The 56095-nt window shown below is 70.9% G+C and carries 53 protein-coding genes and 1 pseudogene (2 of these 54 cut by a window edge); 31 read left to right on the plus strand and 23 right to left on the minus strand.

Annotation, left to right across the window (positions count from 1 at the left end):
- Positions 1–832 carry the 5' portion of a ferredoxin reductase gene (locus OHA73_RS33120; protein ID WP_267072745.1) on the minus strand. Its footprint begins 185 nt before the window's first position, so the window shows 832 of its 1017 coding nt (coding positions 1–832); its start codon is at positions 830–832; its stop codon lies beyond the left edge, outside the window.
- A gap of 132 nt (positions 833–964) precedes the next feature.
- Between OHA73_RS33120 and OHA73_RS33125 the strand changes: the two genes are divergently transcribed.
- Together OHA73_RS33125 and OHA73_RS33130 are read left to right on the plus strand one after the other, a co-directional pair.
- Positions 965–2104: a helix-turn-helix domain-containing protein gene (locus tag OHA73_RS33125; RefSeq protein ID WP_266715257.1), complete on the plus strand. Its 1140-nt coding sequence runs from the start codon at positions 965–967 to the stop codon at positions 2102–2104.
- 70 nt (positions 2105–2174) lie between these two features.
- The gene (locus OHA73_RS33130; RefSeq protein ID WP_267068731.1) at positions 2175–2513 is read left to right on the plus strand and encodes a thioredoxin family protein; all 339 of its coding nucleotides are present in this window, start codon (positions 2175–2177) and stop codon (positions 2511–2513) included.
- Positions 2514–2519: 6 nt separating this feature from the next.
- Here the strand turns inward: OHA73_RS33130 and OHA73_RS33135 are convergent, their stop codons facing one another.
- Positions 2520–3782 (minus strand): PucR family transcriptional regulator, encoded by a 1263-nt coding sequence (locus OHA73_RS33135; protein WP_267068730.1) that lies wholly within the window; start codon positions 3780–3782, stop codon positions 2520–2522.
- Between the two features lie 178 nt (positions 3783–3960).
- Between OHA73_RS33135 and OHA73_RS33140 the strand changes: the two genes are divergently transcribed.
- Entirely contained in the window at positions 3961–4827 is an 867-nt protein-coding gene (locus tag OHA73_RS33140; RefSeq protein ID WP_267068729.1) for an SGNH/GDSL hydrolase family protein, read from the plus strand.
- Between the two features lie 107 nt (positions 4828–4934).
- Positions 4935–5357: a DUF6003 family protein gene (locus OHA73_RS33145; protein ID WP_266715261.1), complete on the plus strand. Its 423-nt coding sequence runs from the start codon at positions 4935–4937 to the stop codon at positions 5355–5357.
- A 15-nt stretch (positions 5358–5372) separates the two neighbouring features.
- Here OHA73_RS33145 and OHA73_RS33150 read toward each other — a convergent pair whose 3' ends face one another.
- Entirely contained in the window at positions 5373–6533 is a 1161-nt protein-coding gene (locus OHA73_RS33150) for a magnesium and cobalt transport protein CorA (protein WP_327656871.1), read from the minus strand.
- A gap of 118 nt (positions 6534–6651) precedes the next feature.
- On the opposite strand from OHA73_RS33150, the gene OHA73_RS33155 reads away from it, so the two are divergent.
- Complete coding sequence (locus OHA73_RS33155) at positions 6652–7770, plus strand: winged helix DNA-binding domain-containing protein (protein ID WP_327656872.1); 1119 nt, start codon at positions 6652–6654, stop codon at positions 7768–7770.
- Positions 7771–7791: 21 nt separating this feature from the next.
- On the opposite strand, the gene OHA73_RS33160 is transcribed toward OHA73_RS33155, so the two are convergent.
- Complete coding sequence (locus OHA73_RS33160) at positions 7792–8436, minus strand: LysE family translocator (RefSeq protein WP_266718986.1); 645 nt, start codon at positions 8434–8436, stop codon at positions 7792–7794.
- 133 nt (positions 8437–8569) lie between these two features.
- Complete coding sequence (locus OHA73_RS33165; protein ID WP_327658572.1) at positions 8570–9388, minus strand: response regulator transcription factor; 819 nt, start codon at positions 9386–9388, stop codon at positions 8570–8572.
- A 173-nt stretch (positions 9389–9561) separates the two neighbouring features.
- Here OHA73_RS33165 and OHA73_RS33170 point away from each other — a divergent pair, with 173 nt between their 5' ends.
- Positions 9562–11277 (plus strand): AMP-binding protein, encoded by a 1716-nt coding sequence (locus tag OHA73_RS33170; protein ID WP_327656873.1) that lies wholly within the window; start codon positions 9562–9564, stop codon positions 11275–11277.
- Positions 11278–11294: 17 nt separating this feature from the next.
- On the plus strand, positions 11295–12908 hold the full coding sequence (locus tag OHA73_RS33175; RefSeq protein WP_327658573.1) for an AMP-binding protein: 1614 nt from the start codon (positions 11295–11297) through the stop codon (positions 12906–12908).
- Positions 12909–12932: 24 nt separating this feature from the next.
- On the opposite strand, the gene OHA73_RS33180 is transcribed toward OHA73_RS33175, so the two are convergent.
- Positions 12933–13454: a GNAT family N-acetyltransferase gene (locus OHA73_RS33180; protein ID WP_327656874.1), complete on the minus strand. Its 522-nt coding sequence runs from the start codon at positions 13452–13454 to the stop codon at positions 12933–12935.
- A gap of 108 nt (positions 13455–13562) precedes the next feature.
- The gene (locus OHA73_RS33185; protein ID WP_266715267.1) at positions 13563–14255 is read right to left on the minus strand and encodes a hypothetical protein; all 693 of its coding nucleotides are present in this window, start codon (positions 14253–14255) and stop codon (positions 13563–13565) included.
- Positions 14256–14541: 286 nt separating this feature from the next.
- On the opposite strand from OHA73_RS33185, the gene gcl reads away from it, so the two are divergent.
- Both gcl and OHA73_RS33195 read left to right on the plus strand, forming a co-directional pair.
- A complete protein-coding gene (gcl, locus tag OHA73_RS33190; protein WP_266715268.1) occupies positions 14542–16329 on the plus strand; it encodes a glyoxylate carboligase in 1788 nt (595 codons plus the stop codon).
- Positions 16330–16861: 532 nt separating this feature from the next.
- A complete protein-coding gene (locus OHA73_RS33195) occupies positions 16862–17845 on the plus strand; it encodes an erythromycin esterase family protein (protein WP_327656875.1) in 984 nt (327 codons plus the stop codon).
- 447 nt (positions 17846–18292) lie between these two features.
- Here OHA73_RS33195 and OHA73_RS33200 read toward each other — a convergent pair whose 3' ends face one another.
- From OHA73_RS33200 to OHA73_RS33210, 3 genes are all read right to left on the minus strand, one after another.
- The gene (locus tag OHA73_RS33200; RefSeq protein ID WP_327656876.1) at positions 18293–19750 is read right to left on the minus strand and encodes a catalase; all 1458 of its coding nucleotides are present in this window, start codon (positions 19748–19750) and stop codon (positions 18293–18295) included.
- 171 nt (positions 19751–19921) lie between these two features.
- On the minus strand, positions 19922–20818 hold the full coding sequence (locus tag OHA73_RS33205) for a 2-hydroxy-3-oxopropionate reductase (RefSeq protein WP_266715271.1): 897 nt from the start codon (positions 20816–20818) through the stop codon (positions 19922–19924).
- Between the two features lie 98 nt (positions 20819–20916).
- Positions 20917–21753 carry a TIM barrel protein gene (locus OHA73_RS33210; protein WP_266715272.1) on the minus strand — a complete coding sequence of 279 codons (837 nt, stop codon included), beginning with the start codon at positions 21751–21753 and terminating at the stop codon, positions 20917–20919.
- Between the two features lie 501 nt (positions 21754–22254).
- Between OHA73_RS33210 and OHA73_RS33215 the strand changes: the two genes are divergently transcribed.
- The 8 genes from OHA73_RS33215 to OHA73_RS33250 all read left to right on the plus strand — a co-directional run bounded on the left by OHA73_RS33215 (position 22255) and on the right by OHA73_RS33250 (position 29556).
- On the plus strand, positions 22255–22521 hold the full coding sequence (locus OHA73_RS33215; protein WP_267068721.1) for a hypothetical protein: 267 nt from the start codon (positions 22255–22257) through the stop codon (positions 22519–22521).
- Positions 22522–22571: 50 nt separating this feature from the next.
- A complete protein-coding gene (locus tag OHA73_RS33220; RefSeq protein ID WP_371591162.1) occupies positions 22572–22883 on the plus strand; it encodes a helix-turn-helix domain-containing protein in 312 nt (103 codons plus the stop codon).
- 160 nt (positions 22884–23043) lie between these two features.
- Positions 23044–23550 carry a 2-oxo-4-hydroxy-4-carboxy-5-ureidoimidazoline decarboxylase gene (uraD, locus tag OHA73_RS33225; protein ID WP_267068720.1) on the plus strand — a complete coding sequence of 169 codons (507 nt, stop codon included), beginning with the start codon at positions 23044–23046 and terminating at the stop codon, positions 23548–23550.
- Between the two features lie 20 nt (positions 23551–23570).
- On the plus strand, positions 23571–23981 hold the full coding sequence (gene uraH / locus OHA73_RS33230) for a hydroxyisourate hydrolase (RefSeq protein WP_266715276.1): 411 nt from the start codon (positions 23571–23573) through the stop codon (positions 23979–23981).
- A gap of 5 nt (positions 23982–23986) precedes the next feature.
- A complete protein-coding gene (gene pucL, locus OHA73_RS33235; RefSeq protein WP_266715277.1) occupies positions 23987–24922 on the plus strand; it encodes a factor-independent urate hydroxylase in 936 nt (311 codons plus the stop codon).
- An 86-nt stretch (positions 24923–25008) separates the two neighbouring features.
- Positions 25009–26415 carry a nucleobase:cation symporter-2 family protein gene (locus tag OHA73_RS33240; RefSeq protein ID WP_267068718.1) on the plus strand — a complete coding sequence of 469 codons (1407 nt, stop codon included), beginning with the start codon at positions 25009–25011 and terminating at the stop codon, positions 26413–26415.
- A gap of 46 nt (positions 26416–26461) precedes the next feature.
- A complete protein-coding gene (locus tag OHA73_RS33245) occupies positions 26462–27847 on the plus strand; it encodes an 8-oxoguanine deaminase (protein ID WP_266715279.1) in 1386 nt (461 codons plus the stop codon).
- A 356-nt stretch (positions 27848–28203) separates the two neighbouring features.
- Positions 28204–29556, plus strand: a complete 1353-nt coding sequence (locus tag OHA73_RS33250; protein WP_266718989.1) for a nucleobase:cation symporter-2 family protein — start codon at positions 28204–28206, stop codon at positions 29554–29556.
- 49 nt (positions 29557–29605) lie between these two features.
- On the opposite strand, the gene OHA73_RS33255 is transcribed toward OHA73_RS33250, so the two are convergent.
- From OHA73_RS33255 to OHA73_RS33270, 4 genes are all read right to left on the minus strand, one after another.
- Positions 29606–30559, minus strand: coding sequence for a hypothetical protein (locus OHA73_RS33255; protein WP_327656877.1), 954 nt, complete (start codon positions 30557–30559; stop codon positions 29606–29608).
- A gap of 255 nt (positions 30560–30814) precedes the next feature.
- Positions 30815–31237 (minus strand): acyl-CoA thioesterase, encoded by a 423-nt coding sequence (locus OHA73_RS33260; protein ID WP_327656878.1) that lies wholly within the window; start codon positions 31235–31237, stop codon positions 30815–30817.
- Positions 31238–31319: 82 nt separating this feature from the next.
- On the minus strand, positions 31320–31952 hold the full coding sequence (locus OHA73_RS33265; RefSeq protein ID WP_327656879.1) for a hypothetical protein: 633 nt from the start codon (positions 31950–31952) through the stop codon (positions 31320–31322).
- Positions 31953–32080: 128 nt separating this feature from the next.
- A complete protein-coding gene (locus tag OHA73_RS33270) occupies positions 32081–32674 on the minus strand; it encodes a histidine phosphatase family protein (RefSeq protein WP_267068714.1) in 594 nt (197 codons plus the stop codon).
- A 246-nt stretch (positions 32675–32920) separates the two neighbouring features.
- Between OHA73_RS33270 and OHA73_RS33275 the strand changes: the two genes are divergently transcribed.
- Positions 32921–35851: a DEAD/DEAH box helicase gene (locus OHA73_RS33275; protein WP_327656880.1), complete on the plus strand. Its 2931-nt coding sequence runs from the start codon at positions 32921–32923 to the stop codon at positions 35849–35851.
- Positions 35848–37170: an SWIM zinc finger family protein gene (locus OHA73_RS33280; protein ID WP_327656881.1), complete on the plus strand. Its 1323-nt coding sequence runs from the start codon at positions 35848–35850 to the stop codon at positions 37168–37170. The genes OHA73_RS33275 and OHA73_RS33280 overlap by 4 nt, the downstream gene beginning before the upstream one ends.
- 188 nt (positions 37171–37358) lie before the next feature.
- Here OHA73_RS33280 and OHA73_RS33285 read toward each other — a convergent pair whose 3' ends face one another.
- Both OHA73_RS33285 and OHA73_RS33290 read right to left on the minus strand, forming a co-directional pair.
- On the minus strand, positions 37359–38000 hold the full coding sequence (locus OHA73_RS33285) for a peptidase (RefSeq protein WP_371591061.1): 642 nt from the start codon (positions 37998–38000) through the stop codon (positions 37359–37361).
- A 1-nt stretch (position 38001) separates the two neighbouring features.
- Positions 38002–39210 carry a pyridoxal phosphate-dependent aminotransferase gene (locus OHA73_RS33290; RefSeq protein ID WP_266715287.1) on the minus strand — a complete coding sequence of 403 codons (1209 nt, stop codon included), beginning with the start codon at positions 39208–39210 and terminating at the stop codon, positions 38002–38004.
- Between the two features lie 106 nt (positions 39211–39316).
- On the opposite strand from OHA73_RS33290, the gene OHA73_RS33295 reads away from it, so the two are divergent.
- The 6 genes from OHA73_RS33295 (at position 39317) to OHA73_RS33320 (ending at position 45197) form a co-directional block, all read left to right on the plus strand.
- Positions 39317–39952 (plus strand): winged helix-turn-helix transcriptional regulator, encoded by a 636-nt coding sequence (locus tag OHA73_RS33295; protein ID WP_327656882.1) that lies wholly within the window; start codon positions 39317–39319, stop codon positions 39950–39952.
- A gap of 386 nt (positions 39953–40338) precedes the next feature.
- Positions 40339–41121 carry an MHYT domain-containing protein gene (locus tag OHA73_RS33300; RefSeq protein WP_267068710.1) on the plus strand — a complete coding sequence of 261 codons (783 nt, stop codon included), beginning with the start codon at positions 40339–40341 and terminating at the stop codon, positions 41119–41121.
- 60 nt (positions 41122–41181) lie between these two features.
- Positions 41182–43737, plus strand: coding sequence for a sensor histidine kinase (locus tag OHA73_RS33305; protein ID WP_327656883.1), 2556 nt, complete (start codon positions 41182–41184; stop codon positions 43735–43737).
- Positions 43738–43790: 53 nt separating this feature from the next.
- Positions 43791–44180, plus strand: coding sequence for a roadblock/LC7 domain-containing protein (locus OHA73_RS33310; RefSeq protein ID WP_266718993.1), 390 nt, complete (start codon positions 43791–43793; stop codon positions 44178–44180).
- Entirely contained in the window at positions 44177–44629 is a 453-nt protein-coding gene (locus OHA73_RS33315) for a DUF742 domain-containing protein (protein ID WP_266715291.1), read from the plus strand. Before OHA73_RS33310 ends, OHA73_RS33315 begins: the two co-directional genes overlap by 4 nt.
- On the plus strand, positions 44610–45197 hold the full coding sequence (locus OHA73_RS33320; protein ID WP_403720000.1) for a GTP-binding protein: 588 nt from the start codon (positions 44610–44612) through the stop codon (positions 45195–45197). Before OHA73_RS33315 ends, OHA73_RS33320 begins: the two co-directional genes overlap by 20 nt.
- Positions 45198–45294: 97 nt before the next feature.
- Here OHA73_RS33320 and OHA73_RS33325 read toward each other — a convergent pair whose 3' ends face one another.
- The 5 genes and pseudogenes from OHA73_RS33325 to OHA73_RS33345 all read right to left on the minus strand — a co-directional run bounded on the left by OHA73_RS33325 (position 45295) and on the right by OHA73_RS33345 (position 49329).
- Positions 45295–45900, minus strand: a complete 606-nt coding sequence (locus tag OHA73_RS33325) for a dihydrofolate reductase family protein (protein WP_327656884.1) — start codon at positions 45898–45900, stop codon at positions 45295–45297.
- A gap of 216 nt (positions 45901–46116) precedes the next feature.
- Positions 46117–46395 carry an oxidoreductase C-terminal domain-containing protein gene (locus OHA73_RS33330; RefSeq protein ID WP_327658574.1) on the minus strand — a complete coding sequence of 93 codons (279 nt, stop codon included), beginning with the start codon at positions 46393–46395 and terminating at the stop codon, positions 46117–46119.
- Between the two features lie 114 nt (positions 46396–46509).
- Positions 46510–47204: pseudogene (locus OHA73_RS33335) on the minus strand (NAD(P)/FAD-dependent oxidoreductase); the annotation flags it as partial.
- Between the two features lie 51 nt (positions 47205–47255).
- The gene (locus OHA73_RS33340) at positions 47256–48884 is read right to left on the minus strand and encodes a multicopper oxidase family protein (protein WP_327656885.1); all 1629 of its coding nucleotides are present in this window, start codon (positions 48882–48884) and stop codon (positions 47256–47258) included.
- A complete protein-coding gene (locus tag OHA73_RS33345) occupies positions 48877–49329 on the minus strand; it encodes a hypothetical protein (RefSeq protein ID WP_327656886.1) in 453 nt (150 codons plus the stop codon). The genes OHA73_RS33340 and OHA73_RS33345 overlap by 8 nt, the downstream gene beginning before the upstream one ends.
- Before the next feature lie 98 nt (positions 49330–49427).
- Here OHA73_RS33345 and OHA73_RS33350 point away from each other — a divergent pair, with 98 nt between their 5' ends.
- The 5 genes from OHA73_RS33350 (at position 49428) to OHA73_RS33370 (ending at position 53056) form a co-directional block, all read left to right on the plus strand.
- Positions 49428–50324, plus strand: a complete 897-nt coding sequence (locus OHA73_RS33350) for a LysR family transcriptional regulator (protein ID WP_327656887.1) — start codon at positions 49428–49430, stop codon at positions 50322–50324.
- Positions 50325–50480: 156 nt separating this feature from the next.
- Entirely contained in the window at positions 50481–51386 is a 906-nt protein-coding gene (locus OHA73_RS33355; protein WP_266715298.1) for a HipA family kinase, read from the plus strand.
- Positions 51387–51507: 121 nt separating this feature from the next.
- On the plus strand, positions 51508–51990 hold the full coding sequence (locus OHA73_RS33360) for an ATPase (RefSeq protein ID WP_327656888.1): 483 nt from the start codon (positions 51508–51510) through the stop codon (positions 51988–51990).
- On the plus strand, positions 51987–52325 hold the full coding sequence (locus OHA73_RS33365; protein WP_267068702.1) for an ArsR/SmtB family transcription factor: 339 nt from the start codon (positions 51987–51989) through the stop codon (positions 52323–52325). The genes OHA73_RS33360 and OHA73_RS33365 overlap by 4 nt, the downstream gene beginning before the upstream one ends.
- Positions 52322–53056, plus strand: coding sequence for a DUF899 family protein (locus tag OHA73_RS33370; RefSeq protein ID WP_267068701.1), 735 nt, complete (start codon positions 52322–52324; stop codon positions 53054–53056). The genes OHA73_RS33365 and OHA73_RS33370 overlap by 4 nt, the downstream gene beginning before the upstream one ends.
- 70 nt (positions 53057–53126) lie before the next feature.
- Here OHA73_RS33370 and aceB read toward each other — a convergent pair whose 3' ends face one another.
- Entirely contained in the window at positions 53127–54749 is a 1623-nt protein-coding gene (gene aceB / locus OHA73_RS33375; protein WP_327656889.1) for a malate synthase A, read from the minus strand.
- Positions 54750–54950: 201 nt separating this feature from the next.
- Positions 54951–55553 (minus strand): nucleotidyltransferase family protein, encoded by a 603-nt coding sequence (locus OHA73_RS33380; protein WP_327656890.1) that lies wholly within the window; start codon positions 55551–55553, stop codon positions 54951–54953.
- 230 nt (positions 55554–55783) lie between these two features.
- On the opposite strand from OHA73_RS33380, the gene OHA73_RS33385 reads away from it, so the two are divergent.
- On the plus strand, positions 55784–56095 hold the 5' portion of the coding sequence (locus OHA73_RS33385; protein WP_327656891.1) for a DUF5955 family protein. Its footprint extends 6 nt past the window's final position; only the first 312 of its 318 coding nucleotides appear in the window; its start codon is at positions 55784–55786; the stop codon falls past the right edge of the window.

The raw sequence follows: 56095 nt of genomic DNA on the forward strand, positions 1-56095 counted from the left end.
CGACGTCCAGCAACGGCGTGGCGCCGTCCGCGTCGACGGTCCTGCCGGTGGCGCTGAACGTGACCTCGCCGCCGTCGCCGGTGACGACGATGCCGGGGCGGAAGCGCTCGGTGTGCAGGCGCTCCTGGATACCGTGCTCGGTCCAGTGCGCTTCGGCGGCGTCGAGCAGGCCGGCGGGCCCGCAGGCCCAGGTCTCGCGCTCGGCCCAGTCGGGCACGAGTTCGTCGAGGCGGGCGATGTCGAGTGTGCCGTCCGTGTCGGTGTGCACCTCGGTGAGCTGAAGCTTCTTCTCCGCGGCCAGTGCGTGCAGTTCGTCACGGAAGATCACGTCTTGCGGCCGGGGCGCGCTGTGGACCATGACGACGTCGTCGAACTCGGTGTCGCGCAGCATGCCCATCACGGGCGTGATGCCGCTGCCGGCCGTCAGGTAGAGCACCTTGGCGGGCTTGGCCCGCGGCAGCACGAAGTCACCGGTCGGCTGGTCGAGGTGGATCAGCGTGCCCGGTTTCGCCTTGCGGACCAGATGGTTGCTGACCCTGCCGTCCGGGATCGCCTTCACGGTGATCGTGAGGCGGCCGTCCTGGCGGTGGCGGTCGGTCGGCGAGGTGAGGGAGTAGGCACGCCACAGGCGCACCCCGTCGACGTCGACCCCGATCCGCACGTACTGACCGGCCGTGTGGCCGCGCCAGCCCCGGCCCGGCCTGATCACGATGGTCGCGGCGTCACCCGTCTCGGGGCGCACGGCTTCGATGCGCCCACGCAGGTCGGCGCCCGCGCGCAGCGGGCTGACCAGGTCGAGGTAGTCCGACGGCAGCAGCGGCGTCGTGACCATTTCCAGCAGTTTCCAAGCCCTGCTACGGAGGGCCGTACTCGTCATGGCTCCAGCCTGCTGTGCCGCAAGGCGTAAAGTCCTGACCGCAGGACGTAAATCTGGCTGGCTGAATTGTTCGCAGGGAACAAAAACGTGAACCATGCAATCCGGAGGGCCAGCGAACTGGCCCTGGACGAGACGACGGTCACCGCGCTTCGGGCCGCAGTGAAGACCACCGCCGACGAGGTCGTCCAGGCGATCATCGACGAGGTCCCTCCCTACGCCAACGCCCTTTCGGGCCGCATGGGCGGCACCATCCGCCGGGCCGTCCGCACCGCCCTGGGGCACTACCTGGACCTCGCGAGCGGGAACGCCTCGGGCGGCGACGGCGGTGACGCGGCCTACGAGTTGGGCCGCGGCGAGGTGCGCGACGGCCGTTCGATGGACGCCCTGCTCAGCGCCTACCGCGTCGGCGCCCGCGTGGCCTGGCGATGCCTGGCGGCGGGTGCCGTACCCGCGGGGCTGCCCGCCGCCGAGGTCGCCAAGTTCGCCGAGCTGACCTTCGCCTACATCGACGAGCTCTCCGCCGCGAGCGCCGCGGGCCACGCCGACGAACTGGCCGCCCGGGGCAGGGCCCACGAGCGCCACCTGGAACACCTGGCCCGCGACCTCCTCGCCGGCGCGAGCCCGGACGTGCTCCTTGCCTCCGTTCAACGGGCCGGGTGGCAGCCGCCGGATTCGCTGACCGCGGTCCTGCTGCCCGCCGCCCAGGCCCGGCCCGCCTACCGCACGCTCGACCCGGGCACCCTCGTCCTCGACGATCTGCCGGACGCCACCGGTGTGCTGCTCGTCCCCGATGCCGACCGGTCACATCTCTTGCGGCAGCTGACCGACCGCACCGCTGTGGTCGGCCCGGCCCGGCCGTGGGCCCGGGCGTCCGCCTCGTACGCACGAGCCGTCCGCGCGCGCTCCCTCTCCCCTGACATTCACGACACCGAGGACCACCTGCCGGAGTTGGTGCTGAGCGCCGACGCGGACGCGTTCGCGGACCTGCGTGCCCGAGCCCTCGCACCGCTCGGGACCTTGCCCGTCGCGACCGCACGGCGGCTTGAGGAGACGCTGCGGGAGTGGCTGCTGCACCAGGGCAGGCGGGACGAGGTGGCGGCGGCGTTGTTCGTCCATCCCCAGACGGTCCGGTACCGGATGTCGCAGCTGCGGCAGCTGTTTCCGGATCTCGCGTCGCCGCACCGGGTCCTCGAACTGACGCTGGCGGTCGGGCTGCGTGAGGGGTGACGCGAGGGATGACACGGGATGACGCGGGATGATGGGGACGGAATGACGGAACGTGAGAGCAGGAGCTTCCATGGCGAGCCGGATACACCGACCCCGTGAGGACGCGGAGTTCGATTTCATCCTCGGGATGAGCGGAGTTCCGGTCCTCGCATACTTCACCGGGACATGGCCCAAGGCGATCGAGCCCTGCCGCGTGATGGACCTCGTCGTGGGTGGCATCGCCGACGACTGCGCGGGCCGCCTGACGGTCGTCCGCGTTGACATCACGCGTTGTCCGGCCGCGACCGAGCGGTACGGGGTCACCGGGGCTCCGTCCTGCGTCCTGCTGAAGGAGGGGGAGGCGGTGGCGCACGGCACGGGGCCCATGACCACCGCCGAGGTACGGAAGCTCCTGGACGGCCACCTCTGAGCGGCTTCAGTGGTGCCCGGTGTCGGGGGCCTGCCGGAGGGTGCGGCAGGTGAGTGCGGCGTGGAGGGTGGGTACGTCGGCAGGACGGGTGGCGTCCAGGCCTGTCAGGTCGGTGATCCTGCGCAGCCGATAGAGCACGGTGTTGGGGTGCACGTTGAGGTTCCGGGCCGTGCGGCGTCGGTCCGCGTTGTGCCGCAGGTAGGTGCTGAGGGTGAGCAGCAGGTCGTGGTGACCGTGCAGCGGATCGAGGAGCCGGGCCATGTGGTCGCGGGCCGGGCCCGGTCGGGAGAGCTGGTACTCGATGGCCAGGTCTTCCAGCCGGTAGAGGCCGGGCGGCCGGGCCGAGGCGGTGGCGATGTGGGTCAGTTCGGCGGCGACGGGGCAGGCCTCGGGGATGTCGCGGGGGAGCGCGGGGACGGCCGCGGCGTGGACGGGGCTGCCGGCGGCCCGTTCGAGGTGGGTTGTCAGCTGTGCGGTGTTGTCCCAGTGGGCCGGGGTGAGGCCGTCGGGATCGGTCTCGCAGGGCAGCAGGGCGATTCCGCCGTCGGTGGTGAGTGAGGTGAGTGCGGCACCTCGGGTGTGCAGGTCGAGTTCGGTGCGTACGCGGCGGAGCTTGCGCTGGGCGGCGACGGCCGGGTCGACGTCGGGGGCCCGCTCGTCCGGGTGCGGGGCGAGGGACAGGGAGAGGACCAGGTAGCCGGGCGGCAGGGTGAGGCCGGCCCCGCCCGTGGTCGCCGTGTCGGCCCGGCCCTCCAACAGGGCGTTGAGCAAAAGCTGTTGGGCGCTGTGCCGCTCACCGGCCGTGGACCGCATCTCCTGGAGGTAGCCGGCCGTGACGGCGGTGGTGACGAGTTGTAGGTACTCCAGGATCAGCCGGTGCAGCGTGGTGAGAGCCGCCAGGTCCTCGCCGCGCGCCCTGGTCGCGACCTCGTCCACGCACAGGCGGGCGCCGAGGAAGTAGGCGGCCACCACCGCCTCGGCGGGCAGTCCTTCCTCGGCGCGCCGCGCGGCCGAGCCGCTCAGCTCGGCGAGCTGTTCGGGGTCGGGCATCTGGCCGTCGGTCAGTACCTGGGCGAAGCCGTTGATCCCGCGCCGGACCATGTGCGTGACATCGCCCGTGAGCTGTTCGGCGGGAAGTTTCCCGTAGACGGGGAGCTGCACCCGCAGCCGTTCCACGACCTCCCCCTGGAGTCGGTGCAGGGAGCTCAGGAGGTAGTGCTGGAGGTCTTCGCCGCCGACGGTGATGCCTTCGGGTTTGTACGCAGCCACAAAACACCTCGCGAAACGCTGTTCTCCCGACCGGAAGCGGGGAGCCGGTGCGCCGACATGATGTATCCCACCACAAACTTACCGGCCGGTAAACGGTGTGCCCGTCTGTCTGCCCGCCGGGCGAGAGCCGCGTCGACCGGTGCGTTCGCGCGCACCGCCAACCCCTCGAAGGAGCCCCGTGTTCTCCCGTTCGCGCGCCGTGCTGACAGCCGTCATCGCCGCATCCGCTCTGGCGACTCCCGCCGCCGTCCCCACGGCCACGGCCGCGGCCGCCGACCCCCTCGACTACGTGGCGATGGGGGACTCGTACGCCGCCGCCCCGCTGGTGCTCCCGACCGACACCTCGAATCTGCTGTGCCTGCGGTCCCTGGCCGACTACCCGCACATCGCGGCCAAGGCGCTCGGGGCGAAGCTGACCGACGTCAGCTGCTCGGGCGCTACCGTCGAGAACTTCAGCAGTTCCCAACACCCGGGCACCGCACCCCAATTCGACGCCCTCGACGAGGACACGGACCTCGTCACCCTCACCATCGGCGGCAACGACACCAACCTGGTCGCCGCGACCCTCCGCTGCGTCAACGTCGCGGCCAAGCCGCTGGGCAGCAGCTGCGCCGCTGCCTACACCAAGGGCGGCGTCGACACGCTGAAGGCCGACATCGACGCCTGGGCGCCGAAGTTCGCGGCCACTCTGGACCGCGTCAACGAACTGGCCCCCAACGCGGACTTGTTCGTCATCGGATACGGCAACTACATCCGCCCCGGCGGCTGTTTCCCCACCCAGCCCATCTGGGACGTCGACGCCACCTACATCCAGAACACGGTCAACCACCTCGGTGCCACCCTGAAGAAGACGGCTCAGGACCACGGAGCGACCTTCGTCGACACCTACCCCCTCGGCATCGGCCACGACAGCTGCGCGGCACCCGCCGACCGGTACCTCGAAGGCCTGGTCCCGACCCACATCGCCGCCCCGCTGCATCCCAATGCCGCCGGCTCGAAGGCCATCGGCGGAGCCGTTGCCGCGGCGGTGGGTGGCTCCTCCTAGGTTCAGGTGGGCCGGCCGTGCCGCACCATGGTGCGGTCCCGCGGGAGGCCAGGGGCGCTAGCATCAGTGAGCCCGCTGAGGTCCGATCGAGAAGGCGATTCCGCGAGATGTCCGATGACGCATACCTGTTTCTTCTTCCGGACCGTCGGCCCCGGCTGGGGGCGCCGCTGGCTGTGGTCGGCGACCTGGAGTGCGCGGAGACACCTGCCGTACGCGGGTGGCTGAAGGCGCATGGCGTCTCGGTGACGTCGGATCAGGTCAGGATCCTTCCGGCCCAGGCGAAGGCCTTCCTGCCCGAGGGCGCGGAGCACTTGCCCGTTCCGCTGAGCGAGGAGGAAGCCCTGCGGGTCGAGCAGGAGTGTGCCCCGCAGTCGGTCACGGACATGGAGAGCGAACTGCTGGAGTTCCGGCAGACGACGCAGGGCTGGGAGGCGCTCGTGCACCGGGCCCTGGAGGCAGGAGTTCCGGGCGAACGGATCGCCCGGCTGACCGGTCTGGACCCTCAGGACATCGGCCGCCTCATGGCGTGAGCCGAGAGAGGTCGCTCAGAGCCAGTCCCGTCGCTTGAAGATGAAGTACAGACTGACGCAGACCGTGGCCATCAGGGCGATCGAGAGCGGGTATCCGAGCACCCAGTGCAACTCCGGCATGTGGTCGAAGTTCATGCCGTAGACGGTGCCGACGAGGGTGGGGGCGAAGAGGATCGCCGCCCAGCTGGAGATCTTTTTGATCTCCTCGTTCTGTTCGAAGCCGGCCTCCGCGAGTGCCCGCATCTCCGCGTTCTGCTGCTGGGTGACCAGGGTCGCGTTCACCGTGAGGATGTCGGCGAGGGCCTGGCGGAACGAGTCGACGCGTTCGCTGGTGTGGGTGACGTGGTCGGCCACGTCGCGGAGGTAGCGCTGGAGCTCCTCGTCCGTGCCGTACTTCGCGAAGCCAGCCATCAGGGCGTGCAGCATGCCGACCAGGGGGCGGGTCGCGCGCTGGAACTCGACCATTTCCCGGGAGAGTTCGTAGATGCGGCGTGAGACGGCGGGGGCGCCGGAGAAGACCTCCGTCTCGATCTCGTCGACGTCGTTCTGGACGCCGGACACCACCGGCGCGTAGCCGTCGACGACCGCGTCGAGGATGGCGTAGAGGACCGCCTCAGGGCCGAGCCGGAGCAGGTCGGGGGTGGCCTCCATGCGGCCGCGGACGGCCGAGAGGTCGGGGGCCGCGCCGTGCCGGACCGTGATGACGAAGTCGGGGCCCACGAACACGTGCAGCTCGCCGAAGTCGACCTCCTCCTGCGCGTCCAGATAGCGGGCCGCGCGCAGGACGACGAAGAGGGTCTCGCCGTAGCGCTCCAGCTTCGGGCGCTGATGTGCCTCCAGCGCGTCCTCGACCGCGAGGTCGTGCAGGTCGAACTCGGCGGCCAGCGACTTGAGTTCCGAGTCGGAGGGGCGGGCCAGGCCGATCCACGCCATCGTGCGCGGCTTCTCGCGCAGCTGCCGGTAGGTGTCCGTGAGGGTCTCCGGGGTCGCGACCCGCACCCCGTCCCGGTACAGCGCCGCGTTCACCACGGTGTCCTGGTCCTGCGGCGCCGGGGCGGTCGCGGGCGCGGTCGGCGGATCGGACGGTGGGGGTGCCTGGTCGGCCGACCGGCGCCAGGAGTAGCGGCGCGCCCCACCGTGCTCGTTCCGGCCGGCTCGTCCCTGCCGTCGTGTCATCGCCGCCTCCCTCCGTGGTTACGCTGCCGGGTCCCCGGCAGCGTAACCAGCGAAGGTGACATCACGGTGCAGCGCATCGCGGACCGCATCCGACCTAATTTCCCGTTACCTTCCCCGTATGACGACGAAGCCGATGACCGCCCGCGCCCTGGGGCGCGCCACCCTGGAGCGCCAACTCCTGCTCGAACGGCGCCCGTTGAGTGCCGAGGACACCATCGACCGGCTGGTCGGGCTCCAGGCGCAGGAGGTCAGGCCGCCGTATCTCGCGCTCGCCGCGCGCCTCGCCGACTTCACCCCCGCCGCGCTCTCCACCGCCCTGGAAGAGCGCCGCGTGGCCCGGCTCGTCACCATGCGCTCCACCATCCATATGCACACCGTCGACGACTGCATGACGCTGCGTCCCCTCGTGCAGCCCGCCCGCGACCGGGAGCTGCGGATGTTCCGCAAGGGCCTCGTCGGCGTCGACCTCGACCGGCTCACCGAGCTGACCCGCCGGTACGTCGAGGAGGAGCCGCGCACCCCGAAGGAGATCCGCGAGCTGCTCCTCGGGCACTGGCCCGATGCCGACCCACAGGCCCTCACCATCGCGGCCCGCGGCTGCCTCCCTCTCGTCCAGGTCACACCGCGCGGCCTGTGGCGGCGCAGCGGCGGGGTGCGGCTGACCACCGCCGAGCAGTGGTTCGGCCGGACCACCGAGCCGACGCCCGCCCCGGACGACACGATCCTCCGCTACCTCGGCGCCTTCGGGCCCGCCTCGGTGAAGGACTTCCAGCAGTGGGCCGGCATCACCCGGACCAAGGAGGCCTTCGAGCGGCTGCGGCCCCGGCTCGTGACCTTCCGCGACGAGCACGGCGTCGAACTGTTCGACCTGCCCGACGCTCCCCGCCCCGACGAGGACACGCCCGCGCCGCCGCGGCTGCTCGCCGAGTTCGACAACCTCCTCCTGTCGCACGCCGACCGCACCCGAGTGATCCACGAGGTCGACCGGGGCCGCAACTGGCAGGTGAACACCGCCTACTTGACGTTCCTCGTCGATGGGTTCCTGGCGGGTCTGTGGACCCTCAAGGAGGGCAAGGAGAGTAAGGAGGGGGCGTCCGGCAGCGTGCTCACCCTCGAACCCTTCCGGAAGCTCACGCGCGCCCAGCGGGACGAACTCGTCGCCGAAGCGGAGCGCACCGCCGCCGTCCTGGAAGCCCCGGGACCGGTCACCGTGGACTTCGGCACCGTCCGCACATGACCCACGGCCTGTACGCGCTCCTCAGTCCGCGCGGCCCGTCGCCGCCACCGTCACGCCGAGGCCTATCAGCGCGAAGCCGCCCGTCCCGCCGATCATCGAGAGCCGCCGGTCCGAGCGCGCGAACCAGGTGCGCGCCGCCGACGCGGTGAGCCCCCACAGCGTGTCGGTGACCAGGCCTATGGAGATCGGGATCAGGCCCAACAGGAGCATCTGCGTGGTGACATGACCCACGTCGTGGTTCACGAACTGCGGGAGCACCGCCGCGAAGAACACGATGCCCTTCGGGTTGGTGACGCCCACGAGCACTCCGTCGGCCACGGTGCGCAGATCGCCGCGCGGTGGTCCCGCCGGGCCCCTTATGTCCGAGGCCTTCAGGTCGCGCCGGTGCCGGAACGCCTGCACGCCCAGGTACACGAGGTACGCCGCGCCCGCGAACTTCACCGCCAGGAACAGCGACGCCGACCGCTCCACGAGCGCGCCGATACCGAGCGCCACCGCCACGACCAGCAGGTACGAGCCGACGACATTGCCGAGCGCCGTCGCCACCGCTGTACGCCGCCCGTGCGCGAGCGCCCGCCCGATCACGAACAGCACGCTCGGCCCCGGAACCACGATCACCAGCAGCGACATCGCCGCGAACGCCAGGTACCGGTCCATCGACACCATGTCCGCCATGGTCCTCCGCCCCCTCCCGCCTCGTCCCTCACCGCACGCGGAACCACACGCAGAACCGCACACAGACCATTGAAGCCCACGCCACTGACAATCGCCGGGCCCCACCATCAACCCGCCGTCACCCCTACGGCAATATCCCCGCCCGCCGAGCCGCCACCACGGCCTCTCCTCGCGTGTGCGTCCCCAACTTCCGCATGGCGGAGCGGAGATACCCCTTCACGGTCTCCGGGCGCAGGCCGAGCCGCTCGCCCGCCCGCGCGTTCGTCGCACCCGCCGCCACGCACGCGAGCACGTCCACCTCGCGCGGCGTGAGCCGCACCGGAGCCTCCGCGGGCCGCACCGGATCCGACGCCAGGGCCAACTTGCCGCACACCGCGAGCAGCTCGCCCCGCAGCCCGGGGTCGACGAGCTTCGGCGCGAGCGCCCGCAGCGCCCCGTGCGCCTCCCGGACCTCCTCCCACGACCCGCCGTCGTCGGCGGCCGGGGCCCGCGTCACGGCCAGCAGGGACTGGACCTCGTCGCGCACCACCAGCGCCTGCTCCACGTCCCGCGCGGCCGCCATCGCCGCGTCGAGCGCCCGGTCGCCGAGCGGCCGGGCCGCGCGCAGCGCCCCGTACAGGACGCCCCGCACCCGGCGCCGTACGACGACGGGCACCGCGAGGACCGAGTGCAGGCCCTCGGCCGCGACCGCGGCGTCGTACTCGTGGCTGATGTGCCGCGAGCCCTGGTAGTCGGTGACGGCGCACGCCCTGGCGAGGCTCAGGGCCTTGCCGCCCAGGCCGTTGCCCGCCGTGATGCCGAGGCCGCGCAGCGCGCCGGTCGACGCGCCGCTGAGTTCGGCGATCCGTACGTGCCCCGCTGCCCGGCCCGCGCTCGCGGTCAGCCCGCCGAACGCCACGGGAAGTCCCGTGCCCCGGCGCAGCCGCACCAGCGCAGCCCGCATCTCGACCGCCTCGGCCGTTCCTGCGCCCACCGTCCATCACCTCGCCGCGCACTGTTCACCCCCGTATGGGGGTGGTGAGACCTGCGTCACTCCCTACACGATGGCAGACACGTCCCGCGACGGTGCGGGACATGCGGTGGATCCCGGGCCACCCAAGGACATACGGAGCGCAGATGACGACGGCGAACGGACCGACGGCGAACGGATCCGCGGCGAACGGATCCACGGAACAGTTCCGCACAGCCCGTGACTTCCTGTTGCAGCACGCACGGGACTACGAGTCGGCGTACGAGGGCTTCGCCTGGCCCCGCCCCGAGCGCTTCAACTGGGCCCTCGACTGGTTCGACGTCATCGCCGAAGGCAACGACAAGACCGCCCTGCACATCGTCGAGGAGGACGACTCCGAGGCGCGGTTCTCCTTCGACACCATGCGCCGCCGCTCCAACCAGGTCGCCAACTGGCTGCGCGGGCACGGGGTCGGCGCGGGCGACCGGGTGCTGCTCATGCTCGGCAACCAGGTCGAGCTGTGGGAGGTGATGCTCGCCGCGATGAAGCTGCGGGCCGTCGTCATCCCCGCCACGCCGCTGCTCGGCCCCGCCGATCTGACCGACCGCGTGGAGCGCGGCCGTGCCCGGCACGTCGTCGCCCGCCCCGAGGACGTCGCCAAGTTCGGCGAGGTGCCGGGGGAGTACTCCCGGATCGTGGTCGGCGCGGCCGCGGCCGACGAGGGCTGGCTCGCCTACGAGGACGCCGCCGGCGCCGCCGACACCTTCGAGCCCGACGGGGTGACCGGCGCCGAGGACCCGCTGCTCCTGTACTTCACGTCCGGCACGACCGCCCGCCCCAAGCTGGTCGAGCACACCCATGTCTCGTACCCCATCGGGCATCTGGCGACGATGTACTGGATCGGCCTGCGCCCCGGCGACGTCCACCTCAACATCTCCTCGCCCGGCTGGGCCAAGCACGCCTGGTCGAACTTCTTCGCGCCGTGGAACGCCGAGGCGACCGTCTTCCTCTACAACTACACGCGCTTCGACGCGGGGCGCCTGATGGCCACGATGGACCGCGCGGGAGTGACGTCCTTCTGTGCGCCGCCCACCGTGTGGCGCATGCTCATCCAGGCCGACCTCACCGTCCTGCGTACGCCGCCCAGGGAGGTCGTCGCCGCGGGCGAACCGCTGAACCCCGAGGTCATCGAGCAGGTCGAGCGCGCCTGGGGCATCACCATCCGCGACGGCTTCGGGCAGACCGAGACCTCCGTCCAGGTCTCCAACAGCCCCGGCCAGCGCCTCAAGTCCGGCTCCATGGGCCGCCCGAGCCCCGGCTTCAAGGTCGAGCTGCTCGACCCGGTGACCGGCGCGCCCGGTGCGGACGAGGGTGAGATCAGCCTCGACCTCTCCGCCCGCCCCGTCGGCCTGATGGTCGGCTATCACGGCGACCCGGAGCGCACGGCGGAGTCGATGGCGGGCGGCTACTACCGCACCGGCGACATCGGCTCCCGCGACGCCGACGGCTACCTCACGTACGTGGGCCGCGCCGACGACGTCTTCAAGGCCAGCGACTACAAGATCAGCCCCTTCGAGCTGGAGAGCGCCCTGCTCGAACACGAGGCGGTTGCCGAGGCGGCCGTCGTGCCCGCCCCCGACGCACTGCGGCTCGCCGTCCCGAAGGCGTACGTCGTGCTCGCCGAGGGATTCGAACCGGGCCCGGACGCCGCCGAGTTGCTCTTCGAGCACTCCCGCGCGGTCCTCGCCCCGTACAAGCGCGTGCGCCGCATCGAGTTCGCCGAGCTGCCCAAGACGGTCTCCGGGAAGATCCGCCGCATCGAGCTGCGCGAGGCCACCGCCAAGGGCTCCGTCGCCGAGTACCGCGAGGAGGACTTCAAGTGAGCGCCGCATCAGGGGAGTTGTCGTACGAGTTGTCGTACACGCACGGGACCAGCGAGGCGCCGCTCCTCGGTGACACCGTCGGCCGCAACCTGCGGCGGGCCGTCGAGGCCTGGCCCGACAATGAGGCGCTGGTCGACATGGCCGACGGGCGCCGCTGGACGTACGCCCAATTCGGCGACGATGTAGGGCGGTTGGCGCGCGGGCTGATGGCCCGGGGGATCGCCAAGGGGGACCGTGTCGGCATCTGGGCGGTCAACTGCGCCGAGTGGGTGCTCGTGCAGTACGCGACCGCGCGGATCGGCGCGATCATGGTGAACATCAACCCCGCCTACCGGGCACACGAGTTGGCGTTCGTGCTCAAGCAGTCGGGTGTCTCGCTCCTTGTCTCGTCGACCGAGCACAAGGGCACGGACTATCGCGAACTGGTACGGCAAGTGGCGCCCGAATGCCCGCAGGTGCGCGAGCAGGTCTTCATCGGAACGGACAGCTGGGACGCCCTGGTGGCGGCAGCGGACGGCGTCACGGATGACCAACTGGCGGTGCGGGAAGCCGAGTTGTCCTGCGACGATCCGGTCAACCTCCAGTACACCTCCGGCACGACCGGCTTCCCGAAGGGCGCCACGCTCTCCCACCACAACATCCTCAACAACGGGTACTGGGTGGGGGAGACGGTCGGCTACACCGAGCAGGACCGGGTGTGTCTGCCCGTTCCCTTCTATCACTGCTTCGGCATGGTGATGGGGAACCTCGGCGCCACCTCGCACGGTGCGTGCATCGTCATCCCCGGCCCGTCCTTCGAGCCGACCGCCACCCTGCGCGCCGTGCAGCAGGAGCGGTGCACCTCGCTGTACGGCGTACCGACCATGTTCATCGCGGAGTTGAACCTGCCCGACTTCGCGACGTACGACCTGAGCAGTCTGCGTACGGGGATCATGGCGGGCTCCCCGTGCCCGGTCGAGGTGATGAAGCGGGTCGTCGCCGAGATGCACATGGCCGAGGTCTCCATCTGTTACGGCATGACCGAGACGTCCCCCGTCTCCTTGCAGACGCGCCGCGACGACGACCTGGAGCGCCGCACCGGCACCGTCGGCCGCGTCCTGCCGCACATCGAGGTCAAGGTGATCGACCCGGTCACCGGCGTCACGCTGCCGCGCGGCGAACCCGGTGAGCTGTGCACGCGCGGGTACAGCGTCATGCTCGGCTACTGGGACGAGCCGGAGAAGACCGCCGAGGTCATCGACGCCGGCCGGTGGATGCACACGGGCGACCTCGCGGTCATCCGCGAGGACGGCTACGGGCAGATCGTCGGGCGCATCAAGGACATGATCATCCGCGGCGGCGAGAACATCTCCCCGCGCGAGATCGAGGAGTTCCTCTACGGGCATCCGAAGATCGCCGACGTGCAGGTCGTGGGCGTGCCGCACGAGAAGTACGGCGAGGAGGTGCTCGCCTGTGTGATCCTGCGCGACCCCGTGGAGGCGCTGACCCTCGACGAAGTGCGCGCCTTCTGTCGCGACCGGCTCGCGCACTACAAAATCCCGAGCCGTCTGCGTCTTCTCGAACGGTTCCCGATGACCGTCAGCGGGAAGGTCCGGAAGGTGGAACTCCGAGAGGGGTACGGGGAGTTGTAGAACCGGCAACCGCAATAGGGGGGCTCACGGCTCCCTTCGCATGCACACCCTGGGCCACCGGTCCAGACCGTGCTCGGCCTCGGCCGCGCGGATCGCGCGCAGCCCCGGTGTGAGCTCGGCCCCGGAGAGCCGGCGGAAACCGAGGCGCTCGTAGTACGGGGCGTTCCACGGAACGTCGGCGAACGTGGTCAGGGTGAGGCCGGTCAGGCCCTGGTCGCGCGCGCAGTCGGCGGCGCACGCGATCAGGGTCTGACCCACGCCGCGGCGGGCGGCGTCCGGGTGCACGGTGACCTGCTCGATGTGGAAGGCGCCGTCGACGGCCTCGGCGACCAGGTAGGCGACCACGGTCCCGGTGTCCTCGGTCCCGGTGTCCTCGGCCGCGACCCAGGCGTGCCCCGCCCGCCGGAACCGCTCCAGTTCGGCAATCGTGGGTGGCGCGTCGTCGGCGATCGCGTCCATGCCGACCGTACGGAAGATCTCGCCCGCGGCCGTCTCGATCGCCTGGAGGCGGGGGAGGTCGGCGGGCTCGGCGCTACGAATGATCACCCGGAGAGTATGCCGAGGTGGGGGCGCCGGGTCACCGGAATTATGTGCCGGGTGCCTATGTGCGGCGCGCCTACGTGTCGTGCGTCTATGTATCGCGCGCCTACGTGCTTACGCCCCGCCCGCGATCAGCTCGTCCGCCGGGCTGTTCACCGGCTGCGGAACCCCGGCGAGGTCGAGGACGAACAGCGGGACGCCGAGGGCGTCGGCGCGGGTGCTGGCCTCGTCCGCGTAACCGGCCAGCGAGAAATAGGCGCAGGCCGCGGACTCCGTCATCGACTGCAGCCACAGGCACTCCACGTCGCGCAGCGTCGCGGGCCGCACCGACGGCTCGACCTGGACGACGACCCCGCGCGCCGCGAGCCCGATGCCGGAGGGCGGGCGCTGGTCGGCCCTGCGTACGTCGTCGTAGCCGAGCCAGCGCAGATACAGCGCCACGGCCGTCACGGCGTCGCGCGCGGTGCGGATGGCGACGGGCTGGAACGCGGGGCGCGGGGGCGCGGCCGTGCGCGGCAGCGGGATGTGGGCGGGCGCGGGCGCCTGGTCGTCGTGGACCGGGACGCGCAGCACCGAGCCGCAGGCGCAGCCCAGCTCCGGCCGGGGCCACCGGTCGTGCCGCCCGCACATGGGGCAGCGCAGCGTCACCCAGTCGTCGTCCCAGGTGCGCTCGGAGACGGGGACGGGAGCCGCGCCGCGCACCATCGGCGGCGCGACGGGCGCGCCACAGGCGCAGGGCAGGGCCTGGGGTGCGTACAGATGCTCGCGCCGGCAGGTGGGGCAGCGCAGGTGGGTGGGCTCGGCCATGGCAACTCCCCCTCGGTCCTGCCCCGGAAACGGATCGACGTCTGTCTCATCATCCACCTTGACGGCCTCCAAAGCGCCCCTCTACATTGCTTCCATATAGCAGAACCTAGTTTCCGCATCGTGAAAGTGATCGAGAGATCGATCGGGAAGCGAGCGCGGGACTAGGCGACGGAATTCAGAGCTCGCCGCGGGGCGCGACGGGAGCGCGAATCCGACAGCCACAGCCGTAGCCGTAGTTGTACAGCTGCACAGCCGTACACAGTCACAGCAGGAGTCGGGAGCACTCATGGCTCGAATGACCGCCGCCCGCGCGGCCGTTGAGATCCTCAAGCGCGAGGGCGTCAGCAATGCGTTCGGCGTGCCCGGTGCCGCCATCAACCCCTTCTACAAGGAGCTCAAGGAGAGCGGTGGCATCGACCACACGCTCGCCCGTCACGTCGAGGGCGCCTCGCACATGGCCGAGGGCTACACCCGGGCCAACCCGGGCAACATCGGTGTCTGCATCGGCACTTCGGGTCCCGCGGGGACCGACATGATCACCGGCCTGTACTCCGCCACGGGCGACTCGATCCCGATCCTGTGCATCACGGGTCAGGCGCCGAGTCACCTGCTGCACAAGGAGGACTTCCAGGCCGTCGACATCGCCTCGATCGCCAAGCCGGTCGCGAAGATGGCGGTGACGGTCCTGGAGGCCGCGCAGGTCCCGGGCATCTTCCAGCAGGCCTTCCACCTGATGCGTTCGGGCCGTCCGGGTCCGGTCCTCATCGACCTGCCGATCGACGTCCAGCAGACGGAGATCGAGTTCGACCCGGAGACGTACGAGCCGCTGCCGGTCTACAAGCCGGCCGCGAGCCGCGCGCAGATCGAGAAGGCGGTCAAGCTCCTCGTCGAGTCCGAGCGGCCGCTGATCGTCGCGGGCGGCGGCATCATCAACGCGGACGCGAGCGAGCTGCTCGTCGAGTTCGCCGAGGTCACCAACACGCCTGTCATTCCTACGCTGATGGGCTGGGGCACGATCCCCGACGACCACGAGCTGAACGCGGGCATGGTGGGCCAGCAGACCGGTCACCGGTACGGCAACGCCACGTTCCTGGAGTCGGACTTCGTCCTCGGTATCGGCAACCGGTGGGCCAACCGGCACACCGGGTACAAGCTCGACGTCTACCAGGGCGAGCGCAAGTTCGTGCACGTCGACATCGAGCCGACGCAGATCGGCAAGATCTTCGCGCCGGACTACGGGATCGCCTCCGACGCGAAGGTCGCGCTCGAGCTCTTCGTCGAGGTCGCGAAGGAGCTGAAGGCCGCGGGCAAGCTGCCGGACCGCTCCGCGTGGGTCGCCTCGCACCTGGAGCGCAAGTCCACGCTGCAGCGTCGTACGCACTTCGACGACATCCCCATGAAGCCGCAGCGCGTCTACGAGGAGATGAACAAGGCGTTCGGCAAGGACACGCGGTACGTGACGACCATCGGTCTGTCGCAGATCGCGGGCGCGCAGATGCTGCACGTCTACAAGCCGCGGCACTGGATCAACTGCGGCCAGGCGGGGCCGCTCGGCTGGACCATCCCGGCCGCGCTCGGCGTCTCCAAGGCCGACCCGGACACGCAGGTGGTCGCCCTCTCCGGCGACTACGACTTCCAGTTCATGATCGAGGAGCTGGCGGTCGGGGCGCAGCACCGCATCCCGTACGTCCATGTCCTGGTGAACAACGCCTACTTGGGCCTGATCCGCCAGGCTCAGATCGGCCTCGACATCAACTTCCAGGTCAACCTGGAGTTCGAGAACCAGAACAGCCCCGAGCTGGGTGTCTACGGTGTCGACCACGTCAAGGTGGCCGAGGGGCTCGGCTGCAAGGCGATCCGGGTGACGGACCCGAACGAGCTGGGTACGGCCTTCGAGCAGGCCAAGAAGATGGCCCAGGAGTTCCAGGTCCCGGTCGTCGTCGAGGCGATCCTGGAGCGGATCACGAACATCTCCATGAGCCCGACCGCGGACATCAGCGCGGTCAAGGAGTTCGAGGAGCTGGCCACGGAGCCGGGCCACGCACCGACGGCCATCCGGCCGCTGAAGGTCTGAGTCGTACGCCCCTGGGCGGGCCGCCGGTTCCACGCGAACCGGCGGCCCGCGCTTGGTTGTGCGGGTGGGTTTGTTGCGCGGGGCCGGGGGCTTCGCCGGGGTGGGCGCTTTACGTGATCGGTGTGCGGCACCGGGGCTTTGCCGGAGTGGACGCCTGCCGTCATCGATGCGCGGGGGCGGGGTTCTGGAGCCGTGCCGCGGTTGGCGTCTGTGGCGGTGGGTGCGTGACACCGGGGTTCTGGTCCTGTGCCGGGGTTGGCGTCTGCGTCGCCGGTGCGCTGCGCCGGCCCACGCTCCGGCTGCGCCGACACCCGCTCGTCTCCCACCCGCCCGCCCCCTCCGGGGAGGGCCGGATCCGTGTCGAGGTCGGCGGCGTTCCGTTGTGGTGCCCGGCACCGTGTGCGGCCTTGCCTAGCACCCTTCCACTCAAGGCGAAGCGCCGGCGCCACGCTTGACCTCAAGCAATCTTGAGGTTGGACGATCTCCTCAAGTGGTCCGCAAGAGGCGGAGCTTGGAGGGGAAGGGCAGGCCCATGGAGACGGCTACGGCTACGGCGATGGCGACGGCCGGCGAGTGGATCGAGAGGTACTCGCACTCGCTCACGTCCAGGAAGCCCGACGAACCGTTGGACGAACTGCGGCCGCTCGCCCCGCTGGTGCGCGACGCCAAGATCGTGGCGCTGGGAGCCGCCGCCCGGCAGACGCGCGAACTGGCCGACGTGGCACACCGCATCGTGCGGCTGCTGGTGGAGGAGGAGGGGTTCCGGAGTCTGGCCCTGGAGGGCGACGACCCCGGCCGGCTGGGCCTGGACGCCTACGTCGCCACCGGTGAAGGGGACCCGCGTGTTCTGCTGGCCGAGGCGCGGTCGTTCTTGCGGACCGCCGGGATCCTCGAACTCGTCCGCTGGATGCGGTCCTACAACGAGCGTCACCCGGGTGACCCGGTACGTTTCGCGCGGCCCCTCGTGGAACCGGTGCGCCACCCCACGCGACTCGACGGCCTGGCCGGACTGGAACGCGAACTCGCCGACGGTGCGGCCTGGTGGCAGCGGCACAGTGGCGACAAGGTCGTCTACTGGGGCGGCATGGCCCACACGGCCGTCGGCGACCCGCGCACCGTGTCCCCCTCCGAGCCCCCGCAGACGCACCGGAACATGGGTGGATACCTGCGTGAATTGCTGGGTGAGGACTACCGGTCCGTCGGGCTGACCATGGCGCAGGGGTCGCTTGCGCACGGTTCTCTTGCGCAGGCCCTGCCTGCTCCGAGCGCGGATTTCGTGGACAGTCTGCTTGGCAGCGCCGCCGGGAACCGGGCCGGGTACCTCCTGGATCTGGGCCTCCCGCGCCCCGCGCAGGTCCGCCGCTTCCTGGATGCCCCGACCCGTACGCGGTTGATCGGACCGTTCTACGACCCCCGTAATGATGAGGACCATCACCTGTCGGGTGGGTCGCTCGCGAGCTGGTTCGACGTCGTCGTTCATACGCAGGAGGTGACGCCTGCCCGGCTCCTGCCGTAAGTCCCTGCCGTAAGTCCCTGCCGTACGCAGGCGAAGAGCCCCGGATACGGACCGTCGTATCCGGGGCTCTGGTTCGGGATGCCGTGGGAGGGGGAGTTGTTGCCGTCCGACGGCGCGCGACTGGCGGAACATGCATGCGCGCCACCGGACGGAGATCGGGGAAACCGAAACCCCAACGGGCTTGCCCCGTAAGGGAATTGGCTGGGACCGCGGCGGCTGTCGTACGACGGTTCGCCCGTTCCCCTCCCTCAGGTCGAAAGGGGAGCGGAGGAACCATTACCACCGCACTGGCTCGTACGCTGCACAAGCCGCCGCGGTCCTCGTCCTCCCGTAGCCGTTCCCGTGGCCACCCCTCATCCGGGTCACGCGAACGCCACGGGCCATTGCGTACGGGGGAAGACCTCCCGCCAACCCTCGTACGCAGTCTGGGGGCCCAGCCCGAAGAGGTCAGTCCTCGCGCAGGGCGCGGACCGCCTCCTCCACGCGCTTGCCGTAGTCGGCGTCGGCGGCGTGGAAGTGGGCCAGGTTCTTCTCGACGATGTCGTCGCGCGAGACCTGGGAGAGGCCGCCCGCGATGTTCGCGACCAGGCGTCCCTTCTCGTCCTCCGACATCAGGCGGTACAGCTCGCCCGCCTGGAAGAAGTCGTCGTCCTTCGTGTGGGCCGGCGCCTCGTGCGTGCCCGTGTGGCCGTTGATCGCGAGCGGCGCGGCCAGCGGGCGGCCGGTCTCGGCGGGGCCGTCGAAGGAGTTCGGCTCGTAGTTCTTGTGGGCGCGGGCGTAGGCGTTCGTGGCCATGGCGCCGTCGCGGCCGTAGTTGTTCGCGGCCGTGGCCTTGGGGGAGTTGACCGCGAGCTGGGTGTGGTTGACGCCCAGGCGGTAGCGGTGCGCGTCCGCGTACGCGAACAGGCGGCCCTGCAGCATCTTGTCGGGGGAGGGGCCGATGCCCGGAACGAAGTTGTTCGGGGAGAAGGCGGCCTGCTCGACCTCGGCGAAGACGTTGTCGGGGTTGCGGTCCAGGACCAGGCGGCCCACGCGCTGCAGCGGGTAGTCCTTGTGCGGCCACACCTTGGTGAGGTCGAACGGGTTGAAGCGGTAGTCCGCCGCGTCGGCCGCCGGCATGAGCTGGACGTGCACGGTCCAGGACGGGTTGATGCCGCGCTCGATGGCCTGGAGCAGGTCCGTCTGGTGCGAGTTCGGGTCCTTGCCCGCGAGCTCGGCGCCCTGCTCGGCCGACAGGCTGCGGATGCCCTGGTTCGTCTTGAAGTGGTACTTGACGAAGAAGGCCTCGCCCTTGTCGTTCGTCCACTGGTAGGTGTGCGAACCGTAGCCGTTCATGTGGCGGTAGGACGCCGGGATGCCGCGGTCGCCCATCAGCCAGGTGATCTGGTGCGTGGCCTCGGGGGCGTGCGCCCAGAAGTCCCAGACGTTCTCCGGCTCCTGCTTGCCCGTGAACGGGTCGCGCTTCTGGGAGTGGATGAAGTCGGGGAACTTCAGCGGGTCCTTGATGAAGAAGACCGGGGTGTTGTTGCCGACGAGGTCGTAATTGCCCTCTTCGGTGTAGAACTTGAGCGCGAAGCCGCGCGGGTCACGGACGGCGTCCGCGCCACCGAGGTTGTCCGCCACGGTCGAGAAGCGCAGGAAGACCTCGGTGCGCTTGCCGACCGAGTTCAGGAAGTCGGCGTACGTGTAGTCGGTGACGTCGTCCGTCACCTCGAAGTAGCCATAGGCGCCGGAGCCACGGGCGTGCACCACGCGCTCCGGGATGCGCTCGCGGTTGAAGCGGGCGAGCTTCTCCAGGAGGTGCTGGTCCTGGAGCAGGAGCGGGCCACCGACGCCGGCGGTGGCGGAGTTCTGGTTGTCGGCGACGGGGGCGCCGGACTCGGTCGTAAGCACGCGCTTCGACATCGTGACCTTCCGTGCTGTGACTGCTGAGGTGTTCGGAGCGTAAGGACCTCTGAACAGCTACGTCAACAGTTTGTTGAAGTTATGGGTACGCGAATGTGGTTCCGGGCCGCGGCGGCGCCTGGGCGCGACAGGACAGGTGTCAGCGCCGCCACGGCCCGGAAGTCTTGGGCGTTACGCCACGTCGTTGCCCGACAGGCGCTCCACCGCGCGCAGCAGCGCCGAGTGGTCGAGGCCGCCGTCGCCCTGGGTGCGCAGCGAGGCGACCAGCTGGGCGACCGTGGCGCCGACGGGCAGCGCGGCACCGACATTGCGGGCGGCGTCGGTGACGATGCCCATGTCCTTGTGGTGCAGGTCGATGCGGAAGCCCGGCTTGAAGTCCCGGTTCAGGAAGTTGTCCTTCTTGCGGGTCAGCACGGTGGAGCCGGCGAGGCCGCCGTTCAGGACGTCCAGGGCCGCCTTCAGGTCGACGCCGGACTTCTCCAGGAAGACCACGGCCTCGGCGCACGCCTGGATGTTCACGGCGACGATCAGCTGGTTGGCGGCCTTCACGGTCTGGCCCGAGCCGTGCGGACCGCACAGCACGATGGTCTTGCCGAGCGCGTCGAGCAGCGGCTTGGCCTCGTCGAACTCGGCCTGCTCACCGCCGACCATGATGGACAGGACGGCCTCGATCGCGCCGGCCTCGCCACCGGAGACGGGGGCGTCCAGGACGCGAATTCCCTTGTCCTTGGCGGCCTTTGCGAGGTCGACCGAAGTCTGCGGGGTGATCGAGGACATGTCGACGAGCAGCGCGCCGCTCTTCGCGTTCTCCAGGATCCCGTCGGGACCGTAGGCGATCGCCTCGACCTGCGGGGAGGCCGGAACCATCGTCACGACGACATCGGCGTCCTTGACGGCCTCGGCGATCGACTTGGCGGCGGTGCCGCCCGCGGTCGTGAGACGGTCCAGCTTGTCCTGCTCCAGGGTGAAGCCCGTGACGTCGTAACCGGCCTTGATCAGGTTCTCCGACATGGGGGAGCCCATGATGCCGAGACCGATCCACGCGACCTTGGGGAGGTTGTTGCTCATGAGGGTTGCTCCTAAGGCTCTAGCTGCAACGCTGTAGCCGTAACAGCGTTGATACGTCTATGAGTTGGCGTCCGCCGCGCGTCCGCCGGAGGCTCGGCTCAGGCCGCGCGGTGTTCGCGCGGCAGCCAGTCGAAGGCCTCGGCGCTCGGGGCGTCGCCCGGCTTGTACTCCAGGCCCACGTAGCCCTCGTAGCCGGCCTTCTTCAGCTGGTCGAGCAGGTCTTCCAGCGGCAGCGAGCCGGTGCCCGGAGCGCCGCGGCCCGGGTTGTCGGCGATCTGCACGTGCGCCGTCTTGTCGGTGTAGGAGCTGATGATCGCCGTCAGGTCCTCGCCGTTCATGGACAGGTGGTACAGGTCCATCAGGAACTTGGCGTTGCCGAGGCCGGTCGCCGCGTTCACCTTGTCCACGATCTCGATCGCCTTCGGGGCGCTGACGATCGGGCACTTCGGCGACTCGGGCGCGTTGAGCGCCTCGATCAGCAGCACGGCGCCGACGCGGTCGGCCGCGCGGGCCGCCAACACCAGGTTCTCCAGGGCGAGTTCGTCCTGCTCCTGCTCCGAGGTGCCGTCGACGCGGTTGCCGTACAGCGCGTTGAGCGCCGTGCAGCCGAGGGACTGCGCGAAGTCGGCCGCGACGTCGATGTTCGCGCGGAACTTCTCGCTCTCCTCGCCGGGGATCGACAGGGCGCCCCGGTCCGGGCCCGGCAGCTGACCCGCGTAGAAGTTCAGGCCGGTGAGCTGGACGCCCGCGTCGTTGATCGCGGCGCGCAGCGCGTCGAGCTCGGACTGCTCGGGGGTGGGGGCGTCGACCCAGGGCCACCAGAGCTCGACCGCGGTGAAGCCCGCCGCGGCGGCGGCCGCGGGGCGCTCCAGGAGCGGGAGCTCGGTGAAGAGGATCGACAGGTTGACGTTGAAGCGCTGGTCAGCGAAGCCCATCAGGGTCGGCGCTCCCTTCCGGTCGGTGTCCGGTACGGGGCCGGGTGCGAGCCACCCGGTGATTCCGTATTGCGGAAGTTCGTTTCTACTTGATGGAAGATTGCCTGCAAGGGCTCGCGGCTGTCAAGGGGGGGTCGTCGATTTTCGCCCCGCCCTCGCGTTCGTCCGGGCCTCAAGAAACCGGTGCGTGACACGTGTTTGGCCGTGAAGTTCGGGGAAGGTGAACGCCCGTTGCCGGTCACGGGAGTTGGGGGAGATGGGCGGACCCCGGCCGTCAGCGCCGCGCTGAGCGCCACCGACATGGAGAACCCGTACCTGTTCAAGGTGCCGCCCTCCAACGCCCAGCTGCGCAAGGGCAGCCCGCAGGACGCGCAACGCCGCTCTACCGGACCTACGAGAGCGCGAGCAGCACATGCCCCGCACCTTGATCCCCGACCTGACCTCCGCTCTGATCCCCACGGTGGCTCCCGGTGACCGCCCCGCGCACGTTAGGTTGAACGCGTGCGATTGAGAGTGGAGTTCACGACGGAGCCCTTCGACCTGGAGGAGGCCCCCGAGCACGCGCTCGCGGCGCGCCGGGTCATCGAGGCGGCCGATCTCGACGAGGTCGACGTGGGGCCGTTCGGCAACACGGCGGAGGGCGGTGCGGACGAGGTCCTGACCGCGGTCGACGCCCTGCTGCGCAGCAGCCTCGAAAGCGGGGCGACGCGCATCTCGCTGCAGGTCAACGTGGTGGGGGACCCCCAGGGGAAGGGTGACGACGCGTGAACGACACCGGGGACGCCTTCATCACGGCGGTGAAGCCACTGGTCGACGCCATGGGCGGGGAGATGGTGCCGCCGGACGGCGCGGGCCCCGACGACGTCGTGCTGGCGTGGCAGGGGGCCGATGTCGTGGCCGTGCGCCTGCCCCAGCTGGCGGACTCGCTCGACCACATCCTGGCCGCCATGGAGCGCACCAAGGGGATGCCGCTGTCCGCGCTCGACCGCAAGCAGAAGCAGGAGGCGGTACGGCTCCTGGAAGCGCGCGGAGCGTTCTCCGTGCGGCACGGTGTGGAGACCGTGGCCGGCGCCCTCGGCGTTTCCCGCTTCACCGTCTACAACTATCTCAACCGGGACAAGACCCCCTGACCTGGGACGATACCGAGCCAGGCGCCCGCCTCCACGCCGCCGTCCGATATCCGGACGGCGGTTTTTTGTAACTCCGAGTTTTCAACAAAGTGTTGACGTGATGTTTCCGGGGGCGTTAGCTATCTGCAGCCCGTCCAGCACAAGGCCACGGAGGCACCCCGTGACTTCAGGTTCCACGCCGGGTCTGACCCGGTTCAACACCTCGGACGAGAGCGCGGCCCAGGCCGAGCTCCACGAGGTGTGTGCTTCATCGGCGTGGGGGAGCAAGCTTCTCGCCCAGCGCCCCTTCGCTTCCGCAGAGACCCTCTTCACCGCCAGTGACGCCGCGATGGCCGAGCTGACCGCGGACGACCTCGACGAGGCGATGGCGGGGCACCCGCCGATCGGCCGCCCGAAGCCCGGCGACCCGACGTCCTCGCGTGAGCAGCGCGGCATGGCGGGGGCCTCCGAGGAGCTCAAGAAGGAGATGCTCGAGCTCAACCTGGCGTACCAGGACAGGTTCGGTCATGTCTTCCTCATCTGCGCCACCGGCGCGACCGCGGAGCAGATGCTCGATGCGCTCAAGGACCGGATCGGCCACACGGCCGAGGAGGAGCGGGAGATCGTCCGCACCGAACTGGGGAAGATCAACCGCATCCGCCTGACCCGCATCGTAGAAGCACCGTAAGAACAGGAAGCGAACGCCTGATGAGCACCGAGACCACGGCATCGGTGTCCACGCACATTCTGGACACCAGCATCGGACGCCCCGCCGAGGGCGTCGCCATCTCCCTTGCCGCGCGCGCCGGTTCGGGCGCCGAGTGGCAGGCGCTCGGCGGCAGTGCCACCGACGCGGACGGGCGCTGCAAGGACCTGCCGGCGCTGCCGGAGGGCACCACCCACGTACGCCTCGACTTCGAGACCGAGGCGTACTTCGACAAGAAGTCCGCCAACCAGCAAGCCGATGCGACGCAGGACGCCCCCGCGAATCGGGACAGCGACACGACCGGAGCGTTCTTCCCGGAGGTGGCGATCACGTTCGCCGTCAAGCCGGGCGAGCACTACCACGTGCCGCTGCTGCTCAACCCGTTCGGCTACTCCGTTTACCGAGGGAGCTAGCAGACATGCCCACGATCCTGGGTCACAACCAGTACGGCAAGGCCGAGAACCGAGTCGTAAAGATCACGCGGGACGGCGACACCCACCACATCAAGGACCTGAACGTCTCGGTCGCCCTCAGCGGTGACCTCGACGACGTGCACCTCACCGGGTCGAACGCCAACTGCCTGCCGACGGACACCACCAAGAACACCTGCTTCGCCTTCGCCAAGGAACACGGCATCGAGTCGGCGGAGCAGTACGGGATCGAGCTCGCCCGGCACTTCGTCGAGAGCCAGCCGTCCATCCACCGGGCGCGCATCCGCATCGAGGAGTACTCGTGGGAGCGCATCGCCGGCTCCGACGCGGGCTCCAAGTTCATCGGCGCCGACGAGGTCAAGCACTCCTTCGTCCGCAAGGGCCAGGAGACGCGGCTCGTTCAGGTCACGTACGACGGCGAGAAGTTCGAAGTCCTGTCCGGGCTCAAGGACTTGACCGTGATGAACACCACGAACTCCGAGTTCTGGGGCTACATCAAGGACAAGTACACGACGCTCAAGGAGGACTACGACCGCATCCTCGCGACGTCGCTGTCGACCTGGTGGCGGCACAACTGGACGGGCGTCGACGACGAGCGCACGCCCAACTGGAACAAGTCGTACGAGCAGTCGAAGAAGCACATCCTCCAGGCCTTCGTCGAGACGTACTCGCTGTCGCTGCAGCAGACCCTCTTCCAGATGGGTTCGCGCGTCATCAACAACCGCAGCGAGATCGACGAGATCCGCTTCTCCGCGCCGAACAAGCACCACTTCCGGCAGGACCTCTCGGCCTTCGGCCTGGAGAACGAGGCGAAGGACGGCGCCGTGTACTGGGCCGCCGACCGCCCCTACGGCCTGATCGAGGCCACCATCCTCAGGGACGGCGCGGACCAGCGCATCCCGGTCGACATGACCAACCTCTGACGCTCTGTGCGTAGTTGACGCGGCAGCGCGCCCCTTCCCACCCGCAGTAGGCAGGGGCGCGCAGCACCCGGAGGGAACATAAAGCAATGGCAGTGCCAGCAAAGGGGCCGGCTGAAGCCGAGGGCCCGTGTTCCACCCCATCGGAGAGCACCGCATCGCAGGTGCACCCGGTGGACGAAAAGCTCCACCCGTCGCGGCTCGCGCCCGCCGCACTCCAGCACATCGCCGCCATGTACGCCGGCGTCGTCACCCCGCCGCTCATCATCGGCCAGGCCGTCCGCCTCGACACCGCGGGCCAGACCCGGCTGATCGCCGCCTCGCTGCTCATCGCGGGTGTGGCCACCCTGCTCCAGACGCTCGGCGTCAAGGGCTTCGTCGGCAACCGGCTGCCCTTCGTCAACGCCGCGTCCTCCGCGGGCATCGCACCGATGCTCGCCATCGCCGAGACGAACGCCAAAGGCGACCAACTCCCCGCCATTTACGGGGCAGTTATGGTCGCGGGCGTCTTCTGTCTCGCGATCGGCCCGTTCTTCGGCCGGCTGCTGAGGTTCTTCCCGCCGCTCGTCACCGGCGTCGTCATCACCCTCATCGGTGTGACCCTGATGCCCGTGCCCGTCGGCTGGGCCCAGGGCGGCGACAAGACCGCCGCCGACTACGGCGACATGCGCTACCTCGCCCTCGCCGCCTTCACGCTCGTCGTCATCCTGCTGATCCAGCGCTTCGCCACGGGCTTCGTCAAGCAAGTCGCCCTGCTCTTCGGCATGTTGATCGGAACACTCGCCGCGATCCCGTTCGGCATGGCGGACTTCTCTTCGTTGAAGTCGGCGCCCGTGGCCGCGCTCCCGACGCCGTTCGCCTTCGGCGCCCCCGAGTTCCAGCCCGCCGCGATCATCTCGCTCTGCCTCGTCATGCTCGTCCTGATGACCGAGTCGAGCGCCGGCATGCTGGCCATCGGTGAGATCTGCGAGCGCGAGTGCGACGGGAAGACCATCACCCGGGGGCTGCGCACCGACGGCATCGCCACCTTCCTCGGACCGATCTTCGGCGGCCTGCCGACCTCGGCGTTCGCCCAGAACGTCGGCGTCGTCTCGCTGACCAAGGTGCGCAGCCGCTACGTCGTCGCCGTCGCGGGCGGCACCCTCCTGATCCTCGGCATCTTCCCGATGCTCGGCGCGGTCGTCTCCCTGGTCCCCATGCCGGTCCTGGGCGGCGCGGGCATCGTGCTGTTCGGCTCGATCGCCGTCAGCGGCATCCGTACGCTCTCCGAAGCGGGCCTCGACGACAGCTCCAACATCATCCTGGTGGCGGTCTCGCTCGGCGCGGGCATCATCCCGCTCGCCGCACCGAGCTTCTACGCGGACTTCCCGGCCTGGGCGCAGACCGTGCTCGGCTCCGGAATCAGCGCCGGCGCGCTCGTCGCCGTCTCGCTGAACCTTTTCTTCCACCATCTCGGCACCCGTGGCGCACCTGCCGCGGCACTCAAATCTTCCTAGGGTCCTGCCGTGCCCACACGTCACACCGACTGAAGGAAGCAGCACCATGGCTCCTGCCACGGCAAACCGCATCGTCATCGAGAACGTCGCCATCGCGACGGTCGACGCGCACGACACCGAGCACGCCTCGGGCCACATCGTCGTGGCGGACAACAAGATCGAGTCCATCGGCGCGGGCCCCGCGCCCGAGGGCCTCGAGAACGTGGTCCGACGCATCGACGGCACCGGCCACCTGGCCACGCCCGGCCTCGTCAACACGCACCACCACTTCTACCAGTGGATCACCCGTGGCCTGGCGACGGACCACAACCTGTTCAACTGGCTGGTGGCGCTGTATCCGACGTGGGCGCGCATCGACGAGCAGATGACATACGCGGCGGCGCAGGGCTCACTCGCGATGATGGCCCGCGGCGGTGTCACCACCGCCATGGACCATCACTACGTGTTCCCGCAGGGCTCGGGCGACCTCTCCGGATCGATCATCCGGGCCGCCTCCGAGACAGGCGTGCGCTTCACCCTGGCGCGCGGCTCCATGGACCGCAGCGAGAAGGACGGCGGCCTTCCGCCCGACTTCGCCGTCGAGACCCTCGACGGCGCGCTCGCCGCGACCGAGGAGACCGTCAAGAAGCACCACGACGACTCCTTCGACGCGATGACGCAGGTGGCCGTGGCCCCCTGCTCGCCGTTCTCCGTCTCCACCGAACTCCTCAAGCAGGGCGCCGAGTTGGCGCGCCGCCTCGGGGTGCGGCTGCACACCCACGGCAGCGAGACGGTCGAGGAGGAGAAGTTCTGCCACGAGCTGTTCGGCATGGGCCCGACCGACTACTTCGAGTCGACGGGCTGGCTCGGCGAGGACGTGTGGATGGCGCACAGCGTCCACATGAACGACTCCGACATCGCCGCGTTCGGGCGTACGAAGACGGGTGTGGCGCACTGCCCGTCGTCAAATGCCCGGCTGGCGGCGGGAATTGCCCGCGTACCCGACATGCTGGCGGCCGGCGTGCCGGTCGGCCTCGGCGTCGACGGCACCGCCTCCAACGAGTCGGGCGAACTGCACACGGAACTGCGCAACGCCCTCCTCATCAACCGCCTCGGCGCGCACCGCGAGGCGGCCCTGAACGCCCGTCAGGCGCTGCGCCTCGGGACGTACGGAGGCGCCCAAGTCCTCGGCAGGGCAACCCAGATCGGGTCGCTCGAAGCCGGCAAGCTGGCCGACCTGGTGCTGTGGAAGATGGACACCCTCGCCCACGCATCGATCGCCGACCCGGTGACCGCGCTCGTCTTCGGCGCGGCCGCACCGGTCACCCTCTCCCTCGTGAACGGCAAGCCGGTGGTCGAGGACAGCCGCCTGCTGCACGTCGACGAGGACGCCATCGCACGCTCCACGCGTGCGGAGGCGCAGCGGCTCGCGCGGATCACCGCCGAGAGCTGAGTTGTTGAGACTCCGGTCAGGGGGGACGGCCCCTGACCGGGGGCTCGAGCTGCCGAGCGGGCTGCTCGAGTGCCGCCCCGGGAACGTGGCCCAAAGCTTCACGTTCCCGGGGCGGCAGTAGTACCTGGGCGCACAACAACTGAATACCGCAGCACCACCAGTACGACCTTGCACCTTGCACCACCTCCCAGAAGCGAAAAGCGCCGGCGGCCTGCCGGGGCTGGAAAACAACCGGAGGAGCCGCAGTGGCGACGAAGCCCAGGTTCACCAAGCAAGGCACCACCCCCGACGAGCCCGAAGAGGCGCGTGCGGGGCATACCAAACATCCGGTCGACGAGAAGTTGCCACCGCTGAAGATGGCGACGACCGGCCTCCAGCACGTGGCGGCGATGTACGCGGGCGTGGTCGCGCCCCCGCTCATCGTCGGCGCGGCGATCGGCCTCAGCCCGAAGGAACTGACGTTCTTGACGGGCGCCTGCCTGTTCACGGCGGGACTCGCGACCTTCCTTCAGACGCTCGGCATCTGGAAGATCGGCGCCCGGCTGCCGTTCGTGAACGGCGTGACCTTCGCGGGCGTCGCCCCGATGCTCGCCGTCGTCGGCTCGACGAAGGACAAGGACGACGCGCTGCCGATCATCTTCGGCGCGGTGATCGTCGCGGGTGTGCTCGGCTTCATAGCCGCACCCTTCTTCTCCAAGCTGGTCCGCTTCTTCCCACCGGTCGTCACCGGCACGGTCATCACGCTCATCGGTGTCTCGCTGATGCCGGTCGCGTTCGGCTGGGCACAGGGGCCCGACGCCAAGGCGCCGGACTACGGCTCGATGAAGAACCTGGCGCTCGCGGGCATCACGCTCGTGATCGTGCTGATCATCCGCCGCTTCACGGCGGGCTTCGTCAAGCAGATCGCGGTCCTGCTCGGCCTGGTGATCGGCACGGTGATCGCGATCCCGTTCGGCGTCACGGACTTCTCGCCGGTCGGCGAGGCGGACATCGTCGGCTTCCCGACCCCGTTCCACTTCGGCGCCCCGCAGTTCGCGGGCGCGGCCATCGTCTCGATGATCGTCGTCATGGTCGTCTCGATGACCGAGTCGACCGCCGACATGCTCGCCCTCGGTGAGATCGTCGAGCGCCCGGCCGACGAGAAGACGATCGCGGCCGGTCTGCGCGCCGACACCCTCGGCACCGCCATCAGCCCGCTGTTCAACGGCTTCATGTGCAGTGCGTTCGCCCAGAACATCGGTCTCGTCGCGATGACGAAGATCCGCAGCCGGTTCGTGGTCGCGGTCGGCGGTGGCTTCCTCGTCCTGATGGGCCTGTGCCCGATGGCGGCCTCGCTGATCGCCGTCGTGCCGCGCCCGGTGCTCGGCGGCGCCGGCGTCGTGCTGTTCGGCTCGGTCGCGGCCAGCGGTATCCAGACCCTGGTCAAGGCCAACCTGGACAAGGACAACAACGTCCTCATCGTCGCCGTCTCGCTCGCCGTGGGCCTGATCCCGATCGCGGTGCCGGAGTTCTACCACGCGTTCCCGGAGAACGCGAAGATCATCCTGGACTCGGGCATCTCGACGGGTTGTGTCGCGGCGGTCGTCCTGAACCTGCTGTTCAACCACATCGGCAAGGGGCGCGACGCCGACGACGTTACGCATCCGATGGAGTCGGGCGGCGACATCGCGAGCCAGCGCACCGAGCCGACGGCGGCAGGGGCGCACTGAGCTACGCGGCGGGGGTGGCGCGGCCGACGGCGCCACCCCCGCCCGCGTCTCAACCGCCGCACACCGGTGCCGACTTCAGGTATCCGCCCAGATTCTCGTCGTCCGTACCGAGCAGCGCCCGGCCGCCCGCGCCCGGCAGGCACTCCACCGCCTCGATCTTGCGGCCGTCGAACCTGTCCGGCGCGCTCCGCGGCGCGGCGATCCGCAGCGCCGCCGAGCTGCCCGAGGCGTTCAGCGACACCCGTCCCGCCTCGCTCACCGCCGAGGCGAACGGCCCGTCGTCCCCGGCGTCCGAGGCCGAACTCACCATGACCCGGCCGGACTTGGCGATGGATATGTCGGAGACGTGCCGCACATCCCCCTTCGGATAGGCCGCGCGGAACGCCGCCTTGCGTACGCTCCCGAACTCCGCCTCCCCGTACTCGTTGAAGGAGAACGGGGAGGCGAACACCGTCGCCGGGCGGTCTGCGCCCGCGCCCCGGTCCGCCCACACCGCGACCGTCTTCCCGTGCGCCGTGCCGAGTGCGAAGCCTTCGAAGTCCGCGCCCTCGGGGATCGCGGGCAGCGGCGTCAGGTCGAGCACCCGCGCGGTGTTCCCGTCGACGTGCAGCCGGTACACCAGGCCCCTGCTGGCCAGCGCCATGAACTCGCCGTCCGTGCCCGGCACCGCCTCGATCGCCTCCAGGTCCTTGGGCTCCATGCCGTCCCACGCGGCCGGGGTGACCTTCGTGTCCTTCGGCGCCGACGGGTGGAAGGTGACGCGGCTGATCCGCGACTGTCCGGGCTTCTTGTTGTCGTGGACGACGAGGGCGTCCACGGCGCCATCCGCCGCGGCCTTGCCGGAGAGCGCGAGCCCGCTGACCCCGGAGGTGGCGTCGTCGCCGACCTGCTGCCAACCGCCGGTCTGCGGCGCGGTGTCCGCCGGGGCGTCCGCGCGGGCCGGCGCGGCGAGGGCCAGGGTCACCAAGGCGGCGGAGAGCAGGGACTTGTGGCGCAACTGCATGGGCGGGGCCTCTCGCGTAGGGGACGTTCGGCCGGTGCTGAGCACGAGGTTGACGCGCGTAGAAAACCGGGTCGACGGGGACCGTAGCGATCTTCGGGATACGGGGCAAGGGGGTGACGCCGCCCCCACTGCCGGGCCAGGCCGCCTCAACGTCCGGGCAGCGCGAGCGACTTGGCGTAGAAGCGGCTGTCGTCGTAGGCGCGGAACGGGCCGAACGGCGGTGTCGGACGGTAGCCGTCGGCCTCGTAGCGCCGGTCAGAGGCCGAGGACGGCCGGGGCGGAGGCCAGCTCCTTGAAGATCTTCCCCGGGTTCTTCACCAGCTTGCGTTCGGTGAGGTCCATGACGCCGCTCACCGCGGACACCTCGGCCGCCACCGTGCCGTCCGCCTTGCGGATCTTCTGGTGGACGTGGAACACCTTGCCGTCGCCGAACTCGAAGGCGCAGCTCACGTCGACGACCTCGCCCGCGCGCAGCTCCCGCAGATAGCGGATGTTCGTCTCCAGGACGACCGGACCGACGCCGCGGCCGAGCAGCGCCTTGTCGTCGAGTCCTGCGTGCTGCAGGAACGACCAGCGCGCGTGCTCCGCGTACTGCAGATAGACGGCCTGGTTGAGGTGTCCGTTGACGTCGATCTCGTACCCGCGCACCTCGACCGGCACGGAAAACTGCTCTGCCACGACGTTCCTCTCGATGGGGGGCGTTGCGCCGATCATGCCAACAGTCGGGCGGGGGAGGGGATTCCGGCCGCCGTGAGGTGCGTTACGCACGTCTGGGCGACGCCAGGAGGTAGCGGGCCCCGCCGCGCGGCTGCGCGTGCTCGCTCACCTGCCAGCCCGCTTCCCGCAGCGCCTCCGCGCACGCCGCAAGCCCGTCCGGCTCCGGATCCTGTACGGCGACGGCCTCCGGCTGCGGGGTGTCGCGCACGCGGTAACCGGGCGAGGTCCCGCCGGCCGGAGCGCAGCCCGCCGCTTCCAGGGCGAGCGCTGCGGAGGATGCGAGGCGGCCCCGCTCCCAGGCGCACGGCCGGTCCGTCGCGCCGTCCGGGTTGGTCATCCGGCGTATCTCCAACAGGCCCTGCCACGCCGTCCGTACTTCGCGCGCCCGCGCGGGGCCCGTGTCGGCCTCCTGCTCGCCGCCGAGCCGAGCGGCGAACGGGCCACCTGGCGCGGACGGTTCACCGGGTGGCTCGGCGGCCGGTGGCTCGTCCCCGGCCTCGCGCACCCGGTGCCCCGCGGGTGTCAGGAAGTGGTCGTGCGGGGGACGCGGGTGCCGGAACGCCAGCTTCAGCACGACGAGCCGGGCCAGCTGGGCCGGGCTGCCGGAGACCCGGCCGGTCTCCGGATCGGCGGCCTCGATGATGCGGCGCTGCGCGGCAGTCGGCGGTCTGGTCACGGCGTGCCTCCCGTCCGGTGCTCCCTCGACCTGTCCACCGGCCGGGCTCCCCGGCCGGTGGTTCTCCATCTCCAGTCGATGGTGCACGACGGGTATGACAACGGGCCGGGGCGAGCGGGCGGCTGGGCTCAGGGCCGCAGGTTCCAGCCGGAGATCACCGGTCTGCCGTGCTCGAAGGTGAGGCGGCTGACCGTGCCCGTCGACAGCAGGAAGTGCGAGCCGCCCGACGGCGGCAGGCCGAGGCGCCGCGCGGTCAGGACGCGCAGGAAGTGGCTGTGCGACACGAGGACGACGCTGCCTTCGTAGTTGGAGAGCGCCGCGTCGACCTTGGAGAGCATCCGGTCGGCCCGCTCGCCCACCTCCTCCGGCGTCTCACCGGGATGCTCGGGCGGCCCCGGCGGCACCCCGTCGTCGAAGAGGTACCAGTCGGGCCGGGTGCGCTGGATCTCCCGTGTGGTGACGCCCTCGTACGCGCCGTAGTCCCACTCGTGCAGGTCCGAATCGACGGTGTAGCGCGTGAGGCCGGCGAGCTCGGCGGTCTCGCGGGTGCGCTGGAGGGGGCTCACGAAGACCGCCCCCACGTGGTAACTGCCGACGAGGGGCGCGACGCGGCGCGCCTCCTCCCGGCCGTTTTCGGTCAGCGGGATGTCCGTGAGGCCGGTGTGCTGCCCGGTCAGGGCCCATTCGGTCTCGCCGTGCCGGACGAGAAGCAGATCACCCAAGGTTCGCGCCTGTTCGCTTGGAGGTGGGCAGAGGCATGTCCATTGTCTCCGGGCGGGGGCGTACGGGCCCGGCGGGAGGGTCGGACCGGGCCGGTCCGGGCAGTCCGCATGGGCCGCCGGGCACCGGGGAGCGGGCAACAGGGACCGGACGCTGCGCACTGGGCATGGGATCAAGGATTGTCAGACCCGCCCCGTAAGGTCTTAGGGGTCATCGAGGCCTGAGCGGAGAGATGGAAGGGAGGTGGCGTGAGCGTGCCGGAGCTGTCGGGTGTCCCGCTGAGCGCCGCCGCCGTCTTCCTGCCCGATCCGCTGCCCCGCGCGGGGCGGATCGCCTTCTGGTCCCCGGACGCGCCGGACACTCCGAACGGGCAGGGCGGATCGGACTGGGCGGGCTGGTCGGGCCTTGCGGGGGCCGACGGCGAGCTGACCCTCGTGCGGTCGCACGGCTCCACTGTGCGCAGCCACAAGGTTCCCGCCCTCGTGCTGCCGGTCCTCGACGCGCTGCCGCTGCTGCTGCGGGCCCGCCGCACCCGGGGCGCCCACCCGGCGGCGGCCGCCTGGGGTGCGGCCGCGGCGCACGCCCTGCACCTGGTGGCGCGGGGCCGCCTGCTGCCGGGCCTCACCGCCTCCGACCACGACGCGTGGCGCGCGGGCCCGCTCGACGAGGACGACGTGGCGCAGGTGCGGGGCATCGCCGCCGCCCTGCCGCCCGAGGGGTACGCGACGCCGGTGCCGGGGAGCAAACCGCTGCGGGTCCCGCAGCCGGAGGCACTGGTGCGGGCGCTGCTCGACGCGGTGGCGGACGCGCTGCCGCGTACCCCGGCCGCGGCGCACGCGGCGGGCGCGCCGTTCGCTGCCGCGGCCGCCCAGCACATTCCGCGGGCCCGTCCCTGGGCAGTCGAGGCGGCGGCCGGTCTCGACGCGGGCGTGAAGGTGTCGCTGCGGCTCGACCTGTCGCAGGCCGCATTGTTCGACGGGGACGAATTCGACGGGGAGGAAGAGCCGGAGTCGGGGTCCGAGGAAGGCGTGGGCGCACGCCGCGCGGGCGCCGCCATCGTCCAGGTGCACAGCCTCGCCGACCCCACGCGCGTGGTCGACGCCGCCGGACTGTGGGCCGGGGAGGCCGGTGAGCACTTCGGGCCGCGCGCCCGGATCGACGCGGTCCTCGCGGTGCGCCGGGCCGCGCTCGCCTGGCCGCCGCTCGGCCGCCTCCTGGAGCAGGACGTGCCGGACGTGCTCGCCCTGTCCGACGGTGAGCTGACGGATCTGCTCGGGCCCGGCGCGGCGCGCCTCGCCAAGGCTGGCGTCACCCTGCACTGGCCGCGCGACATCGCCCGCTCCCTCACCGCGACCGCCGTGGTGCGCGCGCAGGCCGCGCCCGGCTCGGCGACCGACGGGACGCCGTTCTTCGACAGCGACGAACTGCTGAAGTTCAACTGGCAGGTGGCGCTCGACGGGGACCCGTTGACCGAGCGCGAGATGGACCTGCTCGCCGAGTCGCACCGCGCGGTGGTGCGGCTGCGCGACCAGTGGGTGGTCGTCGACCCCGATCTCGTACGCAAGGCCCGCAAGCGGGAGTTGGGCCTACTCGAGCCCGTCGACGCGTTGGCGGTCGCGCTGACCGGCGAGGCCGAGATCGACGGGGAGCGGGTCGCGGCCGTGCCCGCGGGCCGCCTCGCCGAGCTGCGCGACCGGCTCACCCGGGGCATCGACACGGTCGAGCCGCCCGAGGGCCTGCATGCGACGCTGCGCGACTACCAACTGCGCGGCCTGGCCTGGCTCGACCTCATGACCTCGCTCGGCCTCGGCGGCTGCCTCGCCGACGACATGGGCCTCGGCAAGACCGTCACGCTCATCGCGCTGCACCTGCGCCGTGCCCGGCCCGCGCCCACGCTCGTCGTCTGCCCGGCGTCGCTGCTCGGCAACTGGCAGCGGGAGATCGAGCGGTTCGCCCCCGGCGTCCCGGTGCGCCGTTTCCACGGCGTGGACCGCCAGCTGACCGGCGTCGAGGGCGGCTTCGTCCTCACCACGTACGGCACCCTGCGCACCCGCGCTGGCGAACTCGCGGGACACACCTGGGGCATGGTCGTGGCCGACGAGGCGCAGCACGTGAAGAACCCCAACTCGGCGACGGCGAAGGCGTTGCGCACGATCGGGACGCCCGCGCGCGTGGCGCTCACCGGCACTCCGGTGGAGAACGACCTGTCCGAGCTGTGGGCCCTGCTCGACTGGACGACACCCGGGCTGCTCGGTCCGCTCAAGGCGTTCCGCGCCCGGCACGCGCGCGTGGTCGAGGGCGAGGTCCCGCTGCAGGGCCAGGGCGGGACGAACCCGGAGGCGATCGAGCGCCTCGCCCGGCTGGTGCGCCCGTTCATCCTGCGCCGCAGGAAGTCCGACCCCGGCATCGTCCCGGAACTGCCCCCGAAGACCGAGTCCGACCACCCCGCGCCGCTCACCCGCGAGCAGGTGTCGCTCTACGAGGCCGTGGTGCGCGAGTCGATGGCGCAGATCGAGGAGGCCGAGGGCATCGGCCGGCGCGGCCTGATCATGAAGCTGCTGACGTCGCTGAAGCAGATCTGCAACCACCCGGCGCAGTACCTCAAGGAGGGCCAGGGCGACGGTTCCCGGCCGCGCCTGGCGGGCCGCTCCGGAAAACTCGCCCTCCTGGACGAGCTGTTGGACACGATCGTGGCCGAGGACCGCTCGGTGCTCGTCTTCACCCAGTACGTGGCCATGGCCAAGCTGCTCGCCACGCACCTGACCACCCGCGGCATTCCCAGCCAGCTTCTGCACGGCGGTAGCACGATCGTCGAGCGGGAGCGCATGGTCGACCGTTTCCAGTCCGGCGAGGTGCCCGTCTTCCTGCTCTCCCTGAAGGCGGCCGGCACCGGACTCAACCTCACGCGCGCGGGGCACGTGATCCACTTCGACCGCTGGTGGAACCCGGCCGTGGAGGAGCAGGCCACGGACCGTGCGTACCGCATCGGGCAGACCCAGCCGGTGCAGGTCCACCGGCTCATCACCGAGGGCACGGTGGAGGACCGGATCGCCGAACTGCTCGCCACCAAGCGGGCGTTGGCGGACGCGGTGCTCGGCACCGGCGAGGCGGCGCTCACCGAGCTGACCGACCGGGAGCTCACGGACCTCGTGACGCTGCGCAGGGAGGCGACGCGATGAGCCCGACGCGCAGGCCCACCAGGACGCACCGGCCGCACGTGCCGGGGCGCGCGGGCGCCGACGAGCAGGCGCGGGCCCGGCACCTCGACGCGCGCCGCACGTTCCCGCCGCTGCCGCCGCGCGCAGAGCCGGGCGGCAGCTTCGCCCTGACGTGGTGGGGCAACGCCTGGGTGGACGCCCTGGAGGACTCGGCCCTCGACCAGGGCCGCCTCGCCCGCGGTCGCGCCTACGCGGACCGTGGCCACGTCGACGCGATCACGGTCACCCCGGGCCGCGTCGTCGCCTACGTGCACGGCTCGCGCCCCCGCCCCTACCGGGCCGAACTGCGCCTGCGCACCCTGCCGGAGGAGGCGTGGGACCGCTTCCTGGGCACGGCCGCGGCCCGCCCCGAGCACCTGGCGTCGCTCCTGGACAAGGACGTGCCGCACGCGCTGGCGGCGGCCGCCGATCTGCTGCCCACGGTCGACGACATCACCCCCGAGTGCACCTGCCCGGACCGCGGCCACCCCTGCAAGCACGCGGCGGCGCTCTGCTACCAGACGGCCCGGATCCTCGACGAGGACCCGTTTGTCCTGTTCCTGTTGCGCGGTCGCGGCGAGCAGGAGCTGCTGCGGGAGCTGACCCGGCGCAGCTCGGTGCACGAGGCGGAGGAGCGGTCCAAGGCGCGGGCCCCCGAGCTCGACTCGCTCCCGGCGAAGGACGCGTACGCGGGCGTGCGGGGCGGTCAACTGCCGCCACTTCCACCGGAGTTCCCGGCCCCGCGGTATCCCGAGCGCCCGCCCTCCTACCCGCAGGCGCCGGACGCCCCCGACCCGCTCGCGCTCGACCTGCTCGCCACGGAGGCGGGTGTCCGCGCCCACGCGCTGCTCACCACCGGTGCCGATCCGATCGCCCCGCTCTCCCCGTGGCAGGACGCGGTCCGGCTCGCCGCGGCCCACCCCGGTTCGGGCCTCACGGCGGCGACCCGCGCGCTGTACGCGTCGCTGTCCCGCGGCACCGGGCGTACGCCCACCGACCTGGCGCGTGCGGTCGCCGCCTGGCGCCAGGGCGGTCTTGAGGGCCTCTCGGTCCTGGAGGAGGAGTGGGACCCGCCGGCGGGCCCCTTCGACCGCGCCCGCCCCGCCCTCCTTGCCGTGGGCCACCCGGACTTCCGCCCCCACCGCAACCATCTGTCGACGGCGTCCGTCCAGCTCCGGCTGGGCCGCGACGGCTGGTGGTACGGGTACGAGTCCGATCCCGGGCGGGGCGAGTGGTGGCCCCGCGGGGAGCCGGGCCGTGACCCGGTGTCGGCGCTGGAGTCCCTACTGGGCGGCGGCTGACCCGTTCCCCGGCCGCGGGGCTCCGCCCCGGACCCCGCGCCTCAAACGCCGGCGGGGCTGAAAGGATCGGGGCTCCGCCCCGGACCCCGCGAGTCTCGTCCCAGAGCGGGGCTTGATTGGCCCCGGCGCCCGCAAGCCACTCCGCTCCTCCCGTAGGTGTTAGAGGTTTGATAGGTGGAGGGCCGCCGTCACCGCCCCGCCCCCACAATCGCGGCCAGCGACATGCCGCGCCCGGCGAAGAACTCCTCGAAGCGTTCCACCGGGAGGTCGGCCGTGCGCGTCGCCGCGTCCGTGCCCGAGGGGTTGTGGAAGTGGTAGCCGGAGCCGTCCGGTGTGCGGGCCGTGACGAGGACCAGATGGCCGCCGCGGCCGGGAGCCGGCTCGTGCGGGCGGCGGATCGCGTAGTGCACGGAGGCGATGACCAGGCGTCCCGCGTCGAGCAGTTCGCCGATCTCGTCCGCGCGCAGGGTGCGGTGCACCGCCGCGTCGACGCCGTGCACCTCCCGTACGTACTCCACCGCGGGCGCGTAGATCATGCCGCGGATCTCGCCCTCGGCGTCCACCCGGTACGCACCGAACTTCAGCGCCCCGTCGCGCAGCTCGAAGAGGGAAGGGGCGCCGGGGCCGAGCGCCATGCGCAGGCACGTCGCCCCGCACAGGTGCCCGCACCAGCGCGCGTAGTCCTCGACCGTCGCCGCGCCCGACTGCCGCCACGCGGGATCCCGCGCCCGGTCGAAGCGTCCGGACACGATGGGCCCGACCAGGTCGGGGGAGGCGAACTGGGTGTGGCTGGCGTGCCCACAGGTGCTGCACGAGGTCGTAGAGATCACGTCACTGACGGTATCCGCTCAGGAAGCGACCGATCCGGCTGATCGCGGCATCGAGATCATCGGCGTACGGGAGTGTGAGGATGCGGAAGTGGTCCGGGCTCGGCCAGTTGAAGCCGGTGCCCTGGACGACCTGGATCTTCTCGCGGAGCAGCAGGTCGAGGACGAACTTCTCGTCGTCCACGATCTTGTGCACCTTGGGGTCGATGCGCGGGAAGGCGTACAGCGCGCCCTTGGGCTTCACGCAGCTGACGCCGGGGATCTCGTTCAGCTTCTCCCAAGCCTTGTCGCGCTGCTCCAGCAACCGCCCGCCGGGCGCGGTGAGTTCGTGGATCGACTGGCGGCCGCCGAGCGCGGCCTGGATGGCGTACTGGGCGGGCGCGTTCGGGCACAGGCGCATGGAGGCCAGCATGTTCAGGCCCTCCAGGTAGTTGCGCGCGTGCTGCTGCGGGCCCGTGACCACCATCCAGCCGGAGCGGAACCCGGCCACGCGGTACGTCTTCGAGAGGCCGGAGAAGGTGAGGACGACGAGGTCCGGGGCGAGGGTCGCGGCGGTGTGGTGCACCGCGTCGTCGTAGAGGATCTGGTCGTAGATCTCGTCGGCGAAGACCATGAGGCCGTGGCGGCGGGCCAGGTCGAGGATGCCCTCGATGATTTCCTTCGGATACACCGCGCCCGTCGGGTTGTTCGGGTTGATGATGACGACCGCCTTCGTGCGGTCGGTGATCTTCGACTCCATGTCGGCGAGGTCCGGGTACCAGTCGGACTGCTCGTCGCAGAGATAGTGGACGGCCTTGCCGCCGGAGAGCGTGGTGACGGCGGTCCAGAGCGGGAAGTCCGGGGCGGGGATGAGGACTTCGTCGCCGTCCTCCAGGAGCGCCTGGATCGCCATCGAGACCAGTTCGGACACGCCGTTGCCGAGGAAGACGTCGTCCACGCCGACGTCCAGGCCGAGCGCCTGGTAGCGCTGGGCGACGGCGCGGCGCGCGGAGAGGATCCCGCGCGAGTCCGTGTAGCCGTGCGCCTGCGGGAGCATCCGGATCATGTCCTGGACGATCTCCTCCGGCGCCTCGAAGCCGAACAGCGCCGGGTTGCCGGTGTTCAGGCGCAGCACGCTGTGGCCCGCCTCTTCCAGCGCGTTGGCGTGCTCGATCACCGGGCCGCGGATCTCGTAACAGACCTCGCTCAGCTTGCTCGACTGCCGGAACTCCATGCGCTTGCCCTCCAGGCGGACCAGGTGCCACTGTGCTGAACCGTTGCTGCTTGGTTTTACCAAGTGGGTGCTTGGAAAGTCCAACAAGTTGCATAGACTGCGCGTCATGCCACGCCGAAGTTACGACCAGTACTGCGCCGCAGCCCGCGCCCTCGACGCCGTCGGGGACCGCTGGACCCTCCTGATCGTGCGCGAACTCCTCGCCGGGGCGCGCCGCTACACGGACCTGCACGCCGATCTGCCGGGTGTGAGTACGGACATGCTGGCCACGCGTCTGAAGGGCATGGAGCGGGACGGCATCGCCGTGCGCCGGCGACTGCCCCCGCCCGCTTCCGTGTACGTGTACGAACTCACCCCGCGAGGCCGGGAGTTGCTGCCCGTGTTGCAGGCGCTGGGGGAGTGGGGCGCGCCGGGCCTCGCCGAGCGGCGGCCCACCGACGCGGTGCGGGCGCACTGGCTGGCGCTGCCGTTGTCCCGGCAGTTGGAGGCGTTGGGGGAGTCGGGCGCGGTGGAGGTCCGGGTCGACGAGGGGGTGTTCCATGTCCGGCTGGGCGGGGAGCCCGTGTACGGGGAGGGGGCGTACCCGGACGGGGAGCCGGACGTGCGGCTGACCCTGGAGGCCGAGGTGTGCGGCGAGGTCGCCCGCGGCGCGGTCGGTCTGGTCGAGGCGGTGCGCGGCGGGCGCGTCGCCGTGGTGGGCGAGGGCGCGCTGGCGAAGGCGCTTCGTGACGGGACTTCGTGACGGGACTTCGTGGCGGGGCTCCGTGACGAGGCTTCGTGGCGGGACTTCGTGACGGGGCTTCGTGACGAGGCTTCGTGACGTGCCCCTCCCGGAGAGGCGGCACCTCCCCGGCGCGGCGGCACCTCCTGAAACCTCTCCTCATAGGCGTCCCGCGAGGAACGGCGGCAATGTCCGGACCGTCCCGAGGCGCGGCGTGACAAGAGTCGCAACATCATCCGCGGTCACAGGACGCGCCACTTTGTGAAGATCCCATGAACTCGGGCTCTACCAGTCGGTAACCCCTCTCATTCAGGCCAATTACCGCTCCGATCAAGCCGTGACATGCGTGTTAGCGTCCCGGTCGACCGGGGGGCCGATGTGAAGAGTGAGAGGGACCCGTAGCGAATATGGGGCACATGCACCACATGGCAGGAGGCTGGATCACTCCGGTCCTGTCGTACGTGATGGCGGTCGTGGGATCCGCGCTCGGCCTGCGCTGCACCGCGCGCGCCCAGGACGCCGGACAGCGGTCCAAGCGGAACTGGCTGCTCACCGCGTCCGTCGCGATCGGCGCCGGAATCTGGACGATGCACTTCATCGCGATGCTCGGCTACGCCGTCGACGGCACCGCGATCCGCTACGACATCCCCCTCACCCTGCTGAGCCTTCTCGTGGCGATCCTGGTGGTCGGCGCGGGCATGTTCGTCGCCGGGTACGGCAGGTCGCGCGCCCTCTCCGTCGTGCTCGGCGGTCTCGGCACCGGTCTTGGCGTCGCCGCGATGCACTACATCGGCATGTCGGCGGTGCGGCTCAACGGGTCCCTCTCCTACGACCCCGTGCTCGTGGCCGTCTCCGTGGTGATCGCCGTCGTCGCCGCGTCCGCCGCGCTGTGGGCCGCGCTGTCCGTGCGCGGACCCGTGGTCGCCGCCGTCGCCGCGCTCGTGATGGGCCTCGCGGTGAGCAGCATGCACTACACCGGAATGGCCGCCGTGAAGGTCGGCGTGCACGCGGGAACCGCGCCGCTGTCCGGCGCCACCGCGACCGCGTTCATCCTGCCGCTGGCCGTCGTGCTCGGCTCGTTCCTCTTCCTCACCTGTGCCTTCGTCGCGCTGTCGCCGACGGCCGACGAGCGCGCGCGGAGCGAGGCCGCGGCCCGTCCGCTGCACGAGGTCGAACTGCCCGCCACGTAGGCGCGCGTTCCCCACCCCCCCCACCACACCACTCAGGTCCGGCCGAGGAGCTGTCCCCCCATGTCCGCGCGCTTTCCGCTGCCCGAACGGCTGCGCTCCAAATCGATCAGAGCCAAGGTCGTCACCCTGCTCACGGTCCCCGTCGTCTCCGTGATGGCGCTGTGGGGTCATGCCGCGGTGACCACGGCGTCCCAGATATCCGACAAGGAACAGCTGAAAGAGGTGAACTCGGCGCTCGTCACGCCGATTTCACGGTTCACCGGCGCTGTGCAGGACGAGCGCGCGGCCGCGATGAAGTACCGCGTGGCGCACGACGCCGCCACGCGGCAGGACTTCACCGAGTCAACGGCCCGTACGGACAAGGCTGTTGATGCCCTCAATGCGGGCCTGCGCTCCATCAGCACCGACCTCGCCGACCTCGACGCGTCGCTGCCCGACCGCATCCAGAAGCTGAAGTTCAGCGCCGACTCGCTGTCCGGGCCGCGCCAGAAGGCGCAGGCGCCGGGCGGTACGGAGGGTATCGGCGGATACGACACCGCGGTCCAGCGGGCCATGTCCGTACGGGCCGGACTCGCCGCGGCCGACAGCGACACCGCCCGTACGCTGCTCCAACTCGCCCGCGCGCGCGATGCGTTGAGCCGCCAGGACGCGCTGCTCGGTGCCGCGCACGCGGCCGACGGGGAGATGACGCCCGGCCAGTACCGCGAATTCGTGGGCGACGTGGCGGTGCAGCGCAGCCTCACCGAGGCCGCTCTGCCCGATCTGTCGGGCCGTGACGCCACCGCGTTCCGTGCCGCGCTCGGCACCGCGGGCGCCAAGGACCTGAGCCATGTGCAGGACATGGTCCTCGCCGCGGGCGCGCGGAACGCCGTCGACGCGGTGCCCGCCGGGCGCTGGCAGTCGGATGCGCGGTCCACCCTGACCGCCCTGGACAAGGCCGGGTCGCGCGCGATCGATGAGGCCGCGGGCGCGGAGCCGTACTCCCTTTCCTCCCTGGGCAGTTCGGGCATCGCCGTGATCCTCGGTCTGCTCGGTGTGATCGTGTCGCTGCTGCTCTCCGTACGCATCGGGCGCGGCCTCGTCGCCGACCTCACGGGGCTGCGCAACGCGGCGCTCGACATGGCGGCGACCCGGCTGCCCGCCTCCATGCGGCGCATCCACAACGGCGAGGACGTCGACCTCGACAAGGAGGCGCCGCTCGACGAGACGCCGCACAGCGACGAGGTCGGGCAGGTCGGCGCGGCCCTCACCACCGTGCAGCGCGCGGCGCTGCGCGCGGTCGCGGACCGGGCCGCGGTCCTCACGGGTGTCTCCGGTGTGTACGTGTCGCTGGCCCGGCGCAGCCAGGTGCTGCTGCACCGTCAGCTCGACCTCCTCGACGCGATGGAGCGTCGCACGGAGGACCCCACGGACCTCGAAGACCTGTTCCGCATCGACCACTTGACGACGCGCATGCGGCGGCACGCCGAGTCCCTGCTCATCCTCTCCGGCTCGGCTCCTGGGCGTGCCTGGCGCAACCCGGTGCCGCTGATCGACGCGATCCGGGCGGGGCTCGCGGAGACGCCCGACTTCGACCGGGTCCAGCTCCAGGACATCCCCGACCTTCTCCTCGCGGGCTCGGCCGTCGCCGACGTGGTCCATCTCGTCGCCGAACTCGCCGAGAACGCCTCGGCGTTCTCGCCGCCGCACACTCCCGTGGTGGTGCGCGGTGAGCCGGTCGGCGCGGGCGCCTGCCTGGAGATCGAGGATCGTGGGCTCGGCATGAGTGACGAGGCCCTCGCCGACGCCAACGCGCGTATCAACGCCAGCGACATCGACCTGCTCGACTCCCGCAAGCTCGGGCTCTTCGTGGTCAACCGGCTCTCGGAGCGGCAGCGTCTGGACGTCACACTGCGGCGCTCCATCTACGGGGGCATCACCGCGGTCGTCTTCATCCCGCAGAACCTTCTGGAGGCGTCGCATCCGGGGCTGCGCCCGGTCCCGACGCCGCCAGCGGCCCCCCTCCCACAACGCACCGCGACCCCACCGGCCGACCGCCCCACGCCCCGGGGCTCCGCCCCGGACCCCGCGGGCTCTCGTCCTCAGAGCGGGCTGGATGTGCCCACCCGCCGTCGGCAAACGGAGGGGCTTGAAATGCGGAACCCCGCTGGGCCTGAAGCGCAGCCGCAGGCCCCCCGCCTTGGGCAATCTGCCGCCTTGGGCGGCAGGGTGGGCAAGGCGGCACCCCGGCGCGGCGCGCCCCTCACGGGAGGCGTCGACCCCGGTACGGCGGAGACCCCGGTGCAGCGCACCTACAGTCAGGACGTCGACCCCGGCCCGGCGGAGCCCCCGGTGCAGCGCACCCACAGCCAGGACGCCGACCCCGGCCCGGCCGAGACCCCGGTGCCGCACGCGCACACCCAGGACACCGGCCCGGACGGGCTTCCGCGGCGCGTCCGACAGGCCAGCATCAGCCCCGAGCTGCGGGACAGCGCGCCCGCGCAGGGGGACGGGACCGCCCGTTCGCCGGAGGCCGCCCGCGCCACCATGACGTCGCTGAGCTCGGGTCGCAGACGCGCCCGCGCCGCACGCGAGGAAGGCGGCCCGGCCGCCCCGAACGACGGAGGTCCCCGATGAACACGACGCCCCCGACGTACAACGTCACAGGCCTGGGGGACACCGGCGGCGCCATGGCCATCGACTGGCTCCTCGACGAGCTGGCCGCCCGCGTCTCCGAGGTCCGCTACGTGGTCATGCTCTCCGGCGACGGCCTGTGCGTCGGCGCCTCCACCGGTCTCGGCCGCGACGAGTCCGAACGCTTCTGCGCGATCGCCTCCGGCTTCCACTCCCTCGCCAAGGGCGCGGGCCGCCACTTCGACGCGGGCGGCGTCGTCCAGACGATGGTCGAACTCGAGGGCGGCTTCCTGTTCGTGGTCGCCGCGGGCGAGGGCTCCTGCCTCGCCGTGTTCACCGACGGACACGCCGACATCGGCCTCGTCGCGTACGAGATGGCGCTGCTCGTGGACCGGGTGCGCGAACACCTCGGCGTACCGACCCGCTCGGACGGCGATGCCCCGTGACGACGCCGCCCCCACCACCCGGCCGCCGCCCCGACCGCACGGACGACGCCTGGTCCGACCGCTACGACGAGGACGCGGGGCCCCTGGTCCGGCTCTACGCCATGACCTCGGGCCGCGCCCGCACCGGCAACGGGGCGGAACGCATGGACCTCATGGCCATCGTCCGCCCCACCCACACCAGGCCGAACGGTCCGCTGCCGCCCGAACAGCGCGAGCTGCTCGCCCTGTGCCTGCGCGGCCCGCGCCCCCTCGTCGACCTGGCCTCCGACTCCGGCCTCCCGCTGGGCGTCGTACGCGTCCTGCTCGGCGACCTGACGGCGAAATCCCTCGTCACCGTCGCGCCGCCACAGGCCCCGGCGACCGACTCCGCCACGGGTGAACCCGCCGGCTACGCCCGCCCCGACGCCCACCTCCTCCGAGAAGTGATCAATGGCCTTCGCGCACTCTGACCCGATGACCACACCCGCCCGCACCGACTTCACGGCCCTGAAGGTGCTGATCGCGGGTGGCTTCGGCGTCGGCAAGACCACGATGGTGGAGTCGGTCAGCGAGATCCGCCCGCTGCGCACCGAGGAGGAGCTCACGGTCGCCTCGCGCGGCGTGGACCACCTCGACGGCGTCACCACCAAGTCGACGACGACCGTGGCCATGGACTTCGGCCGCATCACGCTGCGCGAGGACCTCGCGCTGTATCTGTTCGGCACGCCCGGCCAGGACCGGTTCTGGTTCCTGTGGGACGAGTTGGCGACGGGGTGCCTGGGCGCGGTCGTCCTCGCGGACACCCGTCGGCTCGCCGACTGCTTCCCGGCGGTCGACTACTTCGAGAGCCGCGGCATCCCGTTCATCGTCGCGGTGAACTGCTTCGACGGCGTACGTTCCCACTCCTCGGAAGCGGTCTCCCGCGCGCTCGACCTCGGCCCGGAGACCCCGGTGATGCTGTGCGACGCCCGGGACCGGGAGTCCGGCAAGGAGACGCTGATCTCGCTCCTCGAGCAGGTGCTGCGCCGGGACGCGTGACCGCCCGTATGAGCCTGACCTGGTGCCCAGGCTCAGAGAAATCACCGCGACCCGTTGTGTGAACCCGCGGTCGTCCGGGCCGGCGGGCGGGGCGAGGTCACGCAGGGACGTGGAGCGGGGGGTGTTCGAGGACGCGGGGCTTGTACTCGACCAGCTGGATGCGGCCGTCGAAGGTGCGGTGGTCGAGCATGTCGAGGGCGACGTCCGGATAGCCGTCGTAGATGCGTTCTTCACCCGTGGCCCCGGTGATCACCGGGAACATCACGACCCGGAAGCGGTCGACGAGTCCGGCTCGTAGCAGGGAACGGCACAGGCTGAGGCTGCCGATCGTGCTGAGGAGCCCCGTGCCACTCGACTTCATGGCGCGGACCGCCTCGACGGCATCGTCACGCACGAGCGTGGAGTTGGCCCACTCCAGTGGATCCTTGAGTGAGGAGGAGAACACCACCTTGGACGCTTGCGTGAGCTCGTCGACGGACTCCTCTTCCTCGGGCCTGAACTCGTCCTGGCCACTCGGGACCTCGCCTGCGGCGAAGCCCGACATCAGGCGGTAGGTGTTCGCTCCCATCAGGTAGGTGACCTCGGGCTGCTTACCCAGCCAAGCGAGGTACTCCGGGCCCTCGAGGCCCCAGAACCCGGGCCACCCCTCTCCCGATGCATAGCCGTCGAGGGAGGTGATGAAGTCGACGAGAAGCTCTGACATGACGGTTCCCTTCCTGAGGTGTCATGAGTTTGGACCGGCCGCGAGCCACAAACTCATCGTGTTGGCGGTTGATCGTGAGGCACGCCTTGAAGCCGGCGAAGAAGTCGCCCCCAGGGCCGCTCCCGCAGTCGGTCGGCTCGCGGGCGGGACGGGCGGGCGACGGCCGCTCCGAGAACGGGGGCCGGCACGGGGACCTGCCACCGTCAGGGCGTCTGGTCAAGCCGCAGCGCGGGGCAGGGCCGGCAGCGGGACGCCTGGATCTCCCAGCCGGCCGGTGTCCGTCGGCCGGGCGGCGGCGACCAGGGCCCGCAGGTGTTCTGCCGCGCCCCAGTTGTCCAGCGTCATCGCGGCGACCGGGGTCTCGCCGTCCAGCCAGAAGGCCGTAAAGCCCGGGGCGTCCGGGTCCCCGCGGGTGATGACGCGGTCCCAGTGGAGGGGGTGGCCGACGTATTCGAGGGTCGAGTCGTACTGGGTGGAGAAGAAGTACGGCACCATGTCGACGATCTTCGGTACGCCGGTGAGGGTGGCCGCGGCGGCGGTGCCGTGGACGATGGCGTTGTCCCAGTGGTCGACCCGGATCGGGTTGAGGTGGCGTGGGTGCCGCTGGCGAGCGACGTCGCCGGTGGCCAGCGCGGCGGGGTGCGAGGTGCGCAGGTCTGGGCCGACCAGGATGCCCGCGTCCGTCTTCAGGCCTGCCCGCTCGGCGAGTTCGGTGTTGGGGATCGCGCCGATGCCGACGATGACGAGGTCGGCGGGGATGATCTTGCCTGTGGTGGTGCGGACGGCCTCCACCCTGCCGGTGCCGAGGAACTTCTCCACGCCGTCCCCGGTGCGCAGGTTCACGCCGTGGTCGCGGTGGCGCTGCGCGAAGAAGCCGCTTCGCGCAGCCGGTCGCTGTCGTCGCGGTTGCGCAGATAGTGGATGCCGGCCAGGCCGCGGCCTGCCACGTCCAGCCGGCGCGCCCGCGCCCCGGTGGCGAGGACGACCTGGTCGAAGGCGACCTCGGTGCCGGCGTCGGTGCGAACGCGACGGGCCGCGAGGTCGAGGTCGGTGGCGCGTTCGCGCCTGAGCAGGCTGATGTCGTTCGCGGCGTAGAAGTCGGCCGGGTGGACATCGAGACCGGCCGCATCGACGGTGCCGAGGAGATAGCCCTTGGACAGTCCCGGGCGCTCGTACGGCAGGTGGGGCTCGTCGCCGATCAATGTCAGCGGGCCCTCGTAGCCGTGGGTCAGGCGCAGCGCCTCGACGGTCTTGGCGGCGGCGAGGCCGGCGCCGACGATGGCGATTCCATTGTTGGTGGGCATGCGTGGTGATCCGTTCGTCGTCGGTTCGGACGGGGGGAAGCGGAAGGGAGGTCAGGCGATTTCGAGGTTCGCCATCATTCCCATGTCCTCGTGTTCGGCGTTGTGGCAGTGGAAGAGATAGCGCCCCCGGTAGCCGTCGAAGCGGGTGATGATCTCCGCTGACTCGCCGGGCCGCAGCGAGATCGTGTCCTTCAGCCCGGCGTCCTGGGGCAGCGGTGGGCCGCCGCCACGTGAGAGCACCCGGAAGCCCACCAGGTGCAGGTGGATGGGGTGGTGGACGTCGGCGACCAGCCGCCACACCTCGACACTGCCGAGCCGGGTGGACACGTCCGTACGCACCGGATCGAAGGCTCGGCCGCCGATCAGCCAGCCGCGGCCGTGCTGCATGTGCCCGGCGCGGAAGGCGAATTCGCGGACCGCGGTCGCTTGCGAGCGGTGCCAGCCCGGCAGGTCGTCCGCGAGCCGGTCGGGTACCCGGCCGCCGTTCCGCTCGCCGCCCCTGGCCTTCCGTGCGATGCGGAAGGCCATCACCTCGCGGGTGCGCCCGCTGCCCAGCCGGTTGCGCAGCCGCACCCTGCTGCCGGGCTTCAGGCCGCGGAAGTCGACGACGACGTCGTATCGTTCCGCCGGTGCCATCGGCACCCGGGTGTGGGTGACGGGGGCGGCCAGCAGGCCCTGGTCGGAGCCGATCTGCACCAGGTCGAGGCGGCTGCCGTCGTCGGTGACGGCCTCGAGGTCGTAGTGGCGGGCGTTGGAGCCGTTGAGCAGCCGCAGCCGGTAGCGGGCGGCGTCCGCTTCGTGCACCGGCCAGGGGGCACCGTTGACCAGGATGACGTCCCCGAGCACCCCGGCCGCGTACGGGCCCTGCACGCCGGGGCGTTCGCGCAGGGCCGGGTCGAGGGCCGGGTAGCGCAGCGATCCGTCCGCCTCGAAGGAGCGGTCGCAGATCAGCAGTGGCAGTTCGTACTCACCGCGCGGGAGGTCCAGGGCGTCCTCGACGTCGTCGCGGATGATGTGAAGCCCGGCGAGACCGCGCCAGATCGCCGGGGCGGTGAAGTCCATGCGGTGGTCGTGGTACCAGAGCATCGCGGCACGCTGGTCGTTGGGAAAGGTGTAGTCACGGGTGACGCGGCTGGTGACGGCGCGAGGATCGGCCATCTGGTGGCTGCCCGCGCCGTGGCCCCCGCCGTGATGATGCTCCGGGTCCGGCCAGCCGTCCGGGAGGATCAGGTCGGTGGGATAGCCGTCGGAGTCCGCCGGTGTGCGGCCGCCGTGCAAGTGCACCGCGGTCGGCACCGGCAACTCGTTGCGGTGCCGCACCCGGACCGTACGGCGGCGGCGGGACTCGATCGTCGGGCCGGGAAAGGTCCCGTTGTATGTCCACAGCCCGGTCCGGGTCCCGGGCAGGATCTCCGCGGTCGTCTCGCGCTGGGTGATCTCGTACCGGTCGGCGCCCTTCCCGGTCGCCGCCGGGGTCAGCACCTTCGGGATCGGCAGCGGCACGGTGTACGGCTCGGGCAGCGGCGCCGCGCTGCGCAGCATTCCGCCGGTCAGTGCCGGGCGGTTGGCGAGCGCGCCCGAGAGGCCGAGTCCGCCGCCTGCCAGCAGCCCCAGGGCCCCGCCGACCGCGAGGATCCGGCGGCGCGAGGGCGCGGCTCGTACGCCCGTCGGCCTACGCATCGGAGCCACCCCGCCCCCTGCCGCGCAGCGGCCGCGTCCACGCCACGGTGAAGAGCACCGCCAGTCCGGCGATCAACGACACCCCGAGCGGAAGGTGCAGCCACAGCGCCCCGTCCATGCCCGCGACGTACTGCACCGACTCGGCCGCCACCAGCAGCAGCGACGTCAGCGCCGGCCACCACACGCGCTGCCGCACGGAGTAGGTGACGCCCACGATGGCCTGGGCGAGACCCAGGAAAGATGCCGCATCGGCACCGAGGGCATGGAGGCCGAGCCCGCCGATGTCCCCGGAGAGATACACGCCGGCGAACACCGGCTGGCCGAAGACCACGACGGTGTGCAGTGTCACCGCCGCCCGGAACATCCCGCCGGTGACGCCGGTGACGCCGGTGCTCGGGGCCTCGCGCCCCGCTGTGGCCGACGGAGCTTCATCAGTGCTGGTCATGCCTCCACGGTCATGCTCGCAGGGATATGCCGTCAAAGATCAATATTGCTAATCTGTTATGCCCTGGGTGCTATGGGCCCAGGTGGGAAGGGGACGTCATGGACCTGCACGCACTGCGCCAATTCCTGGTGATCGCCCGCCTGGAGCACCTCAGCCGGGCCGCGGAACAACTCCGCGTCGCCCAGCCGTCGTTGAGCCGCACCATCGCCCGCCTCGAAGCGGAGCTCGGCGCCCCGCTCTTCGACCGTGGAGGGCGGCTGCGCCTCAACGAGTCCGGCCGCCTCTTCCGCGACCACGTCGAACGGGCCCTCGGTGAGCTGGAGGAGGGGCGGCGCGCGGTGGCCGAGGCCGCCCGCGAGGGGATCGGCGGGGTGCGGTTGGCCTCGGAGACGTTCCTGACCGTGACCGGTCCGCTGGGGGCGTACAAGCAGGCCCACCCGGGCATCGATGTGCAGCTGCACCAGATGGCGGCCGCGGAGATGCACCGCGCGCTGCACGCCCGAGAGATCGATCTGTGCGTGGCCTCGCAGCCGATCTCCGGTGACGGCCTGGACAGCGTCCGCCTGCACGACGAGCCGGTGTGGCTGGCCGCCCCGCCCGACCACCCCCTCGCTGCCCGCTCCTCGGTCGCGGTCGAGGAACTGCGCGACGAGCCCTTCGTCATCGCCCGACCGGGCCACTGGCAACGCCACCTGCTCGACCACCTCTTCGCCGCGGCCAACCTCACCCCGCGCATCGTCTGCGAAGGCGATGAGCCGGCCGCCACGGCGGCCCTGGTCGGCGCCGGGGTGGGCCTCACCCTGATCCCTGCCATGGCCCGTACCGCCGACACGGTCAGCCCGGTCGCCTGGATTGCAGTCGACGCCCCGTCCTGCCGCCGCACCCTCACCCTGCACAGCAGGTCGGGAAGCCGCCTGTCCACGGCGGCGCGACTGATGCACACCACCCTCGGGAGGTGGCCGTGGAGCACCACGGCCGAGCGTCAGCCGCTTTGAGGCCGGGGCGCGGGGCTCGGGCGCTCCTCGCCGGCGATCACCCTCGGTTTATGCTCGCTTCATGCCGGAGGCCGGAAGCAAGGGGCGAACGGCCATGGACGGACTGCTGGGGAAGAACCTTGGACTGCAAGGCCGGCGGAGGGGTGAGGTGAGGAAATGCTGAGAGAAATCACCGCGACCCGTTATGTGAACCCGCTGCGCACCGGCGGCTCCGTACCCGGTGTCGTCGAGGCGGACGACCTGGGCACCTACGTGGTCAAGTTCACCGGGTCCGCGCAGGGCGTGAAGGCGCTCGTCGCGGAGATCGTCGTGGGCGAGCTTGCGCGCGCGTTCGGGCTGCGTTTCCCGGAGTTGGTGCTCGCGCACTTCGACCCGGCGCTCGGCGCGGACGAGCCGCACCAGGAGGTCAAGGAGCTGCTCGACGCCAGCGCGGGGCTCAATCTCGGCATGGACTTCCTGCCGGGTGCGGTGGACTTCACGCCGGAGATCGCGGAGACGTTTCCCGTCGACCCGCTGGAGGCGGGCCGCATCGTCTGGCTCGACGCGCTCACCGTCAACGTGGACCGTACGGTGCACAGTTCGAACCTCATGGTCTGGCCCGCCCTCGGCATCGCCGAACCGAAGCTGTGGCTCATCGACCACGGCGCGGCGCTCGTCTTCCACCACCGCTGGGACGGCGCGGACCCGGCGAAGGCGTACGACTTCCGGCATCACGCGCTCGGTGGATACGGGCCGGACACGCGCGGCGCCGACGCGGAACTGGCGCCGAAGGTGACGGAGGAGCTGCTGCGCGAGATCCTCTCCCTCGTCCCGGATGCCTGGCTCACGGACTTCGCCACACCGGACGAGGCACGCGACGCCTACGTCACCTACCTCCTCGCCCGCGCCCGCTCCTCCGCCTCCTGGCTGCCCACGGACTTCCCGTCCCGCGACGAACTGGCGGCGGCCGACGCGAAGCGCGCGGCGGCGACGGAGCGCGGCCGCCCCGCGTGGCTGAAGCGCGTCCCGGACCTCCACGGCAAGCCCCCGGCGGAACAGGACTGGTCCCGCCACGTGGGCTGACGCCCGTACTGCGAAATCGCGAAGCGCAGCCCCCGACGGGCCCCACTTGCAACCGAGGGGTTGCAGCACGGCTCGGCAGGTGCAACCCTTGGGTTGCAGGCAACGTAGCTAGGAGGACCCCATGTCCGACGCACACGCCACCCACACCGCCGACGACCTCGCGGAGCTCGACCGCATCGCCCGCCGGATCGACATCGACGCCCCCGCCGAGCGGGTCTGGGAACTCGTCGTACGCCCCGGCTGGTACGTCAACGACGGCACCGTGGAGGCCGAGCCCGACATCCGGTACGAGGGGGATGTGGCCGTCGTGCGGCACGCCTCGCTGGGTGAGTTCCGGTTCAGGACCGTCGAGCTCGACAAACCGCGCTACGCCGCGTTCCGCTGGATCGGCACCCCGCACCGCGGTGAGACGACGGGCTCGACCCTCGTCGAGTTCTGGATCGACGAACGCACGGAGGGCGGGGTGACGCTGCGCGTCGTCGAAAGCGGATTCTCCGGTCTCGCCGACGACCCGGCCGTATGGCTGAAGGAGCGCGAGGGCAACGACAAGGGCTGGCTCGCCGAGCTCGCCGCGGCGAAGGAGTTCGTCGAGGCCGGGGCGTGACCGCCGCGCCGCCCGCCGTGTGTGCCGCGCTCGGCGACGCGACCCGCTGGGAGATCCTCACCCGGCTCGGGCAGGGGCCGATGTCGGCGTCCGCGCTGGCCCGCGAGCTGCCGGTGAGCCGGCAGGCGATCGTCAAGCACCTGGAGGTGCTGCGCGAGGTCGGGCTCGTCGAGTCCGAGCAGCGCGGCCGCGAGGTGGTCCACATCGCCGTCGGCGCCCGGCTCGGCGCGCTCGCCCGGGAGCTCGACCGAATAGGCCGTTCCTGGGAGACCCGCCTGCTGCGCATCAAGGAACTGGCCGAAGGGCCGGACGGACGAGGGGAGAAGGAGTCATGACCGACCACGCCCCGGCGCTGCCGCCGGTGACCGACCGGGCCGCATTCGAGGCCGGGATCGACAAGCTGCGGCTGCGCGAGAAGGCCCACACCCGCGAGGGCGACGCGATCGCCGCCGCCCGGCGACGCCTTCCCATGGTCGAGGTGGACGGCGGCCTCGAACTGACCGGGCCCGACGGGCCGATCACGCTGCTCGACGCCTTCGAGGGCCGACGACAGCTCCTCGCGTACTACTTCATGTGGCACGACGGCCACCCGGCCGCCGAGCAGTGCGAGGGCTGCACCTGGTGCGCGAGCCAGGTCAGGGAGCTGTCGTATCTGCACTCGCGCGACATCACGTACGCGGTCCTGTGCCAGGGGCCGTACGAGGAGAGCAGGCGCTACCGGGACTTCATGGGCTGGGACATGCCCTGGTACTCGGCGGTCCCGTCCCTGGATCAGCTGCTGGTCGGCCGGCACGTCGGCATGATGCACCTGGTGAGCTATCTGCGGGACGGCGACCGCGTCTTCGAGACCTGGTGGACCACGCTGCGCGGCGTGGAGCAGGTGGACAACAGCTACCGGCTGATGGACCTCACGGCCTACGGCCGCCAGGAGCTGTGGGAGGACTCCCCGGAGGGCTGGCCGCAGGGCCAGGGCGAACCGGCCGAGGACATCCGGCTGCGCGCCGACGGGCGGCCGATCCCGCACTGGCCGCGCCTCGCGGCGGGCCACAGCGACGACCTCGGCTGACGACCTGGGCCGATGACGCGAAGGGGCCCGGCGCCATCCCGGCGCCGGGCCCCACACGCACCGCGAAACGTCAGCCGAGCTGCTCGTACGCAGGCAGCGTCAGGAAGTCCGCGTAGTCCGCGTCCAGGGAGACCTGGAGGAGGAGGTCGTGGGCCTGCTGCCACTTGCCGGCCGTGAAGGCCTCCTCGCCGACCTCGGCCTTGATGTTCGCCAGCTCCTCCGAGGCGACCTTGCGGGCCAGCTCGGCGGTGACGGTCTCACCGTTGTCGAGGACGACGCCCGCGTTGATCCACTGCCAGATCTGGGAGCGGGAGATCTCCGCCGTCGCCGCGTCCTCCATGAGGTTGAAGATCGCGACGGCGCCGAGGCCGCGCAGCCACGCCTCGATGTAACGGATGCCGACCTGGACGGCGTTGACGAGGCCGTCGTAGGTGGGCTTCGCGTCGAGGGAGTCGATGGCGATCAGGTCGCCGGCGGCCACCGAGACGTCCTCGCGCAGGCGGTCCTTCTGGTTCGGCTTCTCGCCGAGGACCTTGTCGAAGGACTCCATGGCGATCGGGACGAGGTCCGGGTGCGCGACCCAGGAGCCGTCGAAGCCGTCGCCGGCCTCGCGGTCCTTGTCGTCGCGGACCTTCGCGAAGGCCACCTTGTTGACCTCGGCGTCCTTGCGGGACGGGATGAAGGCCGCCATGCCGCCGATCGCGTGCGCGCCGCGCTTGTGGCAGGTGCGGACGAGGAGTTCGGTGTACGCCCGCATGAACGGGGCGGTCATCGTCACCAGGTTGCGGTCCGGCAGGACGAACTTCGAGCCGCCGTCACGGAAGTTCTTGACGATCGAGAAGAGGTAGTCCCAACGGCCGGCGTTCAGGCCGGAGGCGTGGTCGCGGAGCTCGTAGAGGATCTCCTCCATCTCGTACGCGGCCGTGATCGTCTCGATCAGGACGGTGGCGCGCACGGTGCCCTGCGGGATGCCGACGTAGTCCTGCGCGAAGACGAAGATCTCGTTCCAGAGGCGGGCCTCCAGGTGCGACTCCGTCTTCGGGAGGTAGAAGTACGGGCCCTTGCCGAGCTCGATCAGCTTCTTCGCGTTGTGGAAGAAGTAGAGGCCGAAGTCGACGAGCGCGCCGGGGACGGCCTTGCCGTTCCCGTCCACGAGGTGGCGCTCGTTCAGGTGCCAGCCGCGCGGGCGCATGACGACCGTGGCGAGCTCGTCGGCGGACTTCAGCGCGTACGACTTGCCGGAGCGCTCGTCCGTGAAGTCGATGGAGCGGTTGTAGGCGTTGGTGAGGTTCAGCTGGCCGCCGATGACGTTCTCCCACGTCGGGGCGGAGGCGTCCTCGAAGTCGGCGAGCCAGATCTTCGCGCCGGAGTTGAGCGCGTTGATCGTCATCTTGCGGTCGGTCGGCCCGGTGATCTCGACGCGGCGGTCGTTCAGGGCGGCCGGGGCCTCGGCGACCTTCCAGGTGTCGTCCGCGCGGATGGCGGCGGTCTCCGGGAGGAAGTCGAGCGTGGAGGTGCGGGCGATCTCGGCGCGGCGCTCGGTGCGACGGGCGAGGAGCTCGTCACGCCGGGGCGTGAAAAGGCGGTGCAGCTCGGCCACGAAGGCGAGGGCCGCTTCGGTGAGCACCTCGCCCTGTCCGGGCAGGGTCTCGGCGTCGACGATGGCCAGCGGGGACGGCGCTGGTGCGGACATGTGGCTGTCACTTCCTTCAGCGAGCGAACGGCGCCTGCGGCACTGGGTGCCGGGGCCGCGTGGGTATGGCTGCTGGCCCCGCTTTGGGGGACCGGCCCTTCTCAACAGTGGATATTAGTTTCCTCATTGTGGAAGTTCAATGGTTTGTTGACGTCGAGATTCTCAGAGTCGACAGAACGTGGCTCTGCGTGCCACGCCCCGTTACTCAAGGTGCTCGAGATCCGCTTCCGTGTCGATGTCGTACGCCTCGGCGATGTCCCCGCACTCCACGAGCTCCAGCACCCCCGCGCGCTCCTTGAGGTACGCGCGCGCCCCGCGGTCGCCGCTCGCGCTCGCCGCGATGCCCGCCCAGTGGTCCCGGCCGAACAGCACCGGATGCCCGCGCTCCCCGCCGTACGCGGCCGCCGCGAGCGAGGCGGGGGAGTCGTAGGTCTCGAGCACCCGCGCCACCGCCGCCGCGCCGATTCCCGGCTGGTCCACCAGGAGTACGAGCGCGGCGTCCGCCTCCGTGTCCGCAAGCGCTTCGAGTCCTGCCCGCAGCGAGGACCCCATGCCGTCCTCCCAGTCCGGGTTCTCCGTCACCTGGCATCCCTCCAGCACGGCCCGCTCCCGTACGTCGCCGGCCGCCGCGCCGAGTACCACGTGCACGGGATCGCATCCCCCCGCGCGCAAGATGCGTACCGCGTGTTCCACGAGTGGCTGCCCGTGGTGCTGGAGGAGTGCTTTGGGGCGGCCGCCGAGCCGCCGGCCGCCACCCGCGGCGAGCAGCAGTCCAGCAACCGCGCCAGTGCTCTTTGTCGTCATGCCCCCTGCATATCGCACGCAAGTCGCGATCGAAGTCGTTCGGATTTTCACAGTTGCCTTGCGCAACGGACTGGCGAAACGCTTGCGCGTGGCGTTAACTGGGCCGCCACAAACCCGAGTTGGACGCCCGATCGACGCTCCGGCCGGGTTACGCGGTAGTAGCGGCAGTAGCAGTCGAGAAGTACCTGAGCAGGACAACACACGCACAAGGACGTGCAAGGGGGAGAGCTGTGTTGCGGAGCGTGGAGCAGAGGCTTGTGACCGGGAACGACGTGGACCCGCGGGTGGACGAGCTGCGTACCGCCGTGTCCCGGTTACGTCGTGAACTCGCCGCGCATCCGGTCGAGTTTCCCGACCGGGGGATCGCGGAGGACGAGCTCGCGGCACTGGACGCGATGGCCGGCGGGGGCCGGCCCGAGGTACCGAGGCTGCGGCGTTCGCTGCTGCTCGTGGCGGGGGCGATCGGCTCGGTGAGCGCGCTGTCCGCGGCGCTGACCCAGGTCAGGGGCGCTGTGGAACTGTTCGGAGGGCCGCCTTCGCAG

It is taken from the genome of Streptomyces sp. NBC_00483 (assembly GCF_036013745.1).
Lineage (GTDB): Bacteria > Actinomycetota > Actinomycetes > Streptomycetales > Streptomycetaceae > Streptomyces.

Coding starts and splice junctions, on each gene's coding strand:
- OHA73_RS33130 (WP_267068731.1), top strand. CDS start 2,175: ATGGCGAGCCGGATACACCGACCCCGTGAGGACGCGGAGTTCGATTTC.
- OHA73_RS33145 (WP_266715261.1), top strand. CDS start 4,935: ATGTCCGATGACGCATACCTGTTTCTTCTTCCGGACCGTCGGCCCCGG.
- OHA73_RS33150 (WP_327656871.1), bottom strand. CDS start 6,533: ATGACACGACGGCAGGGACGAGCCGGCCGGAACGAGCACGGTGGGGCG.
- OHA73_RS33155 (WP_327656872.1), top strand. CDS start 6,652: ATGACGACGAAGCCGATGACCGCCCGCGCCCTGGGGCGCGCCACCCTG.
- OHA73_RS33160 (WP_266718986.1), bottom strand. CDS start 8,436: ATGGTGTCGATGGACCGGTACCTGGCGTTCGCGGCGATGTCGCTGCTG.
- OHA73_RS33165 (WP_327658572.1), bottom strand. CDS start 9,388: ATGCGGGCTGCGCTGGTGCGGCTGCGCCGGGGCACGGGACTTCCCGTG.
- OHA73_RS33170 (WP_327656873.1), top strand. CDS start 9,562: ATGACGACGGCGAACGGACCGACGGCGAACGGATCCGCGGCGAACGGA.
- OHA73_RS33185 (WP_266715267.1), bottom strand. CDS start 14,255: ATGGCCGAGCCCACCCACCTGCGCTGCCCCACCTGCCGGCGCGAGCAT.
- gcl (WP_266715268.1), top strand. CDS start 14,542: ATGGCTCGAATGACCGCCGCCCGCGCGGCCGTTGAGATCCTCAAGCGC.
- OHA73_RS33195 (WP_327656875.1), top strand. CDS start 16,862: ATGGAGACGGCTACGGCTACGGCGATGGCGACGGCCGGCGAGTGGATC.
- OHA73_RS33200 (WP_327656876.1), bottom strand. CDS start 19,750: ATGTCGAAGCGCGTGCTTACGACCGAGTCCGGCGCCCCCGTCGCCGAC.
- OHA73_RS33205 (WP_266715271.1), bottom strand. CDS start 20,818: ATGAGCAACAACCTCCCCAAGGTCGCGTGGATCGGTCTCGGCATCATG.
- OHA73_RS33210 (WP_266715272.1), bottom strand. CDS start 21,753: ATGGGCTTCGCTGACCAGCGCTTCAACGTCAACCTGTCGATCCTCTTC.
- OHA73_RS33220 (WP_371591162.1), top strand. CDS start 22,572: ATGGGCGGGGAGATGGTGCCGCCGGACGGCGCGGGCCCCGACGACGTC.
- uraH (WP_266715276.1), top strand. CDS start 23,571: ATGAGCACCGAGACCACGGCATCGGTGTCCACGCACATTCTGGACACC.
- pucL (WP_266715277.1), top strand. CDS start 23,987: ATGCCCACGATCCTGGGTCACAACCAGTACGGCAAGGCCGAGAACCGA.
- OHA73_RS33240 (WP_267068718.1), top strand. CDS start 25,009: ATGGCAGTGCCAGCAAAGGGGCCGGCTGAAGCCGAGGGCCCGTGTTCC.
- OHA73_RS33245 (WP_266715279.1), top strand. CDS start 26,462: ATGGCTCCTGCCACGGCAAACCGCATCGTCATCGAGAACGTCGCCATC.
- OHA73_RS33250 (WP_266718989.1), top strand. CDS start 28,204: ATGGCGACGACCGGCCTCCAGCACGTGGCGGCGATGTACGCGGGCGTG.
- OHA73_RS33255 (WP_327656877.1), bottom strand. CDS start 30,559: ATGCAGTTGCGCCACAAGTCCCTGCTCTCCGCCGCCTTGGTGACCCTG.
- OHA73_RS33280 (WP_327656881.1), top strand. CDS start 35,848: ATGAGCCCGACGCGCAGGCCCACCAGGACGCACCGGCCGCACGTGCCG.
- OHA73_RS33290 (WP_266715287.1), bottom strand. CDS start 39,210: ATGGAGTTCCGGCAGTCGAGCAAGCTGAGCGAGGTCTGTTACGAGATC.
- OHA73_RS33295 (WP_327656882.1), top strand. CDS start 39,317: ATGCCACGCCGAAGTTACGACCAGTACTGCGCCGCAGCCCGCGCCCTC.
- OHA73_RS33300 (WP_267068710.1), top strand. CDS start 40,339: ATGGGGCACATGCACCACATGGCAGGAGGCTGGATCACTCCGGTCCTG.
- OHA73_RS33305 (WP_327656883.1), top strand. CDS start 41,182: ATGTCCGCGCGCTTTCCGCTGCCCGAACGGCTGCGCTCCAAATCGATC.
- OHA73_RS33310 (WP_266718993.1), top strand. CDS start 43,791: ATGGCCATCGACTGGCTCCTCGACGAGCTGGCCGCCCGCGTCTCCGAG.
- OHA73_RS33320 (WP_403720000.1), top strand. CDS start 44,610: ATGGCCTTCGCGCACTCTGACCCGATGACCACACCCGCCCGCACCGAC.
- OHA73_RS33325 (WP_327656884.1), bottom strand. CDS start 45,900: ATGTCAGAGCTTCTCGTCGACTTCATCACCTCCCTCGACGGCTATGCA.
- OHA73_RS33330 (WP_327658574.1), bottom strand. CDS start 46,395: ATGGTGCCGTACTTCTTCTCCACCCAGTACGACTCGACCCTCGAATAC.
- OHA73_RS33340 (WP_327656885.1), bottom strand. CDS start 48,884: ATGCGTAGGCCGACGGGCGTACGAGCCGCGCCCTCGCGCCGCCGGATC.
- OHA73_RS33345 (WP_327656886.1), bottom strand. CDS start 49,329: ATGACCAGCACTGATGAAGCTCCGTCGGCCACAGCGGGGCGCGAGGCC.
- OHA73_RS33350 (WP_327656887.1), top strand. CDS start 49,428: ATGGACCTGCACGCACTGCGCCAATTCCTGGTGATCGCCCGCCTGGAG.
- OHA73_RS33355 (WP_266715298.1), top strand. CDS start 50,481: ATGCTGAGAGAAATCACCGCGACCCGTTATGTGAACCCGCTGCGCACC.
- OHA73_RS33360 (WP_327656888.1), top strand. CDS start 51,508: ATGTCCGACGCACACGCCACCCACACCGCCGACGACCTCGCGGAGCTC.
- OHA73_RS33370 (WP_267068701.1), top strand. CDS start 52,322: ATGACCGACCACGCCCCGGCGCTGCCGCCGGTGACCGACCGGGCCGCA.
- aceB (WP_327656889.1), bottom strand. CDS start 54,749: ATGTCCGCACCAGCGCCGTCCCCGCTGGCCATCGTCGACGCCGAGACC.
- OHA73_RS33380 (WP_327656890.1), bottom strand. CDS start 55,553: ATGACGACAAAGAGCACTGGCGCGGTTGCTGGACTGCTGCTCGCCGCG.